Genomic DNA, 56,692 nt, shown 5'->3' with positions numbered 1-56,692 from the left:
CCTGCGGCTGGTACAACTTCATTGCCGCGATATCTCCGGTGTCAGCGACAACAGTCGTGAACTGACGAAGGGAGGTTAATTTATCCGTCATGATAGTGTTTCTCTTTAACTTGCCCTGGATAATTCGCGTTACCAGCAAGATGCCAGAAACGGAAAAATGACAGGTTTACTTGTTAGGGGGATGTAACCGGTCTGCCCTGATGATAACACGACGGAAGGTCAGCGCAACCGCAGACAATGCGCTGAAAGATACTGTGATAAACTCAGCAAATTAACAGATTACCCATTCACTGTTTGTTCAATCGCTCGAAGCGATTACCTATGCACTTTGGCATCAACACGAGGGACGTTAGTGCCTGATTATCTGTCGTTTATTAATGAAATTCTGTGGGGTTCGGTGATGATATACCTGCTTTTTGCGGCAGGTCTTTGGTTCACTGTTCGCAGCGGGTTTATTCAATTTAGCTCCCTTCCTCAACTGCGCATTAATCTGAAAAATAGCCTGAGCCCGCAGCCGGGAGGCTTAACCTCATTCCAGGCGCTCTGCACCAGCCTGGCGGCCCGGCTCGGCAGCGGTAACCTGGCCGGAGTCGCGCTGGCCATCTCCGCTGGCGGCCCGGGGGCGATATTCTGGATGTGGATGACCGCCATTATCGGCATGGCGACCTCCTTCGCAGAGTGCTCGCTGGCGCAGCTTTATAAGGAAGCGGATAAACAGGGGCAATTTCGCGGTGGCCCGGCCTGGTACATGGCCCGGGGCCTCGGCATGCGCTGGATGGGCGTGCTCTTTTCACTCTTTTTGCTCGTCGCCTACGGTCTTATTTTTAACACCGTCGAGGCCCACTCGGTGGCCCATGCGCTGCGCTTCGCCTTCGACTGCCCGGAAATCATCACCGGCGGCATGCTGGCCGCGTTCACGCTGCTGGCGATCGTCACCGGCATCAAAGGCGTCGCCCGGCTGATGCAGTGGATGGTGCCGACGATGGCGCTGCTGTGGGTCATGAGCAGCCTGGTCATTTGCGTCTGGCATGCCGGACAGTTACCCGCCGTCTTCAGCCTGATCGTCAAAAGCGCCTTTGGCTGGCGCGAAGCGGCCGCCGGGGCGCTGGGCTACACCCTGAGCCAGGCCCTGACGGCAGGTTTCCAGCGCGGCATGTTTTCCAACGAAGCGGGCATGGGTTCAACCCCGAATGCCGCCGCAGCCGCCGCCTCCTGTCCCCCTCACCCGGCCTCTCAGGGACTGGTGCAGATGATCGGCGTCTTCGTCGATACCATCATTATCGGTACCGCCAGCGCCATGATTGTGCTGCTGGCAGGGCCTATGGATCTGCCAGCAGATACCGCAGGCATACAGCTGCTGCAACAGGCCCTGATAAACCTGACCGGGGGCTGGGGAGCGGGATTCGTCGGGTTTATCCTCATCCTGTTCGCGTTCAGCTCCATCGTGGTGAATTACATCTATGCCGAAAATAACCTGATCTTTCTGCATCCCGATGCCCGGCGATCGCGCTGGGTATTACGGGGCGGCGTTGTGCTGATGGTGCTGCTCGGATCGCTGTTAAGCCTGCCGACGGTCTGGCAGCTGGCGGATATCATCATGGCCCTGATGGCCATCGCCAACCTGACGGCTATCCTGCTGCTCTCCCCGGTGGTGACCCTGATTGCCCGGGACTATCTGCGTCAGCGCAAGCTGGGTGTCCAGCCGGTCTTTGATGTCTCGCGTTATCCCGAGATTGAAGCACAGCTCGCCCCCGGCGCCTGGGATGATTTGCCGCGTCAATAACAGCCATCGATCACCCAGGGCGTTTTTTTTGCTAAAGTCGCACTCATTCTTCTGCAAGGACTGGATATGCTGATTCTGATTTCACCTGCCAAAACGCTCGACTACCAGAGCCCGCTTGCCACCGAGCGCTATACCCAGCCGGAACTGCTGGATCACTCGCAACAGCTGATCCGCGAGGCGCGTAAGCTTTCGGCTCCGCAAATTGCGACCCTAATGAGCATCAGCGACAAGCTGGCGGATCTGAATGCCACCCGTTTTCACGACTGGCAGCCCGATTTCACCCCATTCAACGCGCGTCAGGCGATTCTGGCCTTTAAAGGCGATGTTTATACCGGCCTGCAGGCAGAAACCTTTAGCGAAGCGGATTTTGATTTTGCCCAGCAGCATTTGCGCATGCTCTCCGGCCTGTACGGGGTGTTGCGCCCGCTGGATCTGATGCAGCCTTACCGCCTGGAGATGGGGATCCGCCTGGAAAACGCGAGAGGGAAAGATCTCTATCAGTTCTGGGGAGAGACCATCACCGATACGCTGAACGCGGCGCTGGCGGCCCAGGGTGATAACGTTATCATTAACCTGGCATCAGATGAGTACTACAAAGCGGTCAAACCGAAAAAGCTGAACGCGGAGATCGTCAAGCCGGTCTTCCTGGACGAGAAGAATGGCAAATTCAAAGTGATCAGCTTCTACGCCAAAAAAGCCCGCGGGTTGATGAGCCGCTACATCATTGAAAACCGTCTGACCCAGCCAGAGCAGCTGAAAGCATTCGACAGCGAAGGCTATTTCTTTGATGAGGAAGCGTCAGGGAAAGGTGAGCTGGTGTTTAAGCGTCACGAGCAGTAATCACCTTCCCCGCCGCCCGGCGGGGAAATCTTAGTGATGCTTCCAGCCCGGTCCCGGACGGTGGTCATCATGGCGATCGTGATGGCGATTATCGTGATGCTCGCCATGCGGATGCCAGCGGTTATCCCGCCACTCGTAGTGAGATTTCCACCAGTCATGGTCGCGCCAGTGACCGCCATCCCAGTAGTGTCCACGATTATCCCGATCGCCAATTTGCAGTTTGACCGCCGGTACCAGAGTGATTTCAGAGGCCTGAGCCGCCATCGGAGCCACCAGCATCAGAGAAAGCGCGATCAGCACAGGTTTCAGTTTCGACATAGGTTACTCCTTATTCATCCTGCCCGTTGTGGGCCGATGTAAGGAGATTACGTGAGGGATAGGTAGGATGTTATTCTCTGCAATCCTATTCTGTAAGTATCCGCATTTATTGGGAATTTCTACTTTTTCCCTGCTATTTCTCTCCTTAATTTCTCCATAAAAAAGCCGGGTAACGCAGAGGCGTCCCCGGCTGGATTGTGCGGCCTGATGCCCGGCGGCGCTGTGCCTGGCGGGCCTACAATTCGAGCTCGTGTAGGCCGGGTAAGCGAAGCGCCACCCGGCAACAAACAATCACCCGCGCGTCATCATCAACTTACGCAGCGCCGCAAAATCGGCCGGCAGGTTGTGCGACAGCAGCGGCAGATCGGCACGTTCGGCCAGCTCTTTCGGCAGCGGCAGGGAATCGCCCAGGATCGCGTCCACGCTCTCTTTGAACTTCGCCGGGTGCGCGGTGCCGAGGAACAGGCCGTACTCGCCCGGGTTCAGCTGATCGCGCAGGGCGCGATACGCCACCGCGGCATGCGGTTCAGAGACGTAGCCCAGCTGCTTCAGCTCACGCATTGTCTCTTTGGTGGTTTCGTCAGTCACCGCAGCGTAGCCCAGCTCATTCAGACGCCAGATTTTACGGCGGAACAGCTCCTCCACACGCGGCCAGTTATTAGGCTGTGACACATCCATCGCGTTAGACAGGGTGGCCTGCGTCGCATTTGGCGTCCACTTGCCCTCTTTCAGGAAGCGGGGAACGGTGTCGTTGGCGTTGGTGGCCGCGATAAAGCGTTTCACCGGCAGGCCCAGAGACTTCGCCAGCAGGCCGGCTGTCAGATCGCCAAAGTTGCCGCTCGGCACCGAGATCACCAGCTGATTACGCGCTTCCTGCGGCAGTTGCGCCACCGCTTCGAAGTAATAGCAGATCTGCGCCAGCAGGCGGCTAATGTTGATGGAGTTGGCAGAGTTCAGACCCAGCGCCACTTTCAGCTCTTCATCATCGAAGGCCTGCTTAACCAGCGCCTGACAGGCATCGAAATCCCCGTCGATAGCGACGGTTTCAATGTTGCCGCCGAGCGTACAGAAGAGTTTTTCCTGCAGCGGGCTGATTTTACCCTGCGGGTAGAGGATCACGACGCGGACGTTTTTCAGGCCGTAGAAGGCATGCGCGACCGCCGCCCCGGTATCGCCAGAGGTAGCCGTCAGGATGGTTACTGGCTTATCGCCGCTGATGTGAGTCAGCATCTGCGCCATAAAGCGGCCGCCAAAATCTTTAAACGCCAGCGTCGGACCGTGGAACAGCTCAAGGCAGCCGACATCCGGCTCGACCTGGCTTACCGGTGCCGGGAAGGCAAAGGCCGCACGAACGCGCTCTTCGAGCAGCTCTGGTGGGATCTCGTCGCCGATAAACGCCGAGAGAATTTTGGTGCTGCGGGTGACGAAATCCTGCTTCAGCATCTCGTCAATTTCGGTCAAACCGAATTCCGGCAGATCGTGCGGGAAGAACAGCCCCTGGTTTTTGCCCAGCCCCTGCGTTACTGCCTGTGCAAAGCTTACCTGCTCGTTATGATCTTTAAGATTGTAGAGTTTCATCGTTTATCCCAGTACTCGTGCGCCCGCCGTATCCAGACGGCAAATATGAACAAAGCCTTCCTGATTTTGCAGGTAATTTTTCTCCAGCCAACCTGCCACCCGCTCAGCCGTATCCGGTTTGTCGCACAGCGCAAACAGGGTCGGTCCGGAACCGGAGATGCCGCAGGCCAGTGCGCCAATATCCAGTGCGGCACTGCGTGCCTCGTCAAAGCCAGGCAGCAGTTTAGTGCGGTACGGCTCGGCAATAACATCTTTCATCAGTTTTGCTGCAAGCCCTGGCTGACGGGTATAGCAGGCGTGAATAAAGCCTGCCAGATGACGGCCATGGGCGATGCAGTCCTGACGGCGATACTGCGCCGGCAGAATAGCGCGCGCTTCAGCGGTCGACACTTTGATGCCCGGATAGGCCAGCACCCATAGCCACTCATCAAAGCCTGGCACCTGCTGGCTGATAATGCCGTTCTCTTCGATCATCAACTGCATGCCGCCCAGGAAACAGGGGGCGACATTATCATAATGAATGCTGCCGGAGATGCGTCCTTCCAGCTCGCCCATCAGGGCCAGCAGGCGGGTGTTATTCAGCGGCTTGCCGCAATGTTCGTTCATCGCCACCAGCGCAGCGACGACGGAACAGGCGCTGGAACCCAGCCCGGAGCCAATCGGCATGCTTTTTTCCAGCGTCATGGCGACCGGGACGTTTTTACCGATCTCCTGACAAAAACGCTCCCAGCACTGATAGACAATATTTTCGCGCGGTTCGCTCGGCAGCTTGCTGGCGAAACGCCCGACGTTGTTCAGACTGAAGCTATCCGCCGCTTCTACCGTAACCGTATCACCCAGCAATGCGCCATTCACTGGCGTCACCGCCGCACCCAGCACATCAAACCCGACGCTCATATTGGCGCTGGAAGCCGGGGCATAAACTTTGACCATATTAAACTCCTAACTTCCATGACAGGGTACGCAGCAGGTCGGCAAACACGCCCGCCGCCGTCACATCATTTCCCGCGCCATAGCCGCGCAGGACCAACGGCAGAGGCTGATAATAGTGGCTGTAAAACGCGAGGGCGTTTTCGCCGTTTTTCACTTTGAAGAGCGGATCGTTACCGTCTACCGCCGCCACTTTGACACGGCAGACGCCATCTTCTTCAATGTTGCCAACATAGCGCAATACCTTGCCTTCATCACGGGCTTTTGCCACCCGGGAGGCGAAAGCGTCATCCAGCTGCGGCAGATTCGCCATAAAGGTGGCGACATCGCCAGCGTGGTCAAAACTCTCCGGCAGCACCGGTTCGATGACGATATCCGACAGCTCCAGCTCACGCCCCGTTTCGCGGGCGAGGATGAGCAGCTTGCGCGCCACATCCATGCCGGAGAGATCGTCACGCGGATCGGGCTCGGTGTAGCCCAGCTCACGCGCCATTTTGGTCGCTTCCGACAGGCTCATGCCTTCGTCCAGCTTGCCAAAGATAAAGGAGAGCGAGCCCGACAGGATGCCGGAGAAACGCTGCAGTTCATCCCCGGCATTGAGCAGGTTTTGCAGGTTTTCGATAACCGGCAGCCCGGCGCCGACGTTGGTGTCGTACAGGAACTTACGGCGGGATTTTGCCGCCGCGTGGCGCATCTGATGGTAGTAATCCATCGACGAGGTATTGGCCTTTTTATTTGGCGTCACCACGTGGAAGCCTTCACGCAGGAAGTCGGCATACTGATCGGCCACCGCCTGGTGGGAGGTACAGTCGACGATCACCGGGTTCAGCAGATGGTACTCTTTGACCAGGCGGATCAGGCGGCCAAGGTTAAACGGCTCTTTCGCTTCCGCCAGCTCTGCCTGCCAGTTCTCCAGATTCAGTCCGTGGACGTTAGTCAGCAGGGCTTTTGAGTTAGCGATGCCGCAGACGCGCAGATCGATATGCTTTTTCTTCAGCCACTCCTGCTGGCGCTTCAGCTGCTCCAGTAACGCACCGCCGACGCCGCCGACGCCAATCAGGAACACCTCGATCACCTGGTCAGTGTTAAACAGCATCTGGTGGGTGACGCGCACGCCGGTGGTTGCATCATCATTATTCACTACCACGGAGATGGAGCGCTCCGATGAGCCCTGGGCAATGGCGACAATATTGATGTTCGCCCGCGCCAGCGCCGCAAAGAACTTCGCGGAGATACCACGCAGGGTGCGCATACCGTCACCGACTACGGAGATGATCGCCAGATGCTCCTGAATCGCCATCGGCTCCAGCAGCTCCTCTTTCAGCTCAAGATAGAACTCCTCTTCCAGCGCACGGCGGGCGCGCAGGCAGTCCACCTGCGGGACGCAGAAGCTGATGCTGTATTCAGAAGAGGACTGGGTGATTAACACCACCGAGATGCCGTTGCGCGACATGGCCGCAAACACGCGCGCCGCCATGCCAACCATCCCTTTCATGCCTGGCCCGGAGACGCTGAACATCGCCATATTATTGAGGTTGGAGATACCTTTTACCGGCAGACCATCTTCATTGCTGCTGGCGCCAATCAGCGTGCCTGGCGCCTGTGGATTACCGGTGTTTTTAATCAGGCAGGGGATCTGGAACTGGGCGATAGGGGCGATAGTACGCGGGTGAAGCACTTTGGCCCCGAAGTAGGAGAGCTCCATCGCCTCCTGATAAGACATCGACTTCAGCAGGCGGGCATCGGGCACCTGGCGCGGGTCGCAGGTATAGACGCCGTCGACGTCAGTCCAGATCTCACAACAGTCGGCCCGCAGGCAGGCGGCCAGCACGGCAGCGGAATAGTCGGAGCCGTTACGGCCCAGCACCACCAGCTCCCCTTTTTCATTCCCGGCGGTGAAGCCCGCCATCAGGATCATATGGTCGGCAGGAATCTTGCCTGCCGCAATGCGTCGGGTAGATTCGGCGATATCTACAGTTGATTCGAGGTAATGGCCAACAGCGAGCAGTTTTTCGACGGGATCGATCACCGTGACGTTATGACCACGGGCTTCCAGCAGACCCGCCATAATGGCGATAGAGAGTTTTTCGCCGCGGCAGATCAGTGCCGCGTTGATGCTGTCCGGGCACTGCCCCAACAGGCTGATACCATGCAGAACGTGTTTAATCTGAGCGAACTCTTGCTCAACGAAGGCTTTCAGCTGGGCGTGAGGAAAGCCAGGCTGTGCATCCGCCAGGCCCTGTAGCAGGTTGGCAAAGATCTGTTCAGCGTCGCTGATGTTCACCAGTGCATCCTGACCCCCGATGGTTTTTTCAATCATCGCCACCAGGTGATTGGTAATTTTAGCCGGGGCAGAGAGAACCGTCGCCACCTGCCCCTGCCTGGCATTGCTCTCCAGGATGTCGGCAACACGCAGAAATCGTTCTGCATTTGCCACTGATGTACCGCCGAACTTCAACACTCGCATGGTTGTTACCTCGTGATCTTTAGCCGAAAAAAAAGCCCGCACTGTTCAGGTGCGGGCTTTTTTCTTTTCTTTCCTGTACGCGTCAGCCCGCACCGTTACCTGTGGTAATGATGATGGTGGTGGTAATGGTGGTGATGCTGATGCGTTTCATGGATGTTGTGTACTCTGTCATTATTATCTGTCTGTGCTGTCTGACCCTATTGGTTAAAGCATACGTGCCGGTAAGTCAACGAATTTCTAATTTGATCACATTTTCCGGCCCTTTCACGTATCTCTGCCTGAGTTTTTATTTCCGTCCGGATCGGACCGTGCGCAGTACGCTTTTTGGGGCATTCAACCATAACAAAAAAGTATGACAGCATTTTACTCTGCCAGTTTTTTTTCGATATCGTGCAGTAATCGGTGCAACATTGCCGTGTCTCGCTGACCTAACAGACCTAACCGCTGTTGTAGCCACTCCGCCATTTTTTGATCGTCGGCGACATTCAGCGAGGTCAGCAGGCGTTCGGTACGCGCACGCAGAGCAGAAAGCTGGTTTTCATCCACCTCAGCCGGAGGTGGAGCAGGATTTTGCATCAAGGATGCTAATTGATAGCAGTACACCATCACGGCCTGACCTAAATTTAGCGACGGATAATCTGCCACCATCGGCACGCCGGTCAGCACGTCTGCGAGTGCCAGTTCCTCGTTCGTCAGGCCGGAATCTTCCCGGCCAAAAACCAGCGCCATGTTGGGCAGCCACTGGCTTTTTTCTGCCAGTAACGGCACCAGTTCAGCGGGCGTGGCGTAGTAATGAAACTTAGATCGGCTGCGTGCGGTGGTAGCGACGGTATAAGAGATATCGTGCAGCGCGTCGGCCAGCGTTTCGTAAGTCGTTAAATTATCTAAGATATCTCCAGATCCATGGGCAACCCAACGCGCCGCAGGTTCGTTGTGCGCGTCGCTGGCAACGATTCGTAAATCGGTAAACCCCATGGTCTTCATTGCCCGTGCGGCGGCACCGATATTTTCTGCTCTTGCTGGGGATACCAGTACGATAGACAAATGCATTTATGCTCTCTTTTTAGGCAGTTAGCCGATAAAAATGTGATACACATCATCATATTACGCATCACGAATTTACAAATTCGTAACAGAAATCACTGAAATAGCATTTCACTACAAATTAAAAATACTAAACTATTTCGTGAATGAACTTTAAGCGATAATGTTAATGAACAATACTTATCCCTATGTTTAATAATGATAATGATTTCTCAGGTTCAATGTTGACATTGGATTCACCTTGTTTATTAATTAACGGTCGCAACTAGTTGGTTTGTTGAAAATTTGTGACAAAGGCTAGCGATCCGCTACGATGATTTCATCAAACTGTTAACGTGCTACAATTGAACTTGATATATGTCAACGAAGCGTAGTTTTATTGGGTGTCTGGTGTCACTTAGCCTGTTATGTTGCTGTTAAAATGGTTAGGATGACAGCCGTTTTTGACACTGTCGGGTCCAGAGGGAAAGTACCCACGACCAAGCTAATGATGTTGTTGACGTTGATGGAAAGTGCATCAAGAACGCAATTACGTACTTTAGTCACGTTACGCCGGTCATGTTAATTTGTGGCATGTATCAGGCAGGTCAGGGACTTTTGTACTTCCTGTTTCGATTTAGTTGGCAATTTAGGTAGCAAACATGCAGACCCCGCACATTCTTATCGTTGAAGACGAGTTGGTAACACGCAACACGTTAAAGAGCATTTTCGAAGCAGAAGGCTACGATGTCTTTGAAGCGACCGATGGCGCAGAGATGCATCAGATCCTTTCTGAAAATGATATCAACCTGGTTATCATGGACATCAACCTGCCGGGTAAAAACGGCCTTCTGCTGGCACGTGAACTGCGTGAACAGGCGAACGTTGCGTTAATGTTCCTGACCGGCCGCGACAACGAAGTTGATAAAATTCTTGGCCTGGAAATCGGCGCGGATGACTATATCACCAAACCGTTTAACCCACGCGAGTTAACCATTCGTGCACGCAATCTGCTGTCCCGCACCATGAACCTGGGCACGGTCAGCGAAGAGCGTCGTAGCGTAGAGAGCTACAAATTCAACGGCTGGGAACTGGATATTAATAGCCGTTCTCTGGTGAGCCCGCAGGGCGACCAGTACAAACTGCCGCGCAGCGAATTCCGCGCCATGCTGCACTTCTGCGAAAACCCGGGCAAGATCCAGTCCCGTGCAGAACTGCTGAAAAAAATGACCGGCCGTGAGCTGAAGCCACACGACCGTACCGTTGACGTGACTATCCGCCGTATTCGTAAACATTTCGAATCCACGCCGGATACACCAGAAATTATCGCCACCATTCATGGTGAAGGCTATCGTTTCTGCGGCGACCTGCAGGAATAATTCTGCACATAAGTCATAAAAAACGGCGCCCTGGCGCCGTTTTTTTTATTTCCATAACCGCATCGTATCTTTATCCGATGACCCGGATGGCGCCGTGCGCTTCGGCTGGGAGAGCGAGTACCAGTCAAAGTGGCGCGTGAGATACATTACCGCGAACAGGGCCAGCACCAGCACCGCAGAGCCCAGCAGCAACGCACTCTCTTCTGAACGCAGCAGGAACCACATCACCACGTCCAGCCCCAGCAGCGCCAGCACAAACAGGCCACTGCGTTTCCAGCTTTTCAGCACTGCCTGCAGATAGACGCCGTTCATTAGCGCCCCTACCAGGCTGGCGATAATCCATGCGGGTGTAAAGCCCACATGCTCAGACAACGCCAGTAGCACCAGATAGAACAGCACCAGCGCCAGTCCCACCAGCAGGTACTGCATCGGGTGCAGCCGCAATCCGGTTAAAGTTTCAAAGACGAAGAAGGCCATAAACGTCAAAGCAATCAGTAAAATGGCGTACTTAATCGCGCGGTCGGTCAGCTGATACTGATCCGCGGGGGTCGCCACCGTGACGCTAAACGCCGGGATCGCACTCCATTCAGGGATCTCGTTGTCGTTGAACCAGCCCGCAAGATTGTTCGCAAACCAGCTACTTTTCCAGTTTGCCTGGAAACCAGACGCGCTAATCTCGTGCTTAACCGGCAGGTAATTGCCCATAAAGCTCGGGTGCGGCCAGTTACTGTTCAGGGTCATTTCGCTGTTACGTCCCACTGGAACCACGGCAAAGCTGCCGGTACCGGCCAGATTGAGCGACATCTCCAGCGAGACGGTTTTTGCCGCCAGCGCGTTGTCGGTCAGTGGGATGTGAATGCCGGATAACGCCCCGTACACCCCGGCGCCAGGCTCGATGCTTAACGTCTCACCATTGATTTTTGAGATGCTCACTGCCCCTATCCCGCGCGCATCCCCGACGCCGACCACGATAAACGGCTTGCCGAGCGTCATCGTCTCACCCTGCAACTCCGCCAGTTTTTCCGTCGTAAACTGCGCCTTAATGTTGAGATCGGTATTCCAGATTTGTCCGTCATAGATGCCGATATTGCGCGTTTGCACGTGCTGATTGCCCTCAACCAGTAGCGTCTCCGGCAGAATGAAGTGCATATAACGCTTCTTATACTCCACCTTTTTCGCCTCTTCCTGTTTGTAATAGATCTCCGTTACCGGAATGGCGATCAGCGGGCCCACCAGCTGCTGCGGGCCGCTGGTACTCTGGCGAAGGGTGTTTTCGACCTCGTTGCGATAGCTCTCACGCTCCGAAATCAGATTGCCCACCAGCATCAGTGGGATGAGTAACAGCAGAATGCACCCTAACAGGGTGCTGACTTTCCAGAACAGGGGGGATTTCATATCAGGTCTCCTTTGTGATGAGGAGAGCCTAACCAGGCTATGTGGGGTCAGTTTGAAGTTATGTGAAGGGACGGTGAAGTATCAGGGTGGCCGTCACGCCGCCGTCAGTCCGGTTTCGCAGATCGATGCTCCCCTGATGCAGACGCGCCACCTCCAGCACAAAGGCCAGCCCCAGCCCGCTACTTTTCAACCCGTTCTCGCGCGGGAGGGAGTAGAAGCGCTCAAAGATTCGCGCCTGCGCATAATCCGGGATGCCGCTTCCGTTATCCGTCACGGTGATGGTGACCTGCCTGAACGCCTGCGTAGCGGCAAGCTGGATCGCCCCACCCGGCGGGGTAAAGTCGATAGCGTTATCCAGTAAATTGCCCAGCGCCTGCTCAAGCAGATCGGCATCGCCCTCCACGCAGCACCCGCTCCTTTGCCAGTTCAGAGTGATGTTTCGGGAGGCGAGCGTCGCCGCGCGCGCATCGGCAAGGCGTGTGAACAGCTCATCAATGCTGACACTGACCGGAACGATCTCGACCCTGTTTTCCAGCCTGGCCTGAGCGAGAAGTTTTTCAACCAGCGACTGCATGCGCGCGTTTTGCGCCAGAATATTATCAATAAACCGCGCCGCCACCTGCGGCGGGGGCTGCTCTGCCAGGATCTCGGCCGCACCGCGGATCGCGGCCAGCGGGCTTTTCAGTTCGTGGGTGAGCGCATGCACATAATTTTCGATATCATTTTTTCCCTCCAGACGAACACGCATGTTCTCCAGCGCCTGCGCCAGTTTGCGCAGTTCACTGCTGCCCGGATCGGGCAACGGCAGCGGGGTATCATTGGTCACCGAGTCGGCATAGCGCGACAGGGTGTTAATCGAGCGGTTGATCCACCAGGCCACCGCCAGACCAATGAGCAACGCAATCCCCAGCAGCGCGCCGCCGGCCCACAGGATCCGTCGCTCGCTGCGCTGGATCACCGGCGCCATCGCGCTATTGGGCTTTCCTACCGACAATACGCCGATAATCTTGCCCCGATCGACCACCGGCGCGGCAACGTACATGACCGTACTCTCCGGATCCTGCGGATCGCTCGGCGTACTGCGGGCGCCATACTCCCCGCGCAGCGTCAGCCAGACGTCATTCCAGCGCGCGTAATCCTTCCCCACGGCCAGGCCGGTGGAATCAAATACCACCCGGCCGCGGGCATCGGTCATGTAGACGTGATATTCGTTACGCACTTTATGAATGCCGCCAATATTGGCGCGAAACGGGCGCTGGTGGAGCCGGGAAAAGGCCTGCGCCAGCTTGCCCTCCTGCGGGTTGCCTGCGAGCAGATCGTCTCGCCCCACTTCCGCCAGCAGCGTCGCGGTGTCAATCAGCGTGCCTTCGGTTGCCCTGCGCACGCCGGGCTTGATCTCCTGAACAAAGATCGACAGCACAAACCACGCGGCGATGGCCACAATCAGGAAGTATCCCAGCAACAGCCGCATGCCTATGCGCATTAATATAATCCCAGGCTATAACCCATGCCGCGGTGGGTGCTGATAGGGGAAAGCTGGTCATTCACGGCCCGCAGTTTGGCGCGCAGGGTTTTAATATGGGTATCCACGGTGCGATCGAAGCTGTCGCCCTCCTCTCCCCAGACTTTATCCATCAATTGCTGGCGGGAATAGACGCGGCCCGGCGCGTTCAGCAGCGTTTTAAGCAGCAGGAACTCGTAGCGTGTCAGGGGTAATGGCTCACCAAACCAGCTGATCCTGGCGGCAGGTTCATTCAGTTCAAACTCGCCGATACGGACAATCTCTGAAGGCGCAGCGGACTTTTGCATGCGCCGTAAAATGGTCCGCACCCGGGCGCATACCTCCCGGGGCGAGAAGGGTTTGGCGACGTAATCATCTGCGCCAATCTCCAGACCGAGCAGCTTGTCCACTTCATCGCTGCGGGCCGTCAGGAACAGCACCGGTAGCGAAGGATGCCGGGCCAGCAGCTGACGGCAGAGCTCAAAACCGCTGATATCCGGCAGCCCCACGTCCAGGATGGCGAGCGCCGGGCTTTGTCGGCGCGCTTCCTCCAGCACCGGAAGGCCACGTTCAAAGGCCTTTACCGCAAATCCCTCCTGCTGGAGCATGTAGATCAGCGTATCGGCGATGCTGATTTCGTCTTCAACCAGCCAGACCACAGGTTGCTGCATGGCGTGTCCCTGAATTAATGCCACGGCATAATGGGCACCGCGCTCAGCGCGTTCTTAGGTGAACCTTCAACGACCTTATCCGAGTAGGCCAGGTAAGCCAGCGCGTTACGTTTCGCATCATAGAAACGCACCACCTGCAGTTTTTTGAACACCAGCGAGGTGCGTTTCTGGAATACTACATCGCCCTGTGCCTTACCGTTTTTGATCTTGTCGCTCAGCTCAACTGGCCCCACCTGCTGACAAGAGATCGCCGCGTCGGAGGTGTCTTCCGCCAGCCCAAGGCCCCCTTTTATCCCGCCCGTTTTTGCCCGGCTGATATAGCAGGTCACGTTCTTTACATCGGGATCGTCAAAAGCTTCGACAACAATTTTATGGTCCGGCCCGAAAACTTTGAATACGGTATCGACAGAGCCAATCTCCTCGGCCTGCACGGCGCGCCCCACTAATAACAGCAGCGTCATAACGATCAATGTCTTGTATTTCATATTGTTACCATATTTGAAGATTGAACCGCGTAATTATTCAACAATGATATAAAAAAAGCAGCAAGATCACAGCATTAGAAAATATCTCCCTGGATAACAAGGAAAATCGCATTTAAGCGCAAAAAAAACACTGAATGCTAAAACATCAAAAAATGCTATTATCCGCTAACCTGTTAGCAGGGTATCTGCTGTTTAAAGGATGAGGATAGTATATGGATCAGGCTGGAATTATTCGCGATCTTCTTACCTGGCTGGAAGGCCATCTGGATCAGCCGTTGTCACTCGATAATGTGTCGGCAAAAGCGGGATATTCTAAGTGGCATTTACAGCGGATGTTTAAGGATGTCACCGGTCATGCCATTGGCGCCTATATCCGCGCACGTCGCCTCTCCAAGTCCGCCGTGGCGCTTCGCCTGACTGCGCGTCCAATTCTGGATATCGCCTTACAGTACCGCTTTGATTCACAGCAGACCTTTACCCGCGCGTTCAAAAAACAGTTCTCGTTGACCCCTGCGCTCTACCGCCGCTCCCCGGACTGGAGTTCATTCGGTATGTGCCCGCCGCTGCGCCTTGGCGAGTTCACCCTGCCTCAGCATGAGTTCGTCACTCTGCCAGAGACGCATCTGGTCGGCACGACGCAAAGCTACTCCTGCTCGCTGGAACAGATCTCCGAATTCCGTCATCAGATGCGGGTTCAGTTCTGGCGTGATTTCCTCAGCCATGCGCCGGCCATTCCGCCGCTGCTGTATGGCCTGAACGAGACGCGTCCAAGCCTGGAAAAAGATGACGAGCAGGAAGTGTTCTATACCACCGCATTAACGCCGGAAATGGCCAATGGCTATATTCAGGGGTCGAAACCGGTCGTGCTGGAAGGCGGCGAATATGTGATGTTCACCTATGAAGGGCTGGGTACCGGCGTGCAGGACTTTATCATGACGGTGTACGGCACCTGTATGCCGATGCTGAACCTGAACCGCAGAAAGGGGCAGGATATTGAGCGTTACTATCCGTCAACGGATGTGAGACCGGAAGAACGCCCAATCGACCTGCGCTGCGAATACCTGATTCCTATCCGCCGTTAACGCTGTAGCTCATCTAACGCAGGGGCATCGAGATGCGAGATATCCCCTGCCATCTCCACAATCCAGCCTGAAGCCAGCCACGGACTTTGCTGATAGTCGATGCGGGAAAGCGAGCAGTTACGCAGACGCAGGCGGCGTTCAGCCCAGGCCGGAAGCCCAAGGATGGTGCTGACCAGACAACCCAACGCCATCCCGTGACTCACCAGCAATGGCCGACTGCCCTCGGGAAGATCCAGACAGGCTGCCAGCGCCGCATGCATCCGCTCGCTCAGCTCCAGCATGGATTCGCCTTGTGGAATTCGGCCATCTTCGCTGCCGTTGACCAGCGTACGACGCCAGGACTCTTCTTCTTCCGTCAGGGTATCGATAAGACGCTGTTCCAGCACCCCCATATCCAGCTCACGCAGGCGGGCATCCACGGTGACATCGCAGCCGCAGGCCTGCGCGATAATCTCCGCTGTGCGTCGCGTGCGACCTAAATCGCTGGCGATGATGTGGGTGATGCCCAATGTTTTGGCACGTTCGCCAACCTGCCAGGCCTGATGTTCGCCCTTGGCAGTGAGTGGACTGTCTGACTGGCCTTGAATACGTCGCTCGGCGTTCCACTGCGTTTCACCGTGGCGAACAAGGTATACCTGTAACATGCTTTTTTTCCGTTATACTGCGATGATATTTTTAGAGTTAGGCTTAATTATGCACCAGGTTGTCTCTGCTACCACTAATCCTGCCAAAATTCAGGCAATTCTAAGGGCATTTGACGAGATCTTCGGCGAAGGATCCTGCCATATTGAATCCCTCAACGTCGAGAGCGGCGTCCCGGAACAGCCAATCGGCAGCGAAGAAACCCGCGCTGGCGCACGTAACCGCGTGGCGAATGCCCGGCTTGCACGTCCACAGGCTGACTTTTGGGTCGCCATTGAAGCCGGGATCGACGAAGGGAGCACCTTCAGTTGGGTGGTGATCGAGAGCGCTGAACAGCGCGGCGAAGCCCGCTCCGCCACCCTGCCGCTCCCGGAGGTGATTCTGGATAAAGTGCGCGAAGGGGAAGCCCTTGGGCCGGTGATGTCGAAATACACCGGCATTGATGAGATTGGGCGCAAAGAGGGGGCGATTGGGGTCTTTACCGCCGGGGCGCTGACGCGCTCAAGCGTTTACCATCAGGCGGTGATCCTGGCGTTAAGTCCGTTTCATAACGCGATATACAGGTAATTACGCCTTATCCGGCCTACGGTACACACGTCTTGTGTAGGCCTGATAAGCGCAGCGCCATCAGGCGTTTTTCAGCAGCACCTGCTCCAGCCACTGGCGCAATTCAACCGGCGCCGATTTCAGGCTGTTCGATCCGCGGGTGATGGTGGCGATCCCCGCCCCCAGCTCGCTTTTCAGTTCGCGCTGGCTCATCTCACCGCGCAGCAGCTCCTCGATGATCCGCACCCGGGTGCCCAGCGCCTCGCGCTCGTCGGGGGTCAGCATCAGCTGCAGCAGCGGCAGATGCAGATCCTGTTCATAAGACTGACGAAGCAGCTCCACAAAACGAAGCCACTCCTGATGACGTTGCTCGGCCATCGCCGATGAATAAGGGGAATGCTGGGTCATGTTATGCCGCCTTTCGTACTCTTAAACGAGTACAAGCATAACATAACCCCACCGATCAGTAACGTCGCTGCCACTCACTGTCGCTCATCAGGGTATCTTTCTCTCCCATGAAGTAGCGATAGTAAGCATCATACGCCAGGACGTTCTTCACATAGCCGCGGGTTTCTGAGAACGGAATGCTCTCGACAAACGCCACCGCGTCAATGCGGCCGGCACTGTTGCCAAGCCAGGTGCGCACGCGGCCCGGACCGGCGTTATAGGCCGCCGAGGCGAAGATACGGTTATCGCCGAACTGATCGTAGACGCTCTGCAGATAGGTGGTGCCAATATTGATATTGGTCTCCGGATCCAGCAGCTGCGACGGGCTGGTGTAACCCGGGATACTAAACTTCTTCACCGTATGGGCGGCGGTGGCGGGCATCACCTGCATCAGACCGCTGGCCCCCACCGGCGAGCGCACTTTCGGGTTCCAGGCGCTCTCCTGACGGGCAATCGCCATCGCATAGCTCTGCGGGATAGTTTTGCCGCGGGTATAGCGTTCGAACAGATCCTTATAGGCCAGCGGGAAACGCTCCTCAAGATGATCCCACAGCTTACCGGCGATCGTCGCCTGGACGCTGAGATCCCACCAGTGATTATCAAAGGCATAGCGCGCCAGCTGCGCTTTTTCGTCGACGGTGCGGCTGGTGACCAGGTTCGCCCATTCGCTGCGGGCGGTGTTGTCCAGATTCCAGTACATCAGCTCGCGCACCCGCGCCATCTCCGGCCCATTTACCAGAGCCGCGTTGACGCCGGACGGCGCTTTATCAATCTTTAAGGTGTACTCCTCGCCGAGTCGCTGGGCCGCGACCATCGGATAGAAACCGCGCTGCTGCATCAGGCTGTGCAGAATGGATTTCGCCTCCTCCTCACGCCCCCGCTCCAGCAGAAGATCCGCCTGCCAGTAGCGCCATTCATCCTTCTCTTTCGCCTCCATCGGCAAGCGCGCCAGCCAGGTATTCAGGCCGCGGCGATCGCCGTTGCCCAGCGCCATGCGCACGCGGCGCTCCACCAGCGAGGTGGACTGGGAACGCATGATGGCGTCATCGCGCCAGCGCGCCTGTTCATCGGTGACATCGCTGCCCATCAGTCGCCACGCCACGATATCGCGCAGCTCCTGGGTCTGATCCTCATTGAGCTGCTGCGCCTGGGCAAGGGATGGGATCATCAACCGGGCGTTTTCCACGTCGTCCCGCGCCACGCTGGTGAACGCCACTGCCGCCATCTGGCGGGTAAAATCGGTGGCGCCCGTGGTGCGGGCAAAGTCCATCACCGTCTTCGGATCGTTCGCCAGCTGGATCAGCGCGCTGGAGATGGTCTGATACTCCGGCGGCATCTGTCCGGCGAGCGCGGTCACCAGACGGGTGTTGCCCGCTTTCATCGCCAGACGGATGCGCTCCAGATACGCTAAAGGATCCTGCTTGCCGGAGGCGCGCCAGGCGCCGAACAGCGAGTCGCAGGCGTTGGGCTGGCTTTTACCGGTGAGCCATAGCGCTTTGGCGCCGTTCCAGGCCTCTTCCTGCTGGCCTGTCGCCCACTTCGCGTAGTAGTAGTTACACTGCGCTTCGGTGGTACCGGGTTTTTCAGGGCTAAAGGCCAGCAGGCCGCGCCAGTCTTCACGGCGGGCCAGCTCGTTGACAAAGCGCGACTGTAGGGTACGCGCCGGAGGCAGCGTCGGGTTGGCCTGGATAAAGTTTTGGACGGTGATCGTCGGCTGGTTCATCAGATCGTCGGTGAGCTGGCGGTATTCCAGATAGGGGTAGAGCGGGTAATCTTTCAACGTCGGCATCAAGGCCTGCACCGTCTCCATCTGTCGCTGATCCCATGCCTGTTTAATCTGGGCATAGCGGTTACGTTGTTCATCCAGTGAATCGGCTCGCGCCGCGCTGCTGATGGTCAGCACGCAGACGCTGGCAGCCAACAGTCGCCAGCCCACTTGTTTGGCTTTTACCACACGCTCATCCTCTGTTAATCGTCATTAAATGCAGCATCGTGCCGCGCAAAAACGTAATTAACTTATGCTAACCAGGCATCCCGCAACGCGCCACGTTACCGACACATTTTTACCTTTCTTGCGCGTTTTAACACTCCTGCCGTCGATGGCTGGGATTAGGCGGGGAAAAAGGCTACACTTCGCCACTATTCTCATCACGATAAAAGAGGCGAAGTCCAACGTGGCTCAATTCGTTTATACCATGCATCGTGTCGGCAAAGTGGTACCGCCGAAACGTCATATTCTTAAAAATATCTCGCTGAGCTTCTTCCCGGGCGCAAAAATTGGTGTGCTGGGTCTCAACGGTGCCGGTAAGTCCACCTTGCTGCGCATCATGGCGGGCATCGATACAGAGATCGAAGGTGAAGCCCGTCCGCAGCCTGGCCTTAAAATCGGTTACCTGCCCCAGGAACCGCAGCTGAACCCGGAGCACACCGTTCGTGAATCTGTTGAAGAAGCCGTTTCCGAAGTGGTTAACGCGCTGAAAGGTCTGGACGAGGTGTACGCGAAGTACGCAGAGCCGGATGCAGACTTCGATAAGCTCGCGGCCCAGCAGGGTAAATATGAAGAGATCATCCAGGCACACGACGGTCATAACCTGAACGTGCAGCTGGAGCGTGCGGCCGATGCCCTGCGCCTGCCAGACTGGGATGCAAAAATCGCCAACCTCTCCGGTGGTGAGCGCCGCCGCGTGGCGCTGTGCCGTCTGCTGCTGGAAAAGCCAGACATGCTGCTGCTCGACGAACCCACCAACCACCTGGATGCGGAATCTGTGGCGTGGCTGGAACGCTTCCTGCACGACTTCGAAGGCACCGTGGTGGCGATCACCCACGACCGTTACTTCCTTGATAACGTTGCCGGCTGGATCCTGGAGCTGGACCGCGGGGAAGGTATTCCGTGGGAAGGTAACTACTCCTCCTGGCTGGAGCAGAAAGACCAGCGTCTGGCGCAGGAAGCCTCTCAGGAAGCGGCCCGTCGCAAATCCATTGAGAAAGAGCTGGAGTGGGTTCGTCAGGGCACTAAAGGCCGTCAGTCTAAGGGCAAAGCCCGTCTGGCGCGCTTCGAAGAGCTGAACAACACCGAATACCAGAAACGTAACGAAACCAACGAACTGTTTATTCCACCTGGAGCCCGTCTGGGTGACAAAGTGGTTGAAGTCAGCAACCTGCGTAAATCCTACGGCGATCGCGTGCTGATCGACGATCTGAGCTTCTCGGTACCGAAAGGCGCGATCGTCGGCATCATCGGTCCGAACGGCGCGGGTAAATCGACCCTGTTCCGCATGATGTCCGGTCAGGAACAGCCTGACAGCGGCACCATCACCCTCGGCGAAACCGTGAAGCTGGCCTCCGTGGATCAGTTCCGCGACGCAATGGATAACAGCAAAACCGTCTGGGAAGAAGTTTCCGGCGGCCTGGATATCATGCGTATCGGCAACACCGAAATGCCAAGCCGCGCCTATGTGGGCCGCTTTAACTTTAAAGGGGTTGATCAGGGTAAACGCGTGGGCGAGCTGTCCGGCGGTGAGCGTGGTCGTCTGCATCTGGCAAAACTGCTGCAGGTTGGCGGTAACATGCTGCTGCTCGATGAACCGACCAACGACCTCGACATCGAAACCCTGCGCGCGCTGGAAAACGCCCTGCTGGAGTTCCCGGGCTGCGCCATGGTGATCTCCCACGACCGTTGGTTCCTCGACCGTATCGCAACCCACATTCTGGATTATCAGGATGAGGGTAAAGTGGAGTTCTTCGAAGGTAACTTCACCGAATACGAAGAGTACAAGAAACGCACGCTGGGCGCCGACGCGCTGGAGCCAAAGCGTATCAAGTACAAGCGTATCGCCAAGTAAAGGCAAAACGGCAACCCACGGGTTGCCGTTTTTATGTGTGCCGGGTGGCGGCTTCGCCTTACCCGGCCTACGGTTTTGTCGGCCCGGCAAACAGAGCGGCAAAGGGCTTACCCCTTCTCGCCCATCATCTCTTTCACCAGCTCCACGCAGCGCAGGAATCGGTTGTCATAGTCCGCCTCTTCCACATGCACAAAGTCGATATTATTCGCTTCAAGCATCTCCACCAGCATGGTCTGGAACTCTCTCCTGTCCACCGAGCTGCCCAGGCTGCGCATCCCGTCCGCCACCCAGGGGGTGTTGTTCTCCAGCAGGATCACTAAGTCGAAGCGGTACTCGTCGATCAGCGCCTGCACAAACGGGTGCTCGCGCCCTTCATATTTTTTACAGAACGCCTGGGTAGTGACGAAATCGGTATCGACAAACGCCACTTTATTGGCGTATTTCACCGCAAAATCAATGTACTGGGCGTGCCCCAGTGCAATCTTGTCGTAGTCGGAATATTGCAGCGCCATCTCGTCGCCGCCGAGGTGCGAGAAGACGTAATCCCGGCCATACTCCCAGGCGCTGGTGGTGTTGAAGATGTTCGCCAGCTTGTTGACCAGCGTGGACTTACCGCTGGACTCACCACCGAGGATCGCCACGGTGCGCACGAAGAACGGCTTCACTTCCGTCGGGATGTACTCCCAGTAGCGGAACGGATTTTCGCGGATCTGGGCGCCACTGATATTCATAAAGGTGCGTTTAGGGTCGATCAGCACCGTTTCGGTGCCCAGATGTTCGGGATATTGCGAAGCGTCAGACTCTTCAGAGGTGTAGATCCAGTTTGGCTGGATCCCTTTCTCTTCCATAAAGGCTTTTATACCGTTGCTCCAGACATCCCAGCCGTGGGGATAGGGCTCCATCCCCTCTTCATTAAAGGCATGTATGCGGATGTTTTTCTGGTACTTGAAGGTCTGAAGCAGCCAGCGCAGGCGGTCCGGGACGGTGGGCTGCTGGGACATGGCGCTCGCTTCAAACAGCTCGCGGTCGCGCTTGTCGTCGTAGCCCATGATGATGTGCAGCTCGTCCACCTGGCTACAGGCGCGCTGGATGAGGTAGATATGCCCGGTATGCAGCGGATAAAACTTGCCGAACACCACGCCGATGTTCTTCTGCATACGTGGAAATTCAAGCCCCAGAAAGCGGTGCAGCGCTTCCAGCTTTTGCGCGCTGGGGCTTTTGATTTTGGCATTCAGCAGCTGGCTTAAATAGCCCTTGGTCATACCGCTGGCTTCCGCCACCTGCTGCAAGGTGCAGCCTTTCTGGCGGATCGCGGTCTTAATATAGTCAAACGACGACATAAATTACGGTGCCTCCTGCAACATCGAATAGATAATTATAAGTCGTCAAAGACATTTAACGCATCAGCAAGTTTTTTCACGCCAAAGACCTTCATCCCTTCCGGCACTTTTTTCGGCACGTTGGCGGCAGGCACAATCGCCCGGCGGAAGCCATGTTTTGCCGCCTCGGAGATGCGCTCCTGACCACTCGGTACCGGGCGGATTTCGCCAGCCAGACCGACCTCGCCAAAGACCACCAGATCCTGCGGCAACGGACGGTCGCGCAGGCTGGAGACCATCGCCAGCAGCAGCGCCAGGTCGGCACTGGTTTCGGTGACCTTCACGCCGCCGACCACGTTGACAAACACATCCTGATCCGCCATCTGCAGGCCGCCGTGACGGTGCAGCACCGCCAGCAAAATTGCCAGACGGTTTTGCTCCAGCCCCACCGCCACGCGACGGGGATTGCCCATCATCGAGTGATCGACCAGAGCCTGGATCTCCACCAGCAGCGGGCGCGTCCCTTCCCAGACCACCATTACCGAGCTGCCGGAGGTGACTTCGTCGCCGCGGCTCAGGAAGATGGCGGACGGGTTGCTCACTTCACGCAGCCCCTGCTCGGTCATGGCAAAGACGCCCAACTCATTCACCGCGCCAAAGCGGTTCTTATGGCTGCGCAGGGTACGGAAACGGGTATCGGCATCGCCATCCAGCATCACGGAGCAGTCGATACAGTGCTCCAGCACTTTCGGCCCCGCCAGGGCGCCATCTTTGGTGACGTGGCCGACCATGATGATCGCCACGCCGCGCGTTTTCGCAAAGCGCGTCAGGTAGGCGGCAGTTTCGCGCACCTGGGCGACGCTCCCCGGCGACGACTGGATATCGGCCATGTGCATCACCTGAATGGAGTCGATCACCATCAGCTTCGGCTGCTCTTCTTCAGCAATCATGCAGATCTGCTCGATGCTGGTTTCAGAGAGCATATTCAGCTCGCTGGTGGGCAGCCCCAGCCGGTGGGCACGCATCGCCACCTGCTGCAGCGACTCCTCCCCGGTGACGTAGAGTGTTTTCATCTGCGCCGCCAGCTTGCAGAGGGTTTGCAGCAGCAGGGTCGATTTCCCGGCGCCCGGGTTTCCGCCAATCAGAATGGCGCTGCCCGGCACCACGCCGCCGCCCAGCACCCGGTCAAACTCTTTAAAACCGGTTGAGAAGCGCGGCAGGGCTTCAAGGCTGATGTCTGAGAGCTTCTGGACTTTCGATACACCTGCGTTGCCCGCATAACCGCTCAGACGCTCGTTACGGGCAACGGTGGGTGAAGCGGCAACTCCGCGCACTTCGGTGATGGTGTTCCAGGCATGACAGGCGCTGCACTGCCCCTGCCAGCGCGGATAATCCGCACCGCATTCATTACAGACAAATGCGCGTTTTGGAGCTTTCGCCACGTTTTACCTCTTTATTTCTGGTTTACGCTGCCAGAGAGAATGCAGAACACCCCCATCAGGTCAGCATGACGGATAGTGACTTCCGTCTTTTCATTCACTGTCGGTTTGGCATGGTAGGCGATACCAAGCCCGGCCACTTTAATCATCGGCAGATCGTTCGCGCCGTCGCCAATGGCCACCGTCTGGGCAACCGGGATCTCATATTTTTCCGCCAGACGCGTCAGGGTGTTGGCCTTGAACTGGGCATCAACGATATCGCCAACCACGTTTCCGGTCAGTTTGCCGTCGCGGATCTCAAGCTCGTTGGCGACCACCGCGTCCAGGCGCAGCTTGTCACGCAGATACTCGGCAAAGAAGGTGAACCCGCCGGAGGCGATGGCCACTTTCCAGCCCAGGGTTTCCAGCTTCAGCACCAGCTGCACCAGCCCCGGCATCAGGGGGAGCTTTTCCCGGACCTGCATCAGGATATTCGCGTCGGCATCTTTCAGGGTCGCCACGCGCTGTTTCAGGCTGGCGGTGAAGTCCAGTTCGCCGCGCATGGCCCGTTCGGTCACTTCGGCCACCATCTCGCCAGTACCCGCCAGTTTAGCAATTTCGTCGATGCACTCGATCTGGATGGCGGTTGAATCCATGTCCATCACCAGCAAGCCCGGCGTTTTCAGATGCGGGATTTTACCCAACGGCGCGACATCGAGACCCGCATCATGCGCCAGACGGGTGGCTCGCTGGGTCAGGGAACCGGCCAGACGGATCACCTGATAATCTTCCACACACCAGGCTGCCACGATCACCATTGCCGCGCCCAGCTTGCGCTGATACGTCGTTAACTGCTGTTTATCCAGGCCGCGTCCATACAGCAGCCAGCCGCTACGACCAGCATGGTAATCCAGTGGCATTACCTCATCACCACTTAATGAGAGCGGCAATCCTGGCCAGAGAGAGAGATCATTGGGCAGGTCGCACCAGGTAATGTTTGGCATTAAAGCTCCTGTAAAATCGTTCGCGCCGGGAATCATCCAGGGGAGGGAAAATAACGCATGAGGCTACCTTGTAACCATCACTTCTGGCAACATTAACCCCGAAAATTTTCAGCAGGTGGAATATGGCTCGTGCAAAACTGAAATTCCGGCTTCATCGTGCCGTGATTGTCCTCTCCTGTCTCGCCCTGTTAGTGGCGCTGATGCAGGGCGCATCGTGGTTCAGCCAGAATCATCAACGGCAGCGTAATCCGCAGCTTGAAGAGCTGGCGCACACCCTTGCGCGTCAGGTGTCGCTCAACATCGCCCCGCTGATGCGCACCGAAACGCCGGATGAAAAGCGCATCACCCAGGTGCTGCATCTTCTGACGGAAGAGAGCCGCATCCTGGATGCCAGCGTTTACGATGAAGAAGGAGCCCTCATTGCCCGCTCCGGCGAGCATGTCGACGTGCGCGACAGGCTGGCGCTGGATGGTAAAAAAGCGGGCGGCTACTTTAACCAGCAGCTGGTGGAGCCGATTCAGGGTAAAAACGGCCCGCTCGGCTATCTGCGTCTGACGCTCGACACCCATACCCTGGCCACCGAGGCCAAGCAGGTGGATAACACCACCAATATTCTGCGCCTGATGCTGCTGTTGTCGCTGGCGATCGGCGTGGTGCTGACCCGCACGCTGCTGCAGGGCAAACGCACCCGCTGGCAGCAGTCGCCATTCCTGCTCACCGCCAGTAAATCGGTGCCTGAAGAGGAAGAGAGCGAAAAGAAAAGCGAGTGATTGAGTCGATAACCGTTTCAGGAAAGGAAATCTGCATGTCTACATTGCGTCTGCTTATCTCAGATTCATACGATCCCTGGTTTAACCTTGCGGTAGAAGAGTGCATCTTCCGCCAGATGCCCGCCACGCAGCGGGTGCTGTTCCTGTGGCGCAACGCCGACACGGTGGTCATTGGCCGGGCGCAAAACCCGTGGAAAGAGTGCAACACGCGGCGCATGGAAGAGGACAACGTGCGCCTGGCCCGTCGCAGCAGCGGCGGCGGCGCGGTATTCCACGACCTCGGCAACACCTGCTTTACCTTTATGGCCGGAAAGCCGGAGTACGACAAAACCATCTCCACCAGCATCGTACTGAACGCGCTGCAGGCGCTGGGGGCCACGGCGGAAGCCTCCGGGCGCAACGACCTGGTGGTAAAAACAGATGAAGGTGACCGGAAGGTCTCCGGCTCGGCCTATCGCGAAACGATGGACCGGGGTTTCCATCACGGCACCCTGTTATTAAATGCCGATCTCAGCCGCCTGGCGAACTACCTCAATCCCGACCAGAAAAAGTTGCAGGCCAAGGGCATTACCTCCGTGCGCGGGCGGGTTGCCAATCTGGTGGATCTGCTGCCGGGCATCACCCATGAGCGGATCTGCGATGCTATCCGCGAGGCGTTTTTTGCCCATTACGGCGAGCGGGTTGAAGCCGAACTCATTTCACCTGACAAGACGCCGGATCTGCCGAACTTTGCCGAAACCTTTGCCCGCCAGAGCAGCTGGGAGTGGAACTTCGGTCAGGCGCCTGCCTTCTCGCACCTGCTGGATGAGCGCTTTACGTGGGGCGGCGTGGAGCTGCACTTCGACGTCGAGAAGGGCCATATCTCGCGTACCCAGGTCTTTACCGACAGCCTGAACCCGGCGCCGCTAGAGGCGCTGGCGGCGCGTCTGCAGGGCTGTTTGTACCGTGCGGATAGGCTGCAACAAGAGTGCGATGCCCTGATCGGCGATTTCCCGGAACAGGAAAAAGAGCTGCGGGAGCTGTCAGCCTGGATTGCACGGGCGGTACGGTAATAAAAAAGCCCGCTTGCGCGGGCCTGTAACCGTAGGCCGGGTAAGGCGAAGCCGCCACCCGGCAGAACATTCACGCCATTCTCTGGACCATTACCGCAATATCGCTTAACCGCGTTTTCATCCCCGCGGCGATCGTGCGGAAATTTTCACTTATCCGCTTTTCATCCATCACCTGCTGCCAGAATTGTGCCGCCAGTGGCAGGGCAAATTCCCATGCCTGACGCGATATTGTGCTATCGAAACGCAACTCGCACGCTTCTTCCCGCATCATACCCGCGCTGGAAGGCGCAAACGCCATGGGCAACATGTCATAAACCGGGGCAAGGGATAACGGGAACGCGGAATAGTAAAAAGAGAGGTTCCCCGCGTGCATATCGCTGTTAGCGATAAGGCGCCCAAACGCCCATATCTTTTCGACCTGTCCCGCAGCGGTTGCCTCTACGATGCCAGCCTGCACGAGCTTCTCAACCGTGTGCGGCCATGCTCCGCTCGCGGTGACAAATTCACTTTGTACCGCCTCAAGGGAGAGGATGGCGCGTCTGCCCGTGACGCCTTCGCAGTCAAAGCGTTTAGCCTCAAGAAAAACCTGGCCGCTTTCCCCTTGTAGCGCGATGGCATCGCTTGCCGCGAGCCCTGCCCGGGTAAGCGTGCTGTGCGCGATAGCCTCGGCAAACAGCAGATCGCCCCATCGTACAGAGACTGCGCTACTTTGTGGCGCAGTAAACTTGACCAGCATATGCGCGTCACCCGTTGCCGTTTGGACAAAGCAGGAGAACTTGGGTTGTTCCCCACCCGCAGAAGAACCTACGATCTCCCCTGCCAGCGCCTCCCGGGATAGCTGCGCATAGACCCGGTTTTTTTGAAAGTCGGTAATGGGCTGCGGAGGGGTTGCACAGAGCCAACGTTGGTAGTTCTTCTCACCCACCAGCCAACCACCGGAATGCTCACCAGGAAACTGGCTAAGGGCATAAAGCACATCGCTTTCCTGCCAGAGACGAATATCTTCCGGCAGCGAGAATTGCTGTGCCAGGCGGCGGCCCCACGCCCGTCCTAAAAAACCCTGAGGGCGAAGGTCGGTCAGATACCAGGGAAGACTATCAAACCATTGCCATTGCCCATCAGCCTGTAGCACAAGGCAGCTTCCCTGCGGCCAGGTGGGGTAAATCTCCCCGCCTTTGATGGCCCGACCCTCAGCATTCACTTGCCAGAAAGGAAATACGCTGATGCCCCGCACAGGGCGCAGCAGGGCGTAGCGCGTGGCGCGCGCTTTTCCAAACTGGATCACCTGTTGCTGGGTAGCCACCAGACGCGAAAATGTCGCCTGGCTGATGCCCAGATGCTGGCGAAGCTCAGGCGCTCCACGCGGGCCCTGTAGCAGCAGATCATTAATCGCTGTCATCAGTGAATGGTTTCATGAATAGATACTTGAATAAATTTCATAGCATATTCAGATGAAATGTAAAGAAAAATGCGGAGGTTGGATGTGAAAGGTGAATAGATAAAAAACGGGGGCAGAACGCCCCCGCAGTAAATCTTACTCTTTATCGCCCAGCAGAACGGATTCCAGCGCGATCTTGATCATGTCGTTGAAAGTGGTCTGACGCTCAGCGGCAGTGGTCTGCTCGTGAGTACGGATGTGGTCAGACACGGTGCAGATGGTCAGGGCTTTCGCACCGAACTCAGCCGCCACACCGTAGATACCCGCCGCTTCCATCTCCACGCCCAGGATGCCATATTTCTCCATCACGTCGAACATCTCGCCGCCGTCTGGCGCGTAGAAGAGGTCCGCAGAGAAGATGTTGCCCACGCGCGCGTCCACGCCCAGCGCTTTGGCGGCGTCAACGGCGTTACGCACCATATCAAAGTCGGCAATCGCCGCGAAGTCATGATCTTTGAAACGCATGCGGTTAACTTTGGAGTCGGTGCAGGCGCCCATGCCGATCACGATGTCACGCAGCTTAACGTCCATGCGCACGGCACCACAGGAGCCGACGCGGATGATTTTCTTCACGCCGAAATCGGTGATCAGCTCTTTGGTGTAGATGGAGCAGGATGGGATACCCATGCCGTGACCCATAACGGAAATTTTGCGGCCTTTGTAGGTACCGGTGAAGCCCAGCATGCCGCGAACGTTGTTCACTTCACGCACATCTTCGAGGAAGGTTTCGGCGATGTGCTTCGCGCGCAGCGGGTCGCCCGGCATCAATACGACGTCAGCGAAATCACCCATCTCTGCATTAATGTGAGGAGTTGCCATCTTCAGTTCCCTTATTAGTATGTTGTTTTGCCGGGCGGCGGCTGCGCCTTACCCGGCCTACAAAAAACGTAGGCCCGGCAAGCCACGCGCCGCCGGGCAGCGTCATCAGAACATGGCTTTGCCATATTCCATGTCAGACGTACCAAAGTATTTTGCAATCGTCTGGCCGATATCCGCGAAAGTTTCACGATGGCCCAGAGAGCCTGGTTTCACTTTCGGACCGTAGACCAGCACCGGAATGTGCTCGCGGGTGTGGTCGGTACCGGTCCAGGTTGGGTCGCAGCCGTGGTCGGCGGTCAGGATCAGAATGTCATCTTCACCCACCAGCTCCATCAGCTCCGGCAGACGGCGGTCGAACAGCTCCAGACCGGCAGCATAACCCGCAACATCGCGACGGTGGCCCCAGGAGGAGTCGAAGTCCACGAAGTTGGTAAAGACGATGGTGTTATCACCCGCCTCTTTCATCTCTTTGACGGTGGCGTCGAACAGCGCATCCAGACCGGTGGCTTTCACTTTTTTGGTGATGCCGCAGTTGGCGTAGATATCGGCGATCTTACCGACAGAGACCACCTGGCCCCCTTTCTCATCAACCAGTTTCTGCAGCACGGTCGGCGCTGGCGGTTCAACGGCCAGGTCGTGACGGTTACCGGTACGCTGGAAGTTGCCCGGCTTGTCACCCACAAACGGACGCGCGATCACGCGGCCAATGTTGTAGCCGCCTTCGGTCAGCTCTTCACGGGCGATTTCGCACAGCTCGTACAGGCGATCCAGACCAAAGGTCTCTTCGTGGCAGGCAATCTGGAACACAGAGTCAGCGGAGGTGTAGAAAATCGGCTTCCCGGTTTTCATGTGCTCTTCGCCGAGCTGATCCAGAATGACGGTACCGGAAGAGTGGCAGTTGCCGAGGTAACCCGGCAGGTTCGCACGCTCAACCAGCTTATCGAGCAGCTCCTGCGGGAAGCTGTTTTCGTGATCGGAGAAATAGCCCCAGTCAAACAGAACCGGCACACCGGCGATTTCCCAGTGACCTGACGGGGTGTCTTTCCCGGAAGAGAGCTCGTGCGCCCAGGCGTACGCGCCCACCACTTCCGCGTTAGCGTCCATACCGGCGGCAACGTTGCCGGTAGAACCTTCGTGGGCCTTAACCAGACCCAGGCGGGTCAGGTTTGGCAGATTCAGAGGGCCCTGACGACCGTTGTTCGCTTCGCCTTTTGCACAGGCTTCAGCAATGTGACCCATGGTGTCTGCACCGTTGTCACCAAAGCGATCTGCATCTTCTGTAGCGCCGATGCCGAAAGAGTCCAGCACCATAATAAATGCACGTTTCATATGTTCTCCGTACTCAGTGCTTCATAAAAAAGCGATCAGATCAGTATACCGCTATTCGGTAATACGACGATAGACCGAAGGCGAGCTTTCTGGGGCATTATCTGCCAGGGTAATGGCCGCTTTCACCGCTTTCGCCGCCTCCTGCCAGCTGTTTTCATCCTTCGCATGGATCACCGCCAGCGGACGTTGACCGTCAACGCTGTCGCCCAGACGGGCCATATCGGTGAAGCCGACGCTGTAATCAATGCTGTCGGAAGCCTGACGACGACCGCCGCCCATCGACACCACCGCCATCCCCAGCGCGCGGGTGTCCATTGCCGAGACAAAGCCTTCGGTATCCGCATAGACCGCTTTGCTGAGCATCGCGGTAGGCAGGTATTTGGCGTAGTTTTCCACGAAGTCGGTCGGGCCTTTTTGCGCCGCCACCATGCGGCCAAAGATCTCCGCCGCTTTGCCGTTGTCCAGCACCGCCTGCAACTTCGCGCGGGCGTCGGCGTCATCTTTCGCCAGCTTACCGGAGATCAACATCTCGACGCACAGCGCCATGGTGACGTCAAACAGACGCGGGTTACGGTACTCACCGGTCAGGAACTGCACCGCTTCGCGGACTTCGACCGCGTTACCCGCGCTGGAGGCGAGCACCTGGTTCATATCGGTAAGCAGCGCGGTGGTGCGCACCCCAGCGCCGTTAGCCACGCCAACAATCGCTTCGGCAAGCTGGGCTGAGAGTTCGTAAGTCGGCATAAAGGCGCCGCTGCCCACTTTGACGTCCATCACCAGCGCATCCAGCCCTTCGGCCAGCTTCTTGGCGAGGATCGAGGCGGTGATCAGCGGGATGGAATCGACGGTCGCGGTAATGTCACGCGTGGCGTAAAAACGCTTATCCGCCGGGGCAAGGGAGCTGGTCTGGCCGATAATCGCCACACCCACATCTTTAATGATGTCGCGGAAGCGATTGTCATCCGGGAAGATATCGAAGCCCGGAATGGCTTCCAGTTTGTCGAGCGTGCCGCCGGTATGACCGAGGCCGCGCCCGGAAATCATAGGAATGTAGCCGCCGCAGGCAGCGACCATTGGCCCCAGCATCAGCGAGGTGACATCACCCACGCCGCCGGTGGAGTGTTTGTCCACGATTGGGCCATTAAGGTTAAGGCCTTTCCAGTCCAGAACGGTTCCTGAATCCCGCATTGCCATGGTCAGCGACACGCGCTCCGGCATCGCCATATCGTGGAAGAAAATGGTCATCGCCAGGGCGGCAATCTGCCCTTCAGAGATGGTATTGTCGCGAATGCCGTTGATAAAGAAACGGATCTCTTCGTCGCTTAAAGCATGACCATCACGTTTTTTACGAATAATTTCTTGTGCGAGAAACAAAATAACCCCCTGAGGAAGTGAGTCGAAGGCTAACCGTAGGCCGGGTAAGCGTAGCGCCACCCGGCGAAGCGGAATAACGCCGGAGGGCGGCTACGCCTTATCCGGCTTACAACGAGTAGTGCTATTAGTAGCTGCTTGCGCTCTTACCGTCGCCGTGACCCAGCGCTTTCAGCAGGCTCGCCAGCAGGCTGGATGCGCCAAAACGGTAGTGACGGGCATCGGCCCAGTCGGCACCGAACAGCTCATCGGCAATCGCCAGGAACTGCTGCGCATCTTCTGCGGTACGCACGCCGCCCGCCGGTTTGAAGCCCACGGTTTTTTCCACGCCCATGTCGCGGATCACTTCCATCATGATGCGTGCGCTTTCCGGAGTGGCGTTCACCGGCACTTTACCGGTGGAGGTTTTAATGAAGTCTGCCCCGGCTTTGATGGAGATTTCAGACGCTTTGCGAATCAGCGCCTCCTCTTTCAGTTCGCCGGTTTCGATGATCACTTTCAGCAGTACGTTTGCCGCGGCGCAGGCCTCTTTACAGGCTTTCACCAGATCGAAACCGACCTGCTCGTTACCCGCAATCAGCGCGCGGTACGGGAAGACCACATCCACTTCATCAGCGCCATAGGCAATGGCGGCGCGGGTTTCGGCCAGCGCGATCTCGATGTCGTCGTTGCCGTGCGGGAAGTTCGTCACCGTGGCAATACGCACCTCCGGCGTGCCCTGCTCTTTCAGGGTCTTACGCGCGATGGGAATGAAACGCGGGTAGATACAGACAGCCGCGGTGGTGCCCACCGGGGTTTTCGCCTGATGACACAGCGCGATCACTTTTTCGTTGGTGTCGTCGTCATTCAGGGTGGTCAGATCCATCAGTTTCAGTGCGCGCAGGCTGCTGGCGGTTAAATCGGTCATAACATTCTCCGGGCGTATAGCCGTAAAATTTCACCTTGCGGGTCTGTGAGTATTCTAACATTCACCCGCATTCTCACTTCGACATTCATCACAGTTAATGAAAAATGCATACAAATTTGCATTACCGTAATGCGATCAACTTCAAATAATTAAGCTGCAACTGCGGATTAAAGCGTCAGGCACCCGCGCAGGATCAAAGGCAGCAGGCGGGACTCTTTTTACACTCTTCCTCTGTCCATGCAGAACAATAAGGAAGCGACAATGTCCCTCTCCACACCCGCCGCCCTGCAACAACGTTGCCAGAAAATTGTGACAAGCCCGATGTTAAGCCCCGAACAAAAACGCCATTTTCTGGCGCTGGAGGCGGAAAACAACCTGCCCTATCCCGCGCTGGATAACGATGCGCGCCTGGCGCTGGCCGGGGGGTTTATCTGCGATATGTTTGAAGGCCACGCGCCTTACAAACCGCGCTACGTGTTGCCCGACTATGCGCTGTTCCTGAAACAGGGTTCGGCGTGGCTGGAGCTGGAGGGCGCTCAGGATCTGGATGATGCGCTGTCGCTGCTGACAATCCTTTATCACCATGTTCCCTCCGTCACCGGCATGCCGGTCTTTCTCGGCCATCTCGATACGCTGTTGCAGCCGTATGTTAAAATTCTAACACAAGAAGAAATCGATATTCGAATAAAACGTTTCTGGCGCTACCTCGATCGCACCCTGCCTGATGCCTTCGTCCATGCCAATATCGGCCCGGCAGAGGGGCCAGTCACGCGCGCCATCTTACGTGCCGATGCAGAGCTTAAGCAGGTTTCACCCAACCTTACCTTTATTTATGATCCGGATATCACCCCGGATTCCCTGCTGCTGGAGGTGGCGAAAAACATCTGCGAATGCAGCAAGCCGCACATTGCCAACGGTCCGGTGAATGATAAAATTTTCACAAAAAAGGGCTACGGTGTGGTCAGCTGTTACAACTCGCTGCCGCTGGCGGGCGGAGGCAGCACCCTGGTGCGCCTCAACCTGAAAGCCATCGCCGAACAGAGCGAGACGGTGGAGGCGTTCTTTACCTGCACCCTGCCGCACTACTGCCAGCAGCAGATAGCCATTATCGATGCGCGCTGCGACTTCCTGTACCAGCGTTCCGGCTTCTTTGAGCATAGCTTCCTGGTTAAAGAAGGGCTGATCGATCCCGACAGCTTTGTGCCGATGTTCGGTATGTATGGCCTGGCTGAGGCGGTGAACGTGCTGTGTGAAAAGGCCGGGATCAACGGGCGCTACGGCCAGGATGACCAGGCTAATGCGCTGGGATATCGCATCAGCGAACAGCTGGCAGCGTTCGTGGAAGCGACCCCGGTTAAACATGGCTGGAAAAAACGCGCCATGCTGCATGCCCAGTCGGGGATCAGTTCCGATGTGGGCACCACGCCGGGGGCGCGTCTGCCGTATGGGGACGAGCCCGACCCCATCAACCACCTGCTGGTGGTGGCCCCGCATCACCGTCACTATCACGCCGGGATCAGCGACATCCTGACGCTGGATGAAACCGTGAAACGCAATCCGCAGGCGGTGGTGGAACTCTGTCTGGGTGCCTTCCGCGCCGGAATGCGTGAATTCAGTGCCAACGTGTCGGGCAACGATCTGGTTCGCGTGACGGGCTATATGGTGCGGCTGTCCGAGCTGGAAAAATATCGCGCAGAAGGTTCCCGCACCAACACCACCTGGCTGGGAGAAGAGGCCGCCCGCAACACCCGCATTCTGGAGCGCCAGCCGCGCGTGATAAGCCATGAACAACAGATGCGCTTTAGTCAGTAAGGTTATCCCGTTCTCCTGCGTCGACGGGCCCGGCAGCCGCCTGGCCCTGTTTCTGCAGGGATGTAACCTGCGCTGCAAAACCTGCCACAACCCGTGGACAATAGGGCGTTGCAACGACTGCGCCGCCTGCGTGCCGCACTGCCCGCATGAGGCGCTGAACGTTCAGGCCGGGCGCGTCTGGTGGGATGAGGCGCATTGCCAGCAGTGCGACACCTGCCTGCAAATGTGCCCGCAGCAGGCGACGCCTATGGCGCAGCGCTATAGTGTGGAAGAGATGGTGGCGCAGATCCGCAAGGTCGCGCCGTTTATCTCCGGCATTACCGTCAGCGGCGGGGAGGCCACCACTCAGCTGCCGTTTCTGGTGGCGCTGTTTTCGAGGCTAAAAGCCGATCCGCAGCTACAGCATCTGACCTGCCTGGTGGACAGCAACGGCCTGCTAAGCGAAACCGGCTGGCAGAAACTGCTCCCGGTGTTTGATGGCGCGATGGTGGATCTCAAGGCCTGGGGTAATGAACACCACCGCTATCTGACCGGACGCGAAAACCCCCTCATCAAGCACAGCATCCGCTGGCTGGCAGCGCACAGCCGGCTGAGCGAGCTGCGCCTGCTGGTGATCCCGGATCGCTGTGATTACCTGACGCACCGTCGCGAACTGATCAAATTTATCCGCCAGTTGGGGGATGTTCCCGTCAGGATCAACGCCTTTCACGCGCACGGCGTCTATGGCGAAGCCCGGCACTGGCGCAGCGCAACGGCTGAGGATGTTGAGCCCCTGGCGCAGCTGCTGGAGCGCGAGCAGATCAGCGTGATCCGCCCGGCGCTCTATCTATAGCGACAGGCCGAACAGCGCGCGGGTATTGTCCAGCAGCGCCTGGGCGATCTCCTCCGCGGGCTCCGGGCGCAGTTCACACAGGGTGGTAAAGACCCTTGCCGCCTGCTCCGGGCGGTTCGGCTGCCCCTGAAACCCGTTGAGCGGCATATCCGGGGCATCGGTTTCCAGCACCAGCGCGGAGAGGGGGAGCTGCGCCATCACCTCACGGGTTTTGTTGGCGCGGGGATAGGTAATGGTGCCGCCGACGCCAATGTTATAGCCCAACGCCACAAAGCGCTGCGCCTGTTGCAGGCTGCCGGCAAAGCCGTGTACCACCCCGGTACGCGGCAGATTGTGGCGCTTAAGGTGCATCGCCAGCTTGTCATGGGTGCGCCGGGAGTGGAGGATCACCGGCAGATCGTAGCGTTTGGCCAGCTTCAGCTGCGCATCGAGGATCGTCTCCTGCCGCTCGAAGTGAGGATCCTCGCGATAGAGATCGAGGCCGATCTCCCCCACCGCCACCAGCCTTTCCGGACGTGCCGCGAGCGCCGCCTCCAGCTTTTCCAGATCGGCATCCTGATGGTTTTCGATCACAATCGGATGCAGACCCAGCGCCATATAGAGCGCCGGGTAGCGCGCGCCGAGATCCAGCACGCGATCGATGCTCGCCGCATCAATGGCCGGCACCACGATCGCCATAACCCCCGCTCCGGCGGCACGCTGGATGCTGGCGGGCTCATCGCCGGTGAAGGGAGAAAAATCAAAGTGGCAATGGGTATCAATAAAGCGGTAAGTCACGCCAGATCCTCATTATCAAACAGAGTGTCGTTCGCCTGCGGGGCATCGATTAACGGTGTGGCAACAACATCGTTGGCCACGCTTGCCGGGGGAACCACCACCGTAGCAGGGGCGATGATCCGCTGATGGCGGCGCAGCGGTGGACGCTCGGCCAGCATTTTGCCCACCGTCGCCAGGAAATAGCGTCCGCACAGACGCCCGGTTTTGTAATCGTCCCGCAGGGCCGGTACGCGGCTGCCCAGCGCCATGCTGTTGAGCGGCTTTGGCGGATAGATTTCAAAGATCCTCAGTTTACCCGGTGGTTTTTCAATAAACTGCTGGATGGCGTGATAGCTCGCCTCATGGTGCGACACCAGATTGAGCATCGGTTGCAGACTGCTTTCACCCAGCCAGCGTTCCATCCGCTTAAACCACTGCGGCGTATAGTACATCTGCGAGGGCACGGTGCGGATCACCACAATGGTGTTTGCCCCCCGCCGGGCCGCTTCCTGCACCGGGACCGCATCGCTGACACCACCATCGAGATAGCTTATCCCATCCAGCAGCGCCCCCGTCCGGTAGAAGCCGGGGATGGCGCTGGTGGCGCGAAGAATATCGAGCCAGGTCTCTTTTTGCGGCGAAAAATAGCTCGCCGAGTAGTCGTCGCCGCGGCAGGCGCACATCCAGAAGGCTTTGCCGGTATCGAACAGGCGCGAGGCGTTGTCCATCGCCAGCGGCATTTTGCTTGCGGTAGCATCCAGCAGCCAGTCGAGATCGATAAGGTTGCCGCCACGCACAAAGCGCAACGGATTGAAGAAGTCGCGGGAGGTGGTGTAACGCATGATCACTTTGCGGGCGTAGCCCGGCTGATTACAGACGTAGGCCGAGAGGTTCTGCGCCCCGGCGGAGGTGCCAAAATAGAGATCGAACGGGTTAAATTGCGCACGCATAAACTCATCCAGCACGCCAGCCGTGAAGATCCCTCGCTGCCCACCCCCTTCGCAAACCAGCGCAATCTGGCCTGGCCGAAAGGGTTTCAGTGCTAACGGCGCAATATTGCCGAGCGTAACCGGAATTCGCTGCCCCACCTCTGCTTTCCTGTTTTTTATTTGTTATGTCACTACACAGTAGCCTACACCGGCGGGTTTCCCAAACAGGATGTATGCGAAAAGGTCAGCCAAAGAAAAAGGCCCATGCTTAACATGGGCCTTTTCATCAACATACGGTTACCTGAGCTATGGACGACGACGTCCGGTGAACAGGCTTACCAGGAACAGGATAATACCGACGACGAAGACAATTTTCGCCGCGCCCGCCGCGGTACCCGCCAGACCACCAAAACCCAGAGCGGCGGCAATTAACGCGATAACCAGAAAAATGATGCCCCAACGAAACATATGACTCTCCTTTACCATAGTTAATGTCGACCGCATGGTGAGCGCTCAGGTTGCTCACGGCGATATCTACATGTGTAATTCTTATCTCGCCTTCTGGCCTCAGCCAGAAGGACGAATTTTGGAGTTTTATTTCACTTTCAGATCGTTTTTAACGCTTTTCACGCCATCAATGGCTTTAGCGATACTTTCAGCACGGTCGCTCTGTGCCTTAGACTCGACTTCACCGCTGAGCTGTACCACGCCGTCGGTGGTTTCCACTTTCACATTACGTGAAGGGACGATGTCATCGGCAAGCAGTTTCGCTTTGATTTCGCTGGTAGTAGCAGCGTCACCGGCATAGCCTTTAGCAGACTGTTCCTTGCCGTCGCGAACATGCAGTTTGTCGCTGACAGATTTTACGCCCTCAATGCCTTTCGCCACGGAGACCGCTTTTTCAGCCTGCGCCTGGCTTTCAACGAAGCCACTCAGCGTGACGACGTTTTTATCGGTTTCTACAGAGATATCGGTGCTTTTAATGTCATCAGCGTCTACCAGCGCAGCTTTTACTTTTGCTGTGATAGAGCTGTCATCCATGAAGTTACCGACTTTATTCATAGAGTTATCGATTTTTTCCCCTGCGGTGTTCGCGGTGGATTGCGCTTTGTCGGTTGCAGTGGTTTCTGCCATTGCAGAACCGCATACCAGAGCGCTACCCATCATTACCGCCAGCAGAGTTTTCGAAATCTTCAGTTTTTTAGTATTCATCGATGTATTCCTGTGGTTTGCTCCGAATTCGAGCGTCAAACATCACGTGCAAGTAGTCTTTAGTACTACCAATCAACACTCGGGCGAGATGAGAACCTTATCAACACGCATTGAATGAAACTTTCATCTGCGCCCGGTGTTAAACACTGAGTTAAATATAGATCACTCTCACAGGTCCGCTTTCAGAATTGGGCAAAAAATGAGCAATAAGCAGCAAAAGCCGTTGAATTAAGAACATTCCGCAAGGGATTAATAAGGCAGGGATTTAAGCAGAGCACGGCAGCTGCCGTGCTCCGGGAAGGGATTAATGCTCGCGGGTTTTGCGGAACTGAATATCGGGATAACGCTCGTGCGCCAGGTTCAGGTTAACCATGGTTGGGGCGATATAGGTGAGATTATCACCGCCATCGAGCGCCAGCTGAACCTCGTTTTTACGCTTGAACTCTTCGAATTTCTTCACGTCAGAACACTCTACCCAGCGCGCCGTCGCCACGTTGACCGATTCGTAAATCGCTTCAACGTTGTACTCGCTCTTCAGACGGGCAACCACCACGTCAAACTGCAGCACGCCCACGGCGCCGACAATCAGATCGTTATTGGCGATAGGACGGAATACCTGCACCGCCCCCTCTTCCGACAGCTGAACAAGCCCTTTCAGCAGCTGTTTCTGCTTCAGCGGATCTTTCAGGCGGATACGGCGGAACAGCTCCGGTGCGAAGTTCGGAATACCGGTGAACTTCATCATCTCACCCTGAGTAAAGGTGTCGCCAATCTGGATGGTGCCGTGGTTATGCAGGCCAATGATGTCGCCCGGATACGCCTCTTCCACGTGGGAACGGTCACCGGCCATAAAGGTCAGCGCGTCGGAGATCACCACATCTTTACCGGTACGCACCTGGCGCAGCTTCATGCCCTTTTCATATTTGCCGGATACCACACGCATAAACGCCACGCGGTCGCGGTGTTTCGGGTCCATGTTGGCCTGAATCTTGAAGACGAAGCCGGTGAACTTCTCTTCGCTGGCAACTACTTCACGGGAGTCGGTATTACGCGGCATCGGCTGCGGCGCCCACTCCACCAGACCGTCCAGCATATGGTCCACGCCAAAGTTACCCAGCGCGGTACCAAAGAAGACCGGCGTGATTTCACCGCTCAGGAACAGCTCTTTATCAAATTCGTGGGAAGCGCCTTTGACCAGCTCCAGCTCTTCACGCAGCTGTTCTGCCAGCTCTTCGCCGACAGCCGCGTCCAGATCAGGGTTATCCAGCCCTTTAACGACGCGCACTTCCTGAATGGTGTGACCTTTACCGCTCTGGTAGAGGTAGGTTTCGTCTTTGTAGAGATGGTAAACGCCTTTAAACAGCTTACCGCAGCCAATTGGCCAGGTGATTGGCGCACAGGCGATCTTCAGCTCACGCTCTACCTCATCCATCACCTCCATCGGATCGCGGATGTCACGGTCGAGTTTGTTCATGAAGGTCAGGATCGGCGTGTCACGCAGACGGGTAACTTCCATCAGCTTACGGGTACGATCCTCAACGCCTTTTGCGGCATCGATCACCATCAGACAGCAGTCCACCGCCGTCAGGGTACGGTAAGTATCTTCGGAGAAGTCTTCGTGCCCCGGGGTGTCCAGCAGGTTCACCAGGCAGTCGTGATACGGGAACTGCATTACGGAGGTGGTAATCGAGATCCCACGCTGCTTTTCCATCTCCATCCAGTCCGATTTTGCATGCTGGCTGGAGCCACGGCCTTTTACCGTACCGGCGGTCTGGATCGCCTGTCCGAACAGCAGCACCTTTTCGGTGATGGTGGTTTTACCGGCATCCGGGTGAGAGATAATGGCAAAAGTACGGCGTTTCGCCACCTCTTGCAGATAAGGAGACAACGTCATAATTCAATCTTCTTTAAAAAGCGCGGCAGCGGGCCGCGCATCATGAATACGAAAATGCGGCTATTTTACCCATCAATGGGGGGCAGGCAATCAATGTTTACACAGGAGTTGCTCCAGTTCGCTCAGGGAGGTCACGGTCCAGGTCGGTGTGATCCCCTCCGGCAGGGTGCGGTTGTGCGCGTTCAGCCAGCAGGTGGAGAGCCCGGCGTTCATTCCACCAAGGATATCCGACTCCGCCGTGTCCCCCACCATCAGCACTTTCGCCCGGTCAGGGTTTCCGGCCTGGGCCAGCGCATAATCAAAGATTTGCGGGGCCGGTTTCGCCACGCCCACCTGTTCTGAAATTACTAATAAATCAAAGTAGTCACGGAAACCGGTCCGCTCAAGGCGGATCTGCTGGAGCGCGGTAAAGCCGTTGGTGATGATCCCGAGCTTCGCCTTGCCTTTCAGGGAGGCGAGCAGCGACGCGGCGCCCGGCAGCGGGGCGCAGATTTCAGCCATTGCATTAAGGAAGGCGTCGTTCAGATCGCCTGGCGGAACGTTCAGGCGCTCCGACCACCCCTGAAAACGCTGGTGTTGCAGCTGTAACGCGGTGATTGCGCCGTTCTGGTAATCCACCCACAACGGTTTATTCACCGTCTGGTAAGCCTGGAAATCTTCAGCAGTAAAGGTCACGCTGTAGTCGAGAAACATCCGCTGTAAGCCGCCGTACGAATCGAAGGTAAACAGCGTTTCATCGGCGTCAAAGAAAATCCAGTCCCAGTTCATTGTTACAACCTTTTTTAGTTATCCAAGCGGCAGAGCCATGATGATGGCGTCTTCACGTCCTTCTGCGGTGGGGTAATAGTTACGGCGGATCGTCGCCTCGTTAAAGCCCAGGCTCTCATAGAGTGCGATGGCGGCGACGTTCGACGCCCGTACTTCCAGCCACAGCGTGAACACGTCTCGTGCTTCCAGCTCGCGAATTAAATGTTCCAGCAGTTCTCTGCCCAGCCCACGGCGCTGGAAAGCAGGATCCACAGCGATGTTAAACAGCGTCGCTTCATCCAGAACAACCTGCGTGATGGCAAATGCCGCCAGCTGATTATCGACATCCAGCCGATAGTTCAGGTAACGCTCACCCTGGTTGCTGGCAAAGGTTTTTTCACTCCACGGAAAGGCGTGGGCGCGTTTTTCGATCTCAAAAGCTTGCGCTAAATCAGTCGTCGTGAGGGAAGAAATTGTGTTCATGTTCGCAGATTTGTTGCCACAGCGCGCGACGTGCCGCCGGGTTTACGTTAAGTTCGTCCAGCGCCGGAGAGGCCATACACGCCCCCTCCAGAGCAATCTCTTCTCTTACGCCAAGCTGCCAGCTGTTGCAGCGGCTGCCCTCGGGCAGCATGGCCACGCGATCGGGCGTCAGTTGTAGCACCTGATCGGCACCCAGCCTCAGCGCCCGAAGTACGTCGGCGATCACCGGCTCGCTCAGGGCGGGCAGGCTTTGCGCCACCATCACCAGACGAATATGCGCCGGTAGCGAGATGGCGATTTCGCCCTGCAATGCCGCCGGGCGGCGCAGCGCCCACTGGGTGATGCCCAGTTGCTGTAGTTGCCTGTCTCGTCGGGATGCCATTGCAAAAACTCCTGTTTGTCAGGCGCGCAAATATACCAAATGTGTCGAATCTGCGCCATCTACCTACTATAATCCCCGCCTGTGTTTATTGAGGAACAATTCATGTCTGCATTTACCCCGGCAAGTGAAGTCTTGCTGCGTCACAGTGATGATTTCGAACAAAGCCGTATTCTGTTTGCCGGAGATATGCAGGATGACCTGCCTGCCCGTTTCGAGTGCGCCGACAGCCGTGCGCACACCCAGCAGTATCACCACTGGCAGGTCCTGAGCCGTCAGATGGGCGAGCGCGCCCGTTTCAGCCTGGTGGCGGAACAGGCCGACGTGGCCGACTGCGATACGCTGATCTACTACTGGCCGAAGAACAAACCCGAAGCCCAGTTCCAGCTGATGAACCTGCTCTCCCTCCTGCCGGTGGGTTGCGATATCTTCGTGATCGGTGAAAACCGCAGCGGCGTGCGCAGCGCTGAGCAGATGCTGGCGGAGTACGTCACGCTGAACAAAGTCGACAGCGCCCGCCGCTGCGGCCTCTACCATGGCCGCCTGGACAAAAAACCGACCTTCGACGCGGAAAAATACTGGGGCGAATATCAGCTGGATGGCCTGACCATCAAAACCCTGCCGGGCGTCTTCAGCCGTGACGGTCTGGACGTGGGCAGCCAGCTGCTGCTCTCCACCTTTACGCCGCACACCAAAGGCAAAGTGCTGGATGTCGGCTGTGGCGCAGGCGTGCTCTCCGCTGTGCTGGCAAGCCACTCGCCGAAAGTGCGTTTAACCCTCACCGATGTGGGTGCATCCGCCATCGAAGCCAGCCGCGCGACCCTGGCGGCCAACAACATTGAAGGCGAAGTTTTTGCCTCCAACGTCCTCTCCGACGTGACCGGCCGTTTCGATATGATTATCTCTAATCCGCCATTCCATGACGGTGTGGAAACCAGCCTCGAAGCAGCACAGACCTTGATTCGTACCGCGGTACGCCATCTGAACAGCGGCGGTGAGCTGCGAATCGTGGCGAACGCCTTCCTGCCGTACCCGAAAGTGCTGGATGAAGTCTTCGGCTTCCACGAAGTGCTGGCGCAAACTGGCCGCTTTAAGATCTACCGCGCCATCATGACTCGCCAGGCGAAGAAGTAACGTCTCCCGCTGGCCTGAGCCGCCCGTTCAGGCCATTTTTGCAGCAAATAATATCTCCCGCACAATTATCTGTTGACGAAAAGCTGAAAACATCTAGAATGCGCCTCCGTGGTTACGATACTTTTACTGTATCGATGGTCTGCGAAGGTGGCGGAATTGGTAGACGCGCTAGCTTCAGGTGTTAGTGTCCTTACGGATGTGGGGGTTCGAGTCCCCCCCCTCGCACCAATAACCATGATTGATATTGCTCGCACTGGGCGAAGGTGGCGGAATTGGTAGACGCGCTAGCTTCAGGTGTTAGTGTCCTTACGGATGTGGGGGTTCGAGTCCCCCCCCTCGCACCAACGAGGCGATATCAAAAAATAAGATGACTGTGCGAAGGTGGCGGAATTGGTAGACGCGCTAGCTTCAGGTGTTAGTGTCCTTAGGATGTGGGGGTTCGAGTCCCCCCCCTCGCACCAATTATCTTATCTCTCCTGATTTTCTCTCTTTTTCTCCCGTTAGTTCAGATTCATTACCAGCACCCACATTCCCGCAATCAGCGCAACACATGATGGCAGCAGCACGAAATGCCGCAGTTGTTTATGCCAGATCATGGCGGATGAAATCAGCAAGCCCGACGCGATAATCACTTTCCAGACCGCTAACGACAGATCGGTACACGCCAGCCCGGCCATGACCATTCCCGGCAGTATCACGCCCCAGCCACTTCCCAACGCTCTGCTCAACATGATTCATCTCTCAAACCGATAATGATAACCAATATCATATGATAGATTTTCTCATTTGTCAGCGTTAAACCTGAATGTGTAAAAAGCCTTGCGCACGGATTTATCTATAGTTAGGATTGGCAATCATTATCATTTAGATTTTTATCCAGCTAACTTATGGCCACACGTTCCGCACACGCTGTTGAGAATATTATCTGGCAAACGCCACTGTCGGCCGGGCCTTCAGGGCTTGCGGACGCGATGCGTGAGGCTATCGGTCAGACGCGTGCCTATCTGCTGGATGTCATCAAGCTGGATGAACCCCATCCTCATCACGCCATGACGCTGGCGCAGTGGCAGCGTCCTTCCGAACTGCAGTCTTTGCTGGCGACCTACTCCGATCATATCTACCGCAACCAGCCCACGATGGCGCGGGAAAACAAGCCGCTGCTGTCGCTGTGGGCACAGTGGTATATCGGGCTGATGGTCCCACCGATGATGCTGGCCCTGCTGACCCAGGATGTGGCGCTGGATATTTCCCCGGAACATTTCCACGTTGAGTTTCACGAAACCGGGCGCGCAGCCTGCTTCTGGATCGACGTTCAGGAAGACAGCCAGGCAACCTCCCTTTCGGCCCGGCAGCGTATGGAAATGCTGGTGACACGCGCGCTGGTCCCGGTGGTTGACGTCCTGGAAGCGACGGGTGAGATCAACGGCAAACTTATCTGGAGCAATACCGGCTATTTAATTCACTGGTATCTGACCGAAATGAAACCCCTGCTGGGGGAAGAGAAAGTGGACGCGCTGCGTCAGGCGATTTTCTTTGCCCGCCAGCTCTCCGATGGGCGTGACAACCCGCTTTATCGCACCGTCGTCCCGCGCGACGGCCTGCTGGTGCGTCGTACCTGCTGTCAGCGCTATCGCCTGCCGGACGTTCAGCAGTGCGGCGATTGCACGCTGAAATAGTTTGTCAGGTCCAATAGATGAAAACGGCAACCCAAGGGTTGCCGTTTTGCTTTTATTAAGCGACCTGCTGACTCTCTTCTTCTGCACGCTGGGCCTCTTCGGCCTCCTGCGCCAGCAGCTGCTTCTCATACACCTTAAAGAACGGGTAGTAGATGATGGCGGAGACCATCGCTAACAGCAGGACCAGGATCGCCGCCCTGAAGTCCCAGCCCAGCGCCCAGGCAGCCCCCACCGGCGCAGGAGCGGTCCAGGGAACCACCGAAATCACGCGGCCAATCAGATCCAGCTTCATCGCCGCCCACGCCAGCACCGCGTTGACCATTGGCGCCAGCAGGAACGGGATAAAGAACACCGGGTTCATCACGATAGGCGTACCGAAGATCACCGGTTCGTTGATGTTGAAAATACTCGGCACCACGCTCAGCCGTCCAATGGAACGCAGGTGCGCCGAACGGCTACGCAGATAGCAGAACACCAGCCCCATCGTGGCCCCGGAGCCGCCAATCACAATGAAGAAAGTCCAGAACGCCTCCATAAAGATGTGTGGCAGCGGCGCGCTTTGCGCCAGCGCGGTCTGGTTCATCCCCAGGTTGGTGAGCCAGAACATCTGCAGCATACCGGAGACAATCGCCGCCCCGTGGATGCCCGCAAACCACAGCAGGTGACCAATCAGCACCGCCAGCAGGATTGCCGGCAGCGAGTCCGCCGCCGCCACCAGCGGTTTAAAGATGGCCATGATCGCCTGCGGGATCAGCATGCCAAACTGCGACTGAATAAGCAGGCTCAGTGGATAGAGGGTTAGCACCACCACCAGCACCGGGATCAGCAGGTCGAAGGAGTTCTTGATCATCGGCGGCACCTGGTCGGGCAGGCGAATACCGATATTGTGCGCCTTCAGAAAACGCATCATCTCCACGCAGTAGATCGCCACCAGAATGGCGGTGAAGATCCCCGTCCCGCCGAGGCTGTCCACCGGCAATGCGCCTTTGGTTTTTGGCGCGGCGATCAGCAGGAAGGCCATCAGCGACAGCATGGCGCACATGAAGGGATCGAGCTGATACGCTTTTACATAATGCTTGCCCAGGTTGTAGGCGATAGCGGCACAGATATAGAGGGACATCACGCCCATCGTCATATCGAAGGGGGTGAGGATCTGGCCTTCAAACTGTTTTGCCATATCCAGCCAGGCGCGGGCAAAGCCCCATGTGGTGTCCGGCGAAAACGGCGGGTAAGCAAACACTAATAAGAACGAGCCCACAATCATAAACGGCATCGCGGAGATAAAACCGTCGCGGATCGCCATCACGTGACGCTGGGAGGAGATGCGTCCGGCAATGGGGCTGACATAGTTTTCAACAAATCGGAATATCAGGTTAAACGCAGCATGGTTGGCAGACATAACGGCTCTCCTGTCAGACGATCGTTTCGGGCGTTGTGACGCCGCACGGTGTTCCATATACCACTTTCACCACCTTGCTGGCTCGCTTACCAGCGGGACTGCTCAAACGGATAGGTTTCATAATCGACTCTTATTATTGGATACAGGGGAAGTGACGTAATCAGTATTAATCTCCGCATCATGGTCTGCAACCGGTTACTGTAACCGGTTTCCGTGATTGTGAAGATGATCCAGAAATCGCTGATATCAGAAGCGTGTGACCTGGTAAATATTTAAAGGGCATCATCTCTTATGAACGACAACGCAGAATATTTTTCTGGAGGAAACAATGAGTTTGCAGTCTGTGCGCCAGTTTTTCGCTGACCACGCCCCGGATGTTGAAGTCATCGAACTGGGTCAAAGTACCGCTACCGTTGCGCTGGCTGCCGAGGCCCACAACGTCGCGCCGGGTCAGATAGCGAAAACGCTGTCGCTAAAAATTAAAGATGAGGTGATCCTCGTGGTTGCCAAAGGCGATGCGCGTCTTGATAACAAAAAGCTGAAGCAGACGTTTGGCGCAAAGGCCCGAATGCTGAGTAGTGACGAGGTGGTGACAATCACAGGGCATCCTGTGGGTGGCGTCTGCCCTTTCGGACTGGAAACGCCGCTGGCGGTCTATTGCGACATCTCTCTCAGACAGTATGCGGAAGTGCTGCCCGCTGCCGGTGCGATCCACAGCGCGGTGCGTATTTCTCCGGAAAGAATGGCCGAGCTCACTCAGGCAACATGGGTAGACGTTTGTCTGTAAGTCCCGCGCCAGAACCGTTCTGGCGCAGACTTTTGCATGGGTTATGAAAAGTGTTGGGAAATGAAGCGCGAGTTGCGGGGATCCGGGACGGGAAAATGGGTCAGGATATCCGCTGCGTGCAGTAATCCCACGTCGGAACGCACCCCGAGCTTAATCATGGCATTGAATTTATGCGCACGAATGGTTTTGATGTTGCGATCGAGCCGGGTGGCAATTTCCGGGATGGAGAAGCCGCACGACATAAACTGCAAAATGGCGCGCTCGGTTGGGCTAAGCAGTCTTCCACGATGAATATTCCAGTGGTTATTATGCCCGTCATTAACCCGTCGGTTCTCGCTCAATATTTTGCTCAGGTGCTCCTGCAGGTCGGCGAGCGGCTCAGATTTGAGAATCACCCCATGCAGGCGTGACGGCGAAAGCTGATTAATCAGGCTCGCTTCTGCCTCATCTGATGCCAGTACGATTCGCTGAATCATGCCGTATGTGGCAGCCACTTCCTTAATACAGACCAGGCAATTACGCCGCTCTTCCCGCTCATCCGAGAGGGAGTAAATTAACGACGTGTATGGAACAAAACTAAGTGAGGACTGGAAACTATTAATGTTATTAAACAGGTGGACTTCATAATTTTTAAGTGCGGGGCTGGCAAAAAGATGCTTAAGCCCCATACCACTCATCATGCACTTTTCGACGATAGCGATATGTCTTTTGTTCGCGTTCTTTTCCATTCGTCTTGCTCTCCATAGGCAGAGAATAAACTCAGCTCTTTCATTCCCTTAGTGCTGTTAATCCACGCGTACATTTCGGCATTACTCGTTAAAGCAAGTCTTCTCATGGCACTGTTTTTTTGCGCACTTACCGTTTTATTACTCTTTTTCAGCAATGCGGCGATTTGATTAATTCCCCATCCTTTTCCCAGTAAGCGTAATACTTTGCGCTCCGAGAAGGTCAACATGACTTCATCCTGGTTGTCATATAAATCATCTGGATCGGGTATTAATAGCGTCTGGCTAATACGTTCAGCGTTTTCGCTACCCGCCTGGATAGCCTTAACCACACTTTCGACGGGCTCCATGTTGGATAGCAACGTACTTTCTGGACGCATCAAGTGCTCAACAGCGAGGGGATAAATTGCCCGAGAAACCAAAAATATCCAGTGAATATCCCGATACTGATTTTGTAATGCGTGATACTGATTGCATATATTAAGCGGATTACGCTGTTCATCTGAAATATCAACGATGACCACAACTGCGCGACGCAATTGGAGAAGCGTCAGTTCTTCATGGGTCCGACAGTAAGAACGATCGTAGTCCGGGAAATAGCGTAACATAATGCTACCGAGGCCGGTCTGCATTATGGGTGATTTTCCAATTATTATTACATTTTTACAGATCAATGACGGCATTTGCGCTCCGAATCCATTCATACGTTCATTCCACGTCGTTCATCTAACTTAATTACCTGTTTGTTTAACAGGGCGACGTAAAAATGTAATGTCTTTCCTTTTTCATTAGCTGAGCGAAATGAGAGTGCGATAAGAACCAGCATCACAAATATATACACCGCCAAAACAGCATTAATATCGCAAAATAACTCTTCAATGTTAACCTGTAGTGCATTATATTTTTAAAAAGAGAAAGTTAGATATTCTAAATATAGATTTAATAAATATGTAAATATAAAAACCATAGAAATTAATAATTAATTCGCTCAACGAAAAGTATATTTACCGCATCAATCTGCTCAAACCTTGATCTGGCCCAGAGCAAACGCTACCGGCTTGTGTGCTAAAAGTAGACATTCCGGCTATCCACCCGTCACTCTCTCCTCAGGGCAAAAGATGCAGGCAGATCAATCCTCACAACGCGCCGTCACGCGACTGTGTATTCAGTGCGGCCTTTTTTTATTGCAACACGGTGCCGAAAGCGCCCTGGTGGAGGAGCTCTCTACCCGACTGGGGCTGGCTCTGGGTATGGACAGCGTAGAGAGCGCCATCTCCTCTAACGCGATTGTGCTGACCACCATTAAATCGGGCCAGTGTCTGACCTCAACGCGTAAAAACCACGATCGTGGGATCAACATGCACGTCGTCACCGAGGTGCAACACATCGTGATCATGGCGGAACACAAGCTGCTGGATGCGCAGGGGGTCGAAAAACGCTTCAGCCAGATCAAGCCGTTGCGCTATCCACGCTGGCTGGTAGTGCTGATGGTGGGCCTCTCCTGCGCCTGCTTCTGTAAACTTAACAACGGCGGCTGGGATGGCGCTATGGTGACCTTTATCGCCAGCACCCTCGCCATGTACGTGCGTCAGGTGCTGACGGGCCGGCATCTGCACCCGCAAATTAACTTCTGCATCACCGCCTTTGTCGCCACCACGGTTTCCGGCCTGCTGCTGCGGCTGCCGGGTTTTGCCACCACCCCGACCATCGCCATGGCCGCCAGCGTGCTGCTGCTGGTGCCGGGCTTTCCGCTGATTAATGCCGTGGCCGATATGTTCAAAGGTCACATCAATACCGGTCTTGCCCGCTGGGCGATAGCCAGTTTACTCACCCTCGCCACCTGTATTGGGGTGGTGATGGCCATGACGTTATGGGGACTTCGCGGATGGGCGTAATCGATTTTCTCTGGGCGCTGGCCCAGGACATGATGTTGTCGGCCATTCCGGCGGTGGGTTTTGCCATGGTATTTAACGTACCCCATCGCGCCCTGCCGTGGTGTGCGCTTTTGGGGGCGATCGGCCACGGCTCGCGTATGACGATGATGACCGCCGGGATGAATATCGAATGGTCGACCTTTATGGCCTCGATGCTGGTGGGCAGCATTGGGATCCAGTGGTCGCGCTGGTATCTGGCGCATCCGAAAGTCTTTACCGTCGCGGCGGTGATCCCCATGTTTCCGGGCATCTCTGCCTATACCGCGATGATCTCGGCGGTGAAAATTAGCCACTTTGGCTACAGCGAAGCGCAGATGATCATGCTGCTGACTAACTTCCTGAAAGCCTCGTCAATCGTCGGCGCCCTCTCAATCGGGCTGTCGATCCCCGGGCTATGGCTCTACCGCAAACGCCCCCGGGTTTGAGAGTTGTGTTCTCCCGCTGCCGTGGTGATAATCCTCTGCTCTCATGTGGCTAAGTAAGGAGCAGATGTGTCTAACCCCGGCAGCGAAAACGCGGAAAACGGCGACGGCTCCCGCCTGAAAGACAAAATCTTCCTCAGCGCCCTCTCGCTGTTTGCCGAGTACGGGCTTAACGGCGCTCGCATGGAGCAGATCGCCGAGAAAGCGGGCACCACCAAACGGATGGTGGTGTATCACTTTAAGACCAAAGAGAACCTCTACCTGCTGGTGCTGGAATATGTCTACACGCAGATCCGCGCCAGTGAGATGCAGCTCAGCCTGGATGCAATGCCGCCGGTAGAAGCGCTGGTGGAGCTGGTGGAAACCACCTTTGACTATCACGCCGACCATCCGGACTACATCCGCATTATCTGTATGGAGAACATGCAGCGGGGCCGGTTTATGCAGCAGTCGGCCTTGCTGCGCCAGGTGAACCGCAGCGCGCTGGATCTGCTGGAAACCATCCTCAAACGCGGCAAAGAGAAGCAACTCTTTAACCAGACGGTGAACGCCCGGGATTTGCATCGCCTCATCAGCAGCTTCAGCTTTCACTATGTGGCCAACAGCTACACCTTCACCCTGCTGTTTGAGGATGGCGCTGATGAACAGGCCCAGCGGCAACACTATCGAAAAATGGCGGTTCAGGTTGCCTTGCGTTATACCTGTCCTTAGCGCTTTCACCCCTGAGATAAGGAACCTACCATGTCTTTAGAAAAAGTTGTCTATACCGCCAAAGCCAAAGCTACCGGCGGCCGTGATGGTCGCGCCACCTCGTCCGACGGCGTGCTGGATGTCAAACTGGGCGTCCCCAAAGAGATGGGCGGCGCGGGCGGTGAAGTCACCAACCCGGAACAACTGTTCGCGGCGGGCTACTCAGCCTGTTTTCTCGGCGCCATGAAATTTGTGGCTAACCGCGACAAAATCACCATGCCGCAGGATGCCTTTATTGAGGGCGAAGTGGGGATCGGGCCGCTGCCAACCGGGTTTGGCATCGAAGCGAAACTGAATATTCACCTGCCAGGGATGGACGCCAGTGAGGCGAAAAAGCTGGTGGATGCGGCGCACATTGTCTGCCCGTACTCTAACGCCACCCGCAACAATATCGATGTGACGCTGAATATTATCTCCTGATTTTTCAGGGGGTCAGGGAGCGGGTTTCAGACCCCTGCCTGCCCCCTCCTCTCTGTGCTACCATAAGCCCATATCTCGTCCGCAGTAACTCAGTAGAGAAGTATTATGTCCTCCAGAATCCTGACCACCAGCGTCACTGGCATTGATGCCTTTATGCACGATCCCCGCGGCGTGCTGTCCAGGGCGCAAGGCGGTACTGTCGCCGTTTTCGCCGATAACGCACCGGCTTTTTACGCCATCACGCCGCAGCGTCTGGCCGAGCTGCTGGAGCTGGAAGCGCGCCTGGCGCGCCCGGCCAGTGACGTCACTCTGGATACTCAATTCTTCGAGGAGCCTACCAGCGCGCCGGTTGCGGTGCCGATGGGCAAATTCGCCATGTACAATGGCTGGCAGCCGGACCCCGATTTCCAGCGTCAGGCGGCGCTGTGGGGCATTGCCCTCACCCAGCCCGTCGCCCCTGAGGAGCTGGCCGCTTTTACCGCCTACTGGCAGGCGGAAGGGAAAGTCTTTCACCATATCCAGTGGCAGCAGAAGCTGGCGCGCAGCGTGCAGATCAACCGGGCCAGCAGCGGCAACCAGGCCAGACGCGATGTGAATACCTTTTCAGAACCGGATAAACAGATCCCCCACGGATTCCGAGGTGCCAAATGAAAGAGTTCGGCGAACTGATGAAACGTCTGCAGAAGATCATGCCCGCTAACGTCAAACCGGCCTTTACCACCGGTGAAGAGCTGCTGGCGTGGCAAAAAGAGCAGGGTAAGATCCGCGCGGCGGCGCTGGCGCGGGAGAACCGCGCCATGAAGATGCAGCGCACCTTTAACCGCTCCGGCATTCGTCCTCTGCATCAGAACTGCTCCTTCGACAACTACAAGGTGGAGACCCAGGGACAACTCCAGGCTCTGCAACAGGCGCGCCAGTACGTAGAAGAGTTTGACGGCAACATCGCCAGCTTTATCTTCAGCGGCAAGCCGGGCACCGGCAAAAATCATCTCGCGGCGGCCATCTGCAACGAGCTGCTGCTGCGCGGTAAATCGGTGCTGATCATCACCGTGGCTGACATCATGTCCGCCATGAAAGATACCTTCAGCAACCGGGAGACCAGCGAAGAACAGCTGTTGAACGATCTGAGTAACGTGGATCTGCTGGTGATTGATGAAATCGGCGTGCAGACCGAATCGCGCTATGAAAAGGTGATCATTAACCAGATTGTCGATCGCCGCTCCTCCTCCAAACGCCCGACCGGCATGCTGACCAACCATAACGTTGAAGAGATGACCCGTCTGCTGGGCGAGCGGGTGATGGATCGCATGAAACTGGGTAACAGTCTGTATGTGATTTTTGACTGGGAAAGCTATCGCAGCCGCGTTACCGGTAAAGAGTATTAGGATATTTACCCAAGTCCTGCACTGTCGCGAGGTTTATACTGGCTGCCATTCCGCCCCGGCGGGCAATCGACAGAGTAGGTCTTATGAAAACACATTTTCTTCTTAGCGCCGCAGTCAGCGCCCTCCTGATGACCGGTACAGCCCAGGCGGCCTCCTCCTGGCAGGATACGCTCAACAGCGCCGCCAGCCAGCTCAGCGCGGGCAGCAGCAACAGCACCACCACAACCTCCCAGAGCGGTGGCCTCTCCCTCTCCTCGCTCACCGGTCTGCTCAACAACGGCACCCAGTCGCTCTCTGCCAGCAACATGAATAACGCAGCCGGGATTCTCGAGTACTGCGCCAAAGAGAAGCTGGCCTCGATGACCGACGCCACCAACATTAAAAATCAGGTGCTGGGTAAGCTGGGTCTCGACACCCAGGAAGAGCAGCAGCAGGACACCAACTATCTGGAAGGGATCCAGGGTCTGCTGAATGCCAATAACGGCGAACAGCTGAATCTGGAAACCATCGGCAACTCTCCGCTGGCGAAGAAGGTCAAAGCCCAGGCCTGTGATTTTGTCCTGAAACAGGGAATGAGCTTTATCTCCTGATCCCCGACACGCCGCGACGGCTGCCGCGGCGTTTCTCCCCTTCCCCGCAGAAAGCGACGCCCGTCAAACATTCGATTTTCTAAACCAAATCCTAACAACAGCACAATTGCGTGACACTACAATTGCAGCTTGATGGCATCGCCATTACATTGGATCACCCAAAAATTAAACAGTTAATCCGCCAATCGGCGGATGCCTTTGTTGAGGATAAGCTGTTGTCAGAGTTTATTTCTGTTGCCCTGTTTATCGCCTCGGTGGTTATCTATTCCCGCAAAGCGGGTCGTAACACCTGGTGGTTTGCTGTCACCCTGCTGGTGCTGGGGCTTTTTGTCGTACTGAACATTACCCTCTACGCCAGTGACTACTTTACCGGCGACGGCATTAACGATGCTGTTCTCTATACCCTGACCAACAGTCTGACCGGTGCCGGGGTTAGTAAGTACATACTTCCAGGTATTGGTGTGGTGGTTGCCCTGGTGGCGGTATTCGGCCTGCTGGGCTGGATCCTGCGCCGCCGCCGTCATCATCCGCATCATCTCGGTTATAGCCTGCTGGCGCTGGTACTGGCCCTCGCCTCGGTGGATGCCAGCCCGGCGTTTCACCAGATCACCGAGCTGGTGAAATCCCAGTCCCGCGATGGCGATCCCGACTTTGCGGCGTATTACAAAGAGCCGGGTAAAACCATTCCAAACCCGAAACTCAACCTGGTCTATATCTATGGCGAAAGCCTGGAGCGCACCTACTTTGATAATGACGCCTTCCCGGATCTCGCGCCGGAGCTGGGTGCTATCAAAAATGAGGGGATCGATTTCAGCCACACCGCGCAGCTGCCTGGCACCGATTACACCATCGCCGGCATGGTCGCCTCCCAGTGTGGCATTCCGCTGTTCGCCCCGTTTGAAGGTAACGCTTCCGCATCGGTGTCGAGCTTCTTCCCGCAGAATATCTGTCTCGGCGATATCCTGAAAAACTCCGGGTACGAGAACTACTTCATGCAGGGCGCCAACCTCCGTTTCGCCGGGAAAGATGTGTTCCTGAAGTCCCACGGTTTTGACCATCTCTACGGTGCAGAAGAGTTAAAAACCACCGTCGCGGATCCGACCTACCGTAACGACTGGGGCTTCTATGACGATACGGTGCTGGATGAAACCTGGAAAAAATTCGAGGCGCTGTCACAGTCCGGCAAACGCTTCTCGCTGTTTGCCCTGACGGTGGATACGCACCACCCGGACGGCTTTATCTCCCGCACCTGCCAGCGCAAGCGCTATGCCCTTGACGGCAAGCCCAATCAATCCTTTAGCGCGGTGGGCTGTAGTCAGGAGCACATTGCGGCGCTGATCGAAAAAATCAAAGCCTCGCCGTATTTCAAAAACACGGTGATTGTGGTCTCTTCCGACCATCTGGCGATGAAAAACACCGCCTGGGATGCGCTGAACAAGCACGATCGCAGCAACCTGTTCTTTATCCTGCGTGGCGATAAGCCGCAGCAGGAGGTGATGGCCGTGAAGCGCAACACCATGGATAACGGCGCAACGGTGCTGGATATCCTCGGCGGGGATAACTTTATCGGCCTGGGCCGCAGTAGCCTCTCCGGGCAGTCGCTGTCTGAAGTGTTCCTCAACATGAAGGAAAAAGTGCTGGCGTGGAAACCGGACGTCATTCGCCTGTGGAACTTCCCGAAAGAGCTGAAAGAATTCACCATCGACAGCCAGAAAAACATGATGGCCTTCTCCGACAGCCACTTCCGCCTGCCGCTGCTGCTGCGCGTTTCCGATAAGCGGGTGGAACCGCTGCCGGAAAGCGAATACTCGGCTCCGCTGCGCTACCAGCTGGCGGATTTCGCCCCGCGGGATAACTTTGTCTGGGTCGATCGCTGCTACAAGATGGGTCAGCTCTGGTCGCAGCCGCTGGCGCTCTCTACCGACTGGTGTGTTTCTCAGGGCCAGTTAGGCGGCGAGCAGACCGTGCAGCATGTCGATAAAGCACAGTGGAAGGGCAAGACGGCGTTTAAAGATACAGTGATCAGCACCGATCGCTATCAGCGCAACGTCGACATGCTCAAGGTGTCCGACAACGACATCCGCTACAAGGCTGACAGCTTTGTCTTTAACGTGGCCGGGGCGCCCGAAGAGGTGAAGCAGTTCAGCGGGATCTCGCGTCCGGAATCCTGGGGACGCTGGTCTAACGCCCAACTGGGTGATGAGGTGAAGATCGAATATAACCAGCCGCTGCCGGCGAAATTCGACCTGGTGATCACCGCCAAAGCCTGGGGACCAAACGCTAACAAACCGATTCCGGTACGTATTGGCGATAAAGAGCAGACCCTGACGCTGGGGAACGAGGTCACCACCACGACGCTGCATTTCGACAACCCGTCGCACAGCAGCACGCTGGTGATTGTTCCGCCTGCACCGGAGTCCACTAACGAGGGGAATATTCTCGGCCACTCTCCGCGCCAGCTGGGGATCGGGATGGTGGAGATCAAAGTGGTTAACGCGGAAGGGTAAACCCGGGAGAGGCTCGCCTCTCCCGCTTCGCAAGAAAAAAACAGCGCCCAACACCTCCCCGGGCGCTGCATGGCAACCGTTAAAAGCCAATCACGCCCTTAATCAGACCGCGATTATTAATCACCTCCGCCTCATACACCTCCGCCAGCTCACGAAACGCGTAGCGGTGGGTCAGCATCATCTCTGCCGTCAATTTGCCTTCAGCCATCAGCCGTCCCACTTTGGCGAAATCCTCCCCGGTGGCGTTGCGGCTCCCCATCATGGTGGTCTCTTTCTTATGAAACTCCGGATCGGAGAATTGCAGATCGCCCTTGTGCAGCCCGACAAAGACGATGGTGCCGCCGTGGCGGATCAGATTGACGGTATTGTTCATCGCCTGCGGATTACCGGTAGCGTCAATTACCTTCTGCGCCAGGGCCCCGTCGTATTGCGCCCGCAGCCGATCGGTAAAATCGGCTGCCGAGGGATCGAGCGCCGCTACGCCCAGAGAGCGCTGCACATGTTCTCGCCGGGCGGGACTGGTATCGGCGACCACCACCTGCGCGCCATCCGCATGCGCAATCGCCGCCGCCCCCAGGCCAATCGGTCCGGCCCCCACAACCAGCAGGTGCTCTCCCGGCTGAATGGCTGCGCGGCGTACCGCATGGGCGCTTATCGCAAACGGCTCGATCAGGGCCGCCGCCTCGGGGTCGATCCCGTCTGCGGGTAGCAGGTTGCTCACCGGCACCGACAGATACTCGCTAAAACCGCCGTCCTGATGTACGCCGATCACCGAGATAGCTTCGCAGCAGTTGGTTTTGCCGCTCAGGCAGGCCGGACACTGCTGGCAGGCGACGTAAGGAATGACGGCTACCTGCTGGCCTTGATGCAGCGTGCGAATATTTTTGCCGATCCCTACCACCTCGCCACATATTTCATGCCCAAGCACGCGGGGATAATTAAAAAAGGGTTGATTGCCGCCCCAGGCATGTATATCGGTCCCGCAAATGCCCACCGTTTTTATTTTTATCAGCGCCTCATCATCGCCGGGAACGGGCACTTCCCGCTGCGTCCAGAGTAATTTTTTCGGTTCCTGACATACCAGCGTATTCATCGTCATCATTTTTTGTTTCTCCCGTTCTGTCGTGGTTTCAGATATTGATGAAAACGCAAAATAACGGGTGGGCAATAAAGGGATTTGTGAATTGCCGCGCATAAAGCCGTTTTAAATAGGGTTTTAATGCCCCCTTTTCTGCCAGAAGGAATCTTTCATGAGCCGTTCGCAAAATTTGCGTCATAACGTGATTAACCAGGTGATCGACGACATGGCGAGGGGCCACATTCCGTCACCGCTGCCCTCACAAAGCGCGCTGGCGGAGATGTACAACATCAGTCGCACCACCGTGCGCCACATCCAGGCCCATCTCTGCGACTGCGGCGTACTGACGCGGGTGAACAATGACTACGTGATTGCCCGCAAGCCCGACGCCAGCGATGGCTTCAGCTGCGAGATCGCGCCGCTGGCCGAGCAGACCCGGCTTTTTGAGCAGAGCTTTTTGTCGATGATCAACCAGCGCATTCTGC

Annotated in this window: 58 protein-coding genes, 3 tRNA genes and 1 other annotated feature (2 of these 62 only partly in view); of the genes, 25 read left to right on the top strand and 36 right to left on the bottom strand. The window is 56.5% G+C overall.

Annotation, left to right across the window (positions count from 1 at the left end; genetic code table 11):
• Positions 1-91 carry the beginning of a transaldolase gene (gene tal / locus GNG29_RS03580; RefSeq protein ID WP_103178201.1) on the bottom strand. The gene continues 863 nt to the left of window position 1, outside the view, so only the first 91 of its 954 coding nucleotides appear in the window; it begins with the start codon at positions 89-91; its stop codon lies off the left edge, out of view.
• 261 nt (positions 92-352) lie between these two features.
• Between tal and GNG29_RS03575 the strand changes: the two genes are divergently transcribed.
• Both GNG29_RS03575 and yaaA read left to right on the top strand, forming a co-directional pair.
• The gene (locus tag GNG29_RS03575; protein ID WP_103178200.1) at positions 353-1,783 is read left to right on the top strand and encodes a sodium:alanine symporter family protein; all 1,431 of its coding nucleotides are present in this window, start codon (positions 353-355) and stop codon (positions 1,781-1,783) included.
• A 66-nt stretch (positions 1,784-1,849) separates the two neighbouring features.
• A complete protein-coding gene (gene yaaA, locus GNG29_RS03570; RefSeq protein WP_103178199.1) occupies positions 1,850-2,623 on the top strand; it encodes a peroxide stress protein YaaA in 774 nt (257 codons plus the stop codon).
• Between the two features lie 30 nt (positions 2,624-2,653).
• Here the strand turns inward: yaaA and GNG29_RS03565 are convergent, their stop codons facing one another.
• From GNG29_RS03565 to yjjY, 7 genes are all read right to left on the bottom strand, one after another.
• Positions 2,654-2,941: a DUF2502 domain-containing protein gene (locus GNG29_RS03565; protein WP_103178198.1), complete on the bottom strand. Its 288-nt coding sequence runs from the start codon at positions 2,939-2,941 to the stop codon at positions 2,654-2,656.
• A 291-nt stretch (positions 2,942-3,232) separates the two neighbouring features.
• Complete coding sequence (gene thrC, locus GNG29_RS03560) at positions 3,233-4,519, bottom strand: threonine synthase (RefSeq protein WP_103178197.1); 1,287 nt, start codon at positions 4,517-4,519, stop codon at positions 3,233-3,235.
• 3 nt (positions 4,520-4,522) lie between these two features.
• Positions 4,523-5,452 carry a homoserine kinase gene (thrB, locus tag GNG29_RS03555; RefSeq protein ID WP_103178196.1) on the bottom strand — a complete coding sequence of 310 codons (930 nt, stop codon included), beginning with the start codon at positions 5,450-5,452 and terminating at the stop codon, positions 4,523-4,525.
• Position 5,453: 1 nt separating this feature from the next.
• Positions 5,454-7,916 carry a bifunctional aspartate kinase/homoserine dehydrogenase I gene (thrA, locus tag GNG29_RS03550; RefSeq protein WP_156653894.1) on the bottom strand — a complete coding sequence of 821 codons (2,463 nt, stop codon included), beginning with the start codon at positions 7,914-7,916 and terminating at the stop codon, positions 5,454-5,456.
• 25 nt (positions 7,917-7,941) lie between these two features.
• Positions 7,942-8,060, bottom strand: a sequence feature (Thr leader region).
• Positions 7,999-8,067 carry a thr operon leader peptide gene (gene thrL / locus GNG29_RS03545; RefSeq protein WP_103181027.1) on the bottom strand — a complete coding sequence of 23 codons (69 nt, stop codon included), beginning with the start codon at positions 8,065-8,067 and terminating at the stop codon, positions 7,999-8,001. (Overlaps the previous feature by 62 nt.)
• Before the next feature lie 212 nt (positions 8,068-8,279).
• A complete protein-coding gene (locus tag GNG29_RS03540) occupies positions 8,280-8,966 on the bottom strand; it encodes a tRNA/rRNA methyltransferase (RefSeq protein ID WP_103178194.1) in 687 nt (228 codons plus the stop codon).
• 399 nt (positions 8,967-9,365) lie between these two features.
• Positions 9,366-9,506 carry a protein YjjY gene (gene yjjY / locus GNG29_RS03535; RefSeq protein WP_001541509.1) on the bottom strand — a complete coding sequence of 47 codons (141 nt, stop codon included), beginning with the start codon at positions 9,504-9,506 and terminating at the stop codon, positions 9,366-9,368.
• Positions 9,507-9,601: 95 nt separating this feature from the next.
• Between yjjY and arcA the strand changes: the two genes are divergently transcribed.
• Positions 9,602-10,318, top strand: coding sequence for a two-component system response regulator ArcA (gene arcA, locus GNG29_RS03530; protein WP_039030451.1), 717 nt, complete (start codon positions 9,602-9,604; stop codon positions 10,316-10,318).
• 45 nt (positions 10,319-10,363) lie between these two features.
• Here the strand turns inward: arcA and creD are convergent, their stop codons facing one another.
• Genes creD through creA form a run of 4 tightly spaced genes read right to left on the bottom strand, consistent with a single transcriptional unit; the run spans position 10,364 to position 14,370 of the window.
• Positions 10,364-11,713 carry a cell envelope integrity protein CreD gene (gene creD / locus GNG29_RS03525; protein WP_103178193.1) on the bottom strand — a complete coding sequence of 450 codons (1,350 nt, stop codon included), beginning with the start codon at positions 11,711-11,713 and terminating at the stop codon, positions 10,364-10,366.
• A gap of 58 nt (positions 11,714-11,771) precedes the next feature.
• Complete coding sequence (gene creC / locus GNG29_RS03520) at positions 11,772-13,196, bottom strand: two-component system sensor histidine kinase CreC (RefSeq protein ID WP_103178192.1); 1,425 nt, start codon at positions 13,194-13,196, stop codon at positions 11,772-11,774.
• Positions 13,196-13,885: a two-component system response regulator CreB gene (creB, locus tag GNG29_RS03515; protein WP_103178191.1), complete on the bottom strand. Its 690-nt coding sequence runs from the start codon at positions 13,883-13,885 to the stop codon at positions 13,196-13,198. The genes creC and creB overlap by 1 nt, the downstream gene beginning before the upstream one ends.
• Before the next feature lie 14 nt (positions 13,886-13,899).
• Positions 13,900-14,370: a protein CreA gene (gene creA, locus GNG29_RS03510; RefSeq protein WP_103178190.1), complete on the bottom strand. Its 471-nt coding sequence runs from the start codon at positions 14,368-14,370 to the stop codon at positions 13,900-13,902.
• 212 nt (positions 14,371-14,582) lie between these two features.
• Between creA and robA the strand changes: the two genes are divergently transcribed.
• Complete coding sequence (robA, locus tag GNG29_RS03505; protein ID WP_103178189.1) at positions 14,583-15,452, top strand: MDR efflux pump AcrAB transcriptional activator RobA; 870 nt, start codon at positions 14,583-14,585, stop codon at positions 15,450-15,452.
• On the opposite strand, the gene gpmB is transcribed toward robA, so the two are convergent.
• Positions 15,449-16,096: a 2,3-diphosphoglycerate-dependent phosphoglycerate mutase GpmB gene (gpmB, locus tag GNG29_RS03500; RefSeq protein WP_103178188.1), complete on the bottom strand. Its 648-nt coding sequence runs from the start codon at positions 16,094-16,096 to the stop codon at positions 15,449-15,451. The two genes, robA and gpmB, sit on opposite strands and share 4 nt — an antisense overlap.
• Positions 16,097-16,145: 49 nt before the next feature.
• Between gpmB and yjjX the strand changes: the two genes are divergently transcribed.
• Positions 16,146-16,661, top strand: a complete 516-nt coding sequence (gene yjjX / locus GNG29_RS03495; RefSeq protein WP_156653893.1) for an inosine/xanthosine triphosphatase — start codon at positions 16,146-16,148, stop codon at positions 16,659-16,661.
• 60 nt (positions 16,662-16,721) lie between these two features.
• Here yjjX and trpR read toward each other — a convergent pair whose 3' ends face one another.
• Positions 16,722-17,048 (bottom strand): trp operon repressor, encoded by a 327-nt coding sequence (gene trpR / locus GNG29_RS03490; RefSeq protein WP_103178187.1) that lies wholly within the window; start codon positions 17,046-17,048, stop codon positions 16,722-16,724.
• 55 nt (positions 17,049-17,103) lie between these two features.
• Positions 17,104-19,041: a murein transglycosylase gene (gene sltY / locus GNG29_RS03485; RefSeq protein WP_103178186.1), complete on the bottom strand. Its 1,938-nt coding sequence runs from the start codon at positions 19,039-19,041 to the stop codon at positions 17,104-17,106.
• A gap of 220 nt (positions 19,042-19,261) precedes the next feature.
• On the opposite strand from sltY, the gene ettA reads away from it, so the two are divergent.
• Positions 19,262-20,929 carry an energy-dependent translational throttle protein EttA gene (ettA, locus tag GNG29_RS03480; RefSeq protein ID WP_103178185.1) on the top strand — a complete coding sequence of 556 codons (1,668 nt, stop codon included), beginning with the start codon at positions 19,262-19,264 and terminating at the stop codon, positions 20,927-20,929.
• Positions 20,930-21,036: 107 nt separating this feature from the next.
• Here ettA and nadR read toward each other — a convergent pair whose 3' ends face one another.
• From nadR to serB, 3 genes are read right to left on the bottom strand one after another with little or no spacing between them, the layout of a single operon-like run.
• Positions 21,037-22,269, bottom strand: a complete 1,233-nt coding sequence (nadR, locus tag GNG29_RS03475) for a multifunctional transcriptional regulator/nicotinamide-nucleotide adenylyltransferase/ribosylnicotinamide kinase NadR (protein ID WP_103178184.1) — start codon at positions 22,267-22,269, stop codon at positions 21,037-21,039.
• Between the two features lie 35 nt (positions 22,270-22,304).
• Positions 22,305-23,690 carry a DNA repair protein RadA gene (gene radA / locus GNG29_RS03470; protein WP_103823183.1) on the bottom strand — a complete coding sequence of 462 codons (1,386 nt, stop codon included), beginning with the start codon at positions 23,688-23,690 and terminating at the stop codon, positions 22,305-22,307.
• An 11-nt stretch (positions 23,691-23,701) separates the two neighbouring features.
• Positions 23,702-24,670: a phosphoserine phosphatase gene (serB, locus tag GNG29_RS03465; protein ID WP_103178182.1), complete on the bottom strand. Its 969-nt coding sequence runs from the start codon at positions 24,668-24,670 to the stop codon at positions 23,702-23,704.
• 122 nt (positions 24,671-24,792) lie between these two features.
• Between serB and GNG29_RS03460 the strand changes: the two genes are divergently transcribed.
• Positions 24,793-25,440: a YtjB family periplasmic protein gene (locus GNG29_RS03460; protein WP_103178181.1), complete on the top strand. Its 648-nt coding sequence runs from the start codon at positions 24,793-24,795 to the stop codon at positions 25,438-25,440.
• 35 nt (positions 25,441-25,475) lie between these two features.
• Entirely contained in the window at positions 25,476-26,492 is a 1,017-nt protein-coding gene (lplA, locus tag GNG29_RS03455; protein ID WP_103178180.1) for a lipoate--protein ligase LplA, read from the top strand.
• 70 nt (positions 26,493-26,562) lie between these two features.
• Here lplA and yjjJ read toward each other — a convergent pair whose 3' ends face one another.
• From yjjJ to deoC, 5 genes are all read right to left on the bottom strand, one after another.
• Entirely contained in the window at positions 26,563-27,891 is a 1,329-nt protein-coding gene (gene yjjJ, locus GNG29_RS03450; RefSeq protein ID WP_156653892.1) for a type II toxin-antitoxin system HipA family toxin YjjJ, read from the bottom strand.
• 135 nt (positions 27,892-28,026) lie between these two features.
• Complete coding sequence (gene deoD, locus GNG29_RS03445; protein ID WP_103178178.1) at positions 28,027-28,749, bottom strand: purine-nucleoside phosphorylase; 723 nt, start codon at positions 28,747-28,749, stop codon at positions 28,027-28,029.
• 105 nt (positions 28,750-28,854) lie between these two features.
• Positions 28,855-30,078, bottom strand: a complete 1,224-nt coding sequence (deoB, locus tag GNG29_RS03440; RefSeq protein WP_103178177.1) for a phosphopentomutase — start codon at positions 30,076-30,078, stop codon at positions 28,855-28,857.
• Between the two features lie 51 nt (positions 30,079-30,129).
• Complete coding sequence (gene deoA, locus GNG29_RS03435; RefSeq protein ID WP_103178176.1) at positions 30,130-31,452, bottom strand: thymidine phosphorylase; 1,323 nt, start codon at positions 31,450-31,452, stop codon at positions 30,130-30,132.
• Between the two features lie 124 nt (positions 31,453-31,576).
• Positions 31,577-32,356 carry a deoxyribose-phosphate aldolase gene (gene deoC, locus GNG29_RS03430; protein WP_168192000.1) on the bottom strand — a complete coding sequence of 260 codons (780 nt, stop codon included), beginning with the start codon at positions 32,354-32,356 and terminating at the stop codon, positions 31,577-31,579.
• A gap of 261 nt (positions 32,357-32,617) precedes the next feature.
• Between deoC and GNG29_RS03425 the strand changes: the two genes are divergently transcribed.
• Entirely contained in the window at positions 32,618-34,168 is a 1,551-nt protein-coding gene (locus GNG29_RS03425) for a YjjI family glycine radical enzyme (RefSeq protein WP_156653891.1), read from the top strand.
• On the top strand, positions 34,140-35,000 hold the full coding sequence (locus GNG29_RS03420) for a YjjW family glycine radical enzyme activase (protein ID WP_156653890.1): 861 nt from the start codon (positions 34,140-34,142) through the stop codon (positions 34,998-35,000). Before GNG29_RS03425 ends, GNG29_RS03420 begins: the two co-directional genes overlap by 29 nt.
• Here GNG29_RS03420 and GNG29_RS03415 read toward each other — a convergent pair.
• The 8 genes from GNG29_RS03415 to GNG29_RS03380 form a co-directional block, all read right to left on the bottom strand.
• Positions 34,995-35,777 carry a TatD family hydrolase gene (locus GNG29_RS03415; protein ID WP_103178172.1) on the bottom strand — a complete coding sequence of 261 codons (783 nt, stop codon included), beginning with the start codon at positions 35,775-35,777 and terminating at the stop codon, positions 34,995-34,997. The two genes, GNG29_RS03420 and GNG29_RS03415, sit on opposite strands and share 6 nt — an antisense overlap.
• Positions 35,774-36,844 (bottom strand): patatin family protein, encoded by a 1,071-nt coding sequence (locus tag GNG29_RS03410; RefSeq protein ID WP_156653889.1) that lies wholly within the window; start codon positions 36,842-36,844, stop codon positions 35,774-35,776. The genes GNG29_RS03415 and GNG29_RS03410 overlap by 4 nt, the downstream gene beginning before the upstream one ends.
• A gap of 147 nt (positions 36,845-36,991) precedes the next feature.
• A complete protein-coding gene (locus GNG29_RS03405; RefSeq protein ID WP_002887716.1) occupies positions 36,992-37,153 on the bottom strand; it encodes a DUF1328 domain-containing protein in 162 nt (53 codons plus the stop codon).
• Positions 37,154-37,279: 126 nt separating this feature from the next.
• Complete coding sequence (gene osmY / locus GNG29_RS03400; protein WP_103178169.1) at positions 37,280-37,897, bottom strand: molecular chaperone OsmY; 618 nt, start codon at positions 37,895-37,897, stop codon at positions 37,280-37,282.
• Between the two features lie 304 nt (positions 37,898-38,201).
• Entirely contained in the window at positions 38,202-39,791 is a 1,590-nt protein-coding gene (gene prfC / locus GNG29_RS03395) for a peptide chain release factor 3 (protein ID WP_103178168.1), read from the bottom strand.
• A 90-nt stretch (positions 39,792-39,881) separates the two neighbouring features.
• Positions 39,882-40,559, bottom strand: coding sequence for a pyrimidine 5'-nucleotidase (gene yjjG / locus GNG29_RS03390; RefSeq protein ID WP_103178167.1), 678 nt, complete (start codon positions 40,557-40,559; stop codon positions 39,882-39,884).
• 18 nt (positions 40,560-40,577) lie between these two features.
• Positions 40,578-41,021, bottom strand: a complete 444-nt coding sequence (gene rimI, locus GNG29_RS03385) for a ribosomal protein S18-alanine N-acetyltransferase (RefSeq protein WP_103178166.1) — start codon at positions 41,019-41,021, stop codon at positions 40,578-40,580.
• Positions 40,990-41,403 carry a DNA polymerase III subunit psi gene (locus tag GNG29_RS03380; protein WP_156653888.1) on the bottom strand — a complete coding sequence of 138 codons (414 nt, stop codon included), beginning with the start codon at positions 41,401-41,403 and terminating at the stop codon, positions 40,990-40,992. Before GNG29_RS03380 ends, rimI begins: the two co-directional genes overlap by 32 nt.
• A 102-nt stretch (positions 41,404-41,505) precedes the next feature.
• Here GNG29_RS03380 and rsmC point away from each other — a divergent pair, with 102 nt between their 5' ends.
• The 4 genes from rsmC to GNG29_RS03360 all read left to right on the top strand — a co-directional run bounded on the left by rsmC (position 41,506) and on the right by GNG29_RS03360 (position 42,995).
• Positions 41,506-42,534, top strand: a complete 1,029-nt coding sequence (rsmC, locus tag GNG29_RS03375; RefSeq protein ID WP_103178164.1) for a 16S rRNA (guanine(1207)-N(2))-methyltransferase RsmC — start codon at positions 41,506-41,508, stop codon at positions 42,532-42,534.
• 141 nt (positions 42,535-42,675) lie between these two features.
• Positions 42,676-42,762: transfer RNA gene (locus tag GNG29_RS03370), tRNA-Leu, on the top strand.
• Positions 42,763-42,791: 29 nt separating this feature from the next.
• Positions 42,792-42,878 (top strand) — tRNA-Leu (locus GNG29_RS03365).
• A gap of 31 nt (positions 42,879-42,909) precedes the next feature.
• Positions 42,910-42,995, top strand: a tRNA-Leu gene (locus GNG29_RS03360).
• 39 nt (positions 42,996-43,034) lie between these two features.
• On the opposite strand, the gene GNG29_RS03355 is transcribed toward GNG29_RS03360, so the two are convergent.
• Entirely contained in the window at positions 43,035-43,265 is a 231-nt protein-coding gene (locus tag GNG29_RS03355; protein ID WP_103178163.1) for a DUF1435 domain-containing protein, read from the bottom strand.
• 156 nt (positions 43,266-43,421) lie between these two features.
• Here GNG29_RS03355 and fhuF point away from each other — a divergent pair, with 156 nt between their 5' ends.
• On the top strand, positions 43,422-44,210 hold the full coding sequence (gene fhuF, locus GNG29_RS03350) for a siderophore-iron reductase FhuF (RefSeq protein WP_156653887.1): 789 nt from the start codon (positions 43,422-43,424) through the stop codon (positions 44,208-44,210).
• Positions 44,211-44,265: 55 nt separating this feature from the next.
• Here the strand turns inward: fhuF and GNG29_RS03345 are convergent, their stop codons facing one another.
• Positions 44,266-45,609, bottom strand: a complete 1,344-nt coding sequence (locus GNG29_RS03345) for a PTS sugar transporter subunit IIC (protein ID WP_103178161.1) — start codon at positions 45,607-45,609, stop codon at positions 44,266-44,268.
• Positions 45,610-45,937: 328 nt separating this feature from the next.
• On the opposite strand from GNG29_RS03345, the gene GNG29_RS03340 reads away from it, so the two are divergent.
• Complete coding sequence (locus GNG29_RS03340) at positions 45,938-46,396, top strand: YbaK/EbsC family protein (protein ID WP_156653886.1); 459 nt, start codon at positions 45,938-45,940, stop codon at positions 46,394-46,396.
• Between the two features lie 41 nt (positions 46,397-46,437).
• Here GNG29_RS03340 and bglJ read toward each other — a convergent pair whose 3' ends face one another.
• Together bglJ and GNG29_RS03330 are read right to left on the bottom strand one after the other, a co-directional pair.
• Positions 46,438-47,073, bottom strand: a complete 636-nt coding sequence (gene bglJ, locus GNG29_RS03335; RefSeq protein WP_103178159.1) for a DNA-binding transcriptional activator BglJ — start codon at positions 47,071-47,073, stop codon at positions 46,438-46,440.
• On the bottom strand, positions 47,073-47,804 hold the full coding sequence (locus GNG29_RS03330) for a response regulator transcription factor (protein WP_156655431.1): 732 nt from the start codon (positions 47,802-47,804) through the stop codon (positions 47,073-47,075). Before GNG29_RS03330 ends, bglJ begins: the two co-directional genes overlap by 1 nt.
• Positions 47,805-48,239: 435 nt before the next feature.
• On the opposite strand from GNG29_RS03330, the gene GNG29_RS03325 reads away from it, so the two are divergent.
• The 8 genes from GNG29_RS03325 (at position 48,240) to opgB (ending at position 55,129) form a co-directional block, all read left to right on the top strand.
• Positions 48,240-49,016, top strand: coding sequence for a threonine/serine exporter ThrE family protein (locus tag GNG29_RS03325; protein ID WP_156653885.1), 777 nt, complete (start codon positions 48,240-48,242; stop codon positions 49,014-49,016).
• Positions 49,007-49,480 (top strand): threonine/serine exporter, encoded by a 474-nt coding sequence (locus tag GNG29_RS03320; RefSeq protein WP_103178157.1) that lies wholly within the window; start codon positions 49,007-49,009, stop codon positions 49,478-49,480. Before GNG29_RS03325 ends, GNG29_RS03320 begins: the two co-directional genes overlap by 10 nt.
• 66 nt (positions 49,481-49,546) lie before the next feature.
• Positions 49,547-50,188 carry a TetR family transcriptional regulator gene (locus GNG29_RS03315; RefSeq protein ID WP_156653884.1) on the top strand — a complete coding sequence of 214 codons (642 nt, stop codon included), beginning with the start codon at positions 49,547-49,549 and terminating at the stop codon, positions 50,186-50,188.
• A gap of 30 nt (positions 50,189-50,218) precedes the next feature.
• Positions 50,219-50,647 carry an organic hydroperoxide resistance protein gene (locus GNG29_RS03310; RefSeq protein ID WP_103178155.1) on the top strand — a complete coding sequence of 143 codons (429 nt, stop codon included), beginning with the start codon at positions 50,219-50,221 and terminating at the stop codon, positions 50,645-50,647.
• Between the two features lie 105 nt (positions 50,648-50,752).
• Complete coding sequence (gene dnaT / locus GNG29_RS03305; RefSeq protein ID WP_156653883.1) at positions 50,753-51,298, top strand: primosomal protein DnaT; 546 nt, start codon at positions 50,753-50,755, stop codon at positions 51,296-51,298.
• On the top strand, positions 51,295-52,032 hold the full coding sequence (gene dnaC / locus GNG29_RS03300; RefSeq protein ID WP_103178153.1) for a DNA replication protein DnaC: 738 nt from the start codon (positions 51,295-51,297) through the stop codon (positions 52,030-52,032). Before dnaT ends, dnaC begins: the two co-directional genes overlap by 4 nt.
• A gap of 83 nt (positions 52,033-52,115) precedes the next feature.
• Positions 52,116-52,622, top strand: a complete 507-nt coding sequence (locus tag GNG29_RS03295) for a DUF2501 domain-containing protein (RefSeq protein WP_103178152.1) — start codon at positions 52,116-52,118, stop codon at positions 52,620-52,622.
• Positions 52,623-52,837: 215 nt separating this feature from the next.
• Positions 52,838-55,129, top strand: coding sequence for a phosphatidylglycerol--membrane-oligosaccharide glycerophosphotransferase (opgB, locus tag GNG29_RS03290; protein ID WP_103181024.1), 2,292 nt, complete (start codon positions 52,838-52,840; stop codon positions 55,127-55,129).
• Between the two features lie 79 nt (positions 55,130-55,208).
• Here the strand turns inward: opgB and GNG29_RS03285 are convergent, their stop codons facing one another.
• Positions 55,209-56,231, bottom strand: coding sequence for a zinc-binding alcohol dehydrogenase family protein (locus GNG29_RS03285; RefSeq protein ID WP_156653882.1), 1,023 nt, complete (start codon positions 56,229-56,231; stop codon positions 55,209-55,211).
• A 148-nt stretch (positions 56,232-56,379) separates the two neighbouring features.
• Here GNG29_RS03285 and GNG29_RS03280 point away from each other — a divergent pair, with 148 nt between their 5' ends.
• Positions 56,380-56,692 carry the start of a GntR family transcriptional regulator gene (locus GNG29_RS03280; RefSeq protein WP_103178151.1) on the top strand. Its footprint extends 602 nt past the window's final position, so the window shows 313 of its 915 coding nt (coding positions 1-313); its start codon is at positions 56,380-56,382; its stop codon lies off the right edge, out of view.

This window comes from Leclercia sp. Colony189 (assembly GCF_009740165.1).
GTDB lineage: Bacteria > Pseudomonadota > Gammaproteobacteria > Enterobacterales > Enterobacteriaceae > Enterobacter.
Note: the sequence above shows the minus strand (reverse complement) of the source record. Positions and strands in the feature narration are given on the sequence as shown.

Bases quoted from the DNA above. Each gene is read 5' to 3' on its own strand.
- robA (WP_103178189.1), top strand. From the start codon at position 14,583: ATGGATCAGGCTGGAATTATTCGCGATCTTCTTACCTGGCTGGAAGGC.
- GNG29_RS03540 (WP_103178194.1), bottom strand. From the start codon at position 8,966: ATGCATTTGTCTATCGTACTGGTATCCCCAGCAAGAGCAGAAAATATC.
- deoD (WP_103178178.1), bottom strand. From the start codon at position 28,749: ATGGCAACTCCTCACATTAATGCAGAGATGGGTGATTTCGCTGACGTC.
- fhuF (WP_156653887.1), top strand. From the start codon at position 43,422: ATGGCCACACGTTCCGCACACGCTGTTGAGAATATTATCTGGCAAACG.
- GNG29_RS03565 (WP_103178198.1), bottom strand. From the start codon at position 2,941: ATGTCGAAACTGAAACCTGTGCTGATCGCGCTTTCTCTGATGCTGGTG.
- GNG29_RS03420 (WP_156653890.1), top strand. From the start codon at position 34,140: ATGAACAACAGATGCGCTTTAGTCAGTAAGGTTATCCCGTTCTCCTGC.
- GNG29_RS03285 (WP_156653882.1), bottom strand. From the start codon at position 56,231: ATGATGACGATGAATACGCTGGTATGTCAGGAACCGAAAAAATTACTC.
- dnaC (WP_103178153.1), top strand. From the start codon at position 51,295: ATGAAAGAGTTCGGCGAACTGATGAAACGTCTGCAGAAGATCATGCCC.
- GNG29_RS03330 (WP_156655431.1), bottom strand. From the start codon at position 47,804: ATGCCGTCATTGATCTGTAAAAATGTAATAATAATTGGAAAATCACCC.
- GNG29_RS03355 (WP_103178163.1), bottom strand. From the start codon at position 43,265: ATGTTGAGCAGAGCGTTGGGAAGTGGCTGGGGCGTGATACTGCCGGGA.
- nadR (WP_103178184.1), bottom strand. From the start codon at position 22,269: ATGTCGTCGTTTGACTATATTAAGACCGCGATCCGCCAGAAAGGCTGC.
- GNG29_RS03405 (WP_002887716.1), bottom strand. From the start codon at position 37,153: ATGTTTCGTTGGGGCATCATTTTTCTGGTTATCGCGTTAATTGCCGCC.
- GNG29_RS03340 (WP_156653886.1), top strand. From the start codon at position 45,938: ATGAGTTTGCAGTCTGTGCGCCAGTTTTTCGCTGACCACGCCCCGGAT.
- gpmB (WP_103178188.1), bottom strand. From the start codon at position 16,096: ATGTTACAGGTATACCTTGTTCGCCACGGTGAAACGCAGTGGAACGCC.
- yaaA (WP_103178199.1), top strand. From the start codon at position 1,850: ATGCTGATTCTGATTTCACCTGCCAAAACGCTCGACTACCAGAGCCCG.
- prfC (WP_103178168.1), bottom strand. From the start codon at position 39,791: ATGACGTTGTCTCCTTATCTGCAAGAGGTGGCGAAACGCCGTACTTTT.
- yjjG (WP_103178167.1), bottom strand. From the start codon at position 40,559: ATGAACTGGGACTGGATTTTCTTTGACGCCGATGAAACGCTGTTTACC.
- deoB (WP_103178177.1), bottom strand. From the start codon at position 30,078: ATGAAACGTGCATTTATTATGGTGCTGGACTCTTTCGGCATCGGCGCT.
- osmY (WP_103178169.1), bottom strand. From the start codon at position 37,897: ATGAATACTAAAAAACTGAAGATTTCGAAAACTCTGCTGGCGGTAATG.
- arcA (WP_039030451.1), top strand. From the start codon at position 9,602: ATGCAGACCCCGCACATTCTTATCGTTGAAGACGAGTTGGTAACACGC.
- trpR (WP_103178187.1), bottom strand. From the start codon at position 17,048: ATGACCCAGCATTCCCCTTATTCATCGGCGATGGCCGAGCAACGTCAT.
- creB (WP_103178191.1), bottom strand. From the start codon at position 13,885: ATGCAGCAACCTGTGGTCTGGCTGGTTGAAGACGAAATCAGCATCGCC.
- rimI (WP_103178166.1), bottom strand. From the start codon at position 41,021: ATGAACACAATTTCTTCCCTCACGACGACTGATTTAGCGCAAGCTTTT.
- lplA (WP_103178180.1), top strand. From the start codon at position 25,476: ATGTCTACATTGCGTCTGCTTATCTCAGATTCATACGATCCCTGGTTT.
- bglJ (WP_103178159.1), bottom strand. From the start codon at position 47,073: ATGAGTGGTATGGGGCTTAAGCATCTTTTTGCCAGCCCCGCACTTAAA.
- deoC (WP_168192000.1), bottom strand. From the start codon at position 32,356: ATGACCGATTTAACCGCCAGCAGCCTGCGCGCACTGAAACTGATGGAT.
- GNG29_RS03425 (WP_156653891.1), top strand. From the start codon at position 32,618: ATGTCCCTCTCCACACCCGCCGCCCTGCAACAACGTTGCCAGAAAATT.
- rsmC (WP_103178164.1), top strand. From the start codon at position 41,506: ATGTCTGCATTTACCCCGGCAAGTGAAGTCTTGCTGCGTCACAGTGAT.
- GNG29_RS03460 (WP_103178181.1), top strand. From the start codon at position 24,793: ATGGCTCGTGCAAAACTGAAATTCCGGCTTCATCGTGCCGTGATTGTC.
- GNG29_RS03345 (WP_103178161.1), bottom strand. From the start codon at position 45,609: ATGTCTGCCAACCATGCTGCGTTTAACCTGATATTCCGATTTGTTGAA.
- thrA (WP_156653894.1), bottom strand. From the start codon at position 7,916: ATGCGAGTGTTGAAGTTCGGCGGTACATCAGTGGCAAATGCAGAACGA.
- GNG29_RS03320 (WP_103178157.1), top strand. From the start codon at position 49,007: ATGGGCGTAATCGATTTTCTCTGGGCGCTGGCCCAGGACATGATGTTG.
- yjjJ (WP_156653892.1), bottom strand. From the start codon at position 27,891: ATGACAGCGATTAATGATCTGCTGCTACAGGGCCCGCGTGGAGCGCCT.
- creA (WP_103178190.1), bottom strand. From the start codon at position 14,370: ATGAAATACAAGACATTGATCGTTATGACGCTGCTGTTATTAGTGGGG.
- GNG29_RS03325 (WP_156653885.1), top strand. From the start codon at position 48,240: ATGCAGGCAGATCAATCCTCACAACGCGCCGTCACGCGACTGTGTATT.
- GNG29_RS03295 (WP_103178152.1), top strand. From the start codon at position 52,116: ATGAAAACACATTTTCTTCTTAGCGCCGCAGTCAGCGCCCTCCTGATG.
- GNG29_RS03310 (WP_103178155.1), top strand. From the start codon at position 50,219: ATGTCTTTAGAAAAAGTTGTCTATACCGCCAAAGCCAAAGCTACCGGC.
- creD (WP_103178193.1), bottom strand. From the start codon at position 11,713: ATGAAATCCCCCCTGTTCTGGAAAGTCAGCACCCTGTTAGGGTGCATT.
- thrB (WP_103178196.1), bottom strand. From the start codon at position 5,452: ATGGTCAAAGTTTATGCCCCGGCTTCCAGCGCCAATATGAGCGTCGGG.
- serB (WP_103178182.1), bottom strand. From the start codon at position 24,670: ATGCCAAACATTACCTGGTGCGACCTGCCCAATGATCTCTCTCTCTGG.
- creC (WP_103178192.1), bottom strand. From the start codon at position 13,196: ATGCGCATAGGCATGCGGCTGTTGCTGGGATACTTCCTGATTGTGGCC.
- yjjX (WP_156653893.1), top strand. From the start codon at position 16,146: ATGCACCAGGTTGTCTCTGCTACCACTAATCCTGCCAAAATTCAGGCA.
- dnaT (WP_156653883.1), top strand. From the start codon at position 50,753: ATGTCCTCCAGAATCCTGACCACCAGCGTCACTGGCATTGATGCCTTT.
- thrC (WP_103178197.1), bottom strand. From the start codon at position 4,519: ATGAAACTCTACAATCTTAAAGATCATAACGAGCAGGTAAGCTTTGCA.
- GNG29_RS03380 (WP_156653888.1), bottom strand. From the start codon at position 41,403: ATGGCATCCCGACGAGACAGGCAACTACAGCAACTGGGCATCACCCAG.